We start from the raw sequence: 57,671 nt of genomic DNA, 5'->3' as shown, positions 1-57,671 counted from the left end.
CTGTAATCTCTATGAGTATTTTAGGAGAAACGATTGGAACTTGTATGCTGGCGTACTTTATATTAAATGAGACTATTTCTTTACAACAAGGACTAGGCATTACAGTTATTTTTATTGGTTTAGCATTATTTTTAATGCAACCCAAACTGCCTAACAACAACTAACAAATAAAAGGCATGACATTATACTGTCATGCTTTTCACTATCCATTATGTACGATTAAACCGTCAGGTCTAAAACGACTCATCATAATTTCATTAATAAACTTCCCGTGAGCCTTCAAATTCCCTATCTTTACTCCCTCTTCTACAAATCCGAATTTTTCATATAGAGATTTCGCTTTAGGATTCGTTTCTAAAACACCAAGTTCTACTCTCTCTAACATTAACCAATTATCAGCCAAATCAAGCATTTTTGTAAGAAGAGCTTGTCCAATGCCTTTATTATGATATTCACTATCTACCCCTATAAACAAATCACCCGAATGAGATCTACGTCCTGGACTTTGAGTTAACCCAACAAATCCAACAACTTCTCCCTCATACTCTGCAACAAATTCAAATTGATTCTGTGCTAAATTTCGAATTCTATTTTCCATTGCATCTACACGCATGCTAGGTAAGAAAACCATATAAGGTAAAACATCATCTTGTATGCATATACGATGAATTGCTCTAGCATCTTGTATTTCTACTGCTCGTATGTTGATTCCCATATTCGTCCTCCTCCATATAAATACTACTATATTATTATCTATATTCTATATCATTCTAGAACCCTACATTAAATCCTTTCTCACTCGTATTTCTTTATGTTATTTTTACATAACTATTTCGATATAACACTTATTTTCCAAACATCTTATCCTAACAACATACTTTTATTTTTCACCTTATTATATAACTCAAGCAAATTTTCTATTGGAATACCATTTATTTTCATACCCGTCATATCACAATTTACTATTTCAATATTTTTCAGGTTACTATTATGTATTGTACTATCTTCCAAATCACAGTTTTCAAATGAAATAGGTTCCTTCTCATCTCCAAGACTTGTATTTTTGAATTGCACTCCGCCTAATGTCACCAAATTAAATTTACTACCTGAAAGATTTAAATCTGCAAATAAAGACCTTTTTAAATTTATATTTCTAAACTTTGATTGACTTACATTACAATTACTCATATTCATATGCATTATATTACTACCAACAAATGCACTATGTTTTAAATTTACTTGATAATATTCTGTATTAACCAGACTACAGTTTTCGTATTGGCTCTGTTTCAAATCTTTATTTTTAATTCGGCTCTCTTCAGCTGACTCTACCGTTATTCTTTTTACATAACAATACTCATCTTCAGATTTGAAGATTATTTCATAGCCCATTTTTTTATAAAAATGATGATTGTTAATTTGTCTACTAGATGTTTCAAGATCCCAAATCCTTATGTTCGGATATTCCTCTTCTATTAATTTGATAACATATGATCCAATTCCTTTTCCTTGATAAACAGGATCCACAAAAATACGATCAATTCGACCATATGACTTACCAGAGATCGTAACTATAATTCCCCCAATTATTTTTTCATTCATTATTATTTTAAAAGAATCCAGTTCTTCAATCGAATATTTCATCATTTCTACTGAAGAATACCCTGGTGGTTGGATGTTATAGTCAATTACATCATCTTGGCCATATAACCAGCGTTTTGCTTCTTCATCAAATGTTTTTGTCATTATTTCTGTTAACTTTTCAGCATCTAAAATTGTAGCTTTTTCTATAGATATTAATGTCATTTTTACTTTCCCCTTTATTATTAAAAAATAAGAAACTTTGCAAACGATATAATTATAAAATAAAGAAAATTAAAATTAATACTCCTCTTTACTATTAAACTATAAATAAACCTATATTTTCCACTGTTACTTCGTATTAATGAATAAAAAAGAGACCATGCAATATAAACATGTTCTCTTCTATTATTCATTTTCAATTGTTTATAATTAAAAACTAGTTGTTACTTAAGCCACTCATTGCAAGTATGACTTAACTCCTGCAACTCTTCAATAAATTGACTCGCATGATATCCATCACACACCGAATGATGAACTTGCAATGAAACTGGTAGCATAACCTTATTTTCTTCATTAAAATATTTCCCACAAGTTATAATTGGTAATAGAAAATCAGCATCATTATTAACATTAAGATTAAATCCAGTAAAACTAGTCCAAGGTATGCTAGAAATCGGAAATACATTAGGCGGAATATTTTCTTTCGTGAAAAGACCATGAACACTAGCATAGCATCTCATATCTTCTTCATAATTTTTATAGAAAATGCGGAAATCACTTGAATAATCCGTCCATATACTTGAAAAAGACTTATCATCTATATGAAAGATTGTATAGCTAGGTATCATTTTCTCCCAATAGCCCAAAACTCCTTCTTTATTAAAACATGTTCGAAATTCTTTATGTTTATTTATTATTCTCGAAATTATATAAATAAAAGTCGGATAAAATTTAATTCCCTTTTGATGTACTTTCTCTATCAGAAGCGTAATATCAACATTTACTGTCATACTAAACGTACATTTTAATTCTAAATAATGTTCAAAATACTGCTCTCTATTCCAATTTTCTCTATCAATTACATGAAACTTCATTTTAATAGCCTCCTAAAATTTTCTTTTTATTTTAGAAGGCTAATTTCCTTGCTTTCACCATAATTGTTCACTCCTAACAGTTTACATTTCACCCTAATTGTTTATTTAATTATATAACATCTATAAGAATCAATTCACATATTTCTGGAAATCCATCCACATACTATAGATAAATCAAATGAAATTTGGAGGATTCATACATGAATAACAAAAATATAAATAAAAAAGAAACTGTTACCGAAAACGCTACACCAATTCAAAATAATAATACTGCAAATCTTAATATCGAAGAACAAGCAATGAACGGCTTATATGGAATGCCAGAAACCAATATTGAAGATGCTGATCATGCTGTATCTGATGATTTGACTTCAAAAAATGAATTACATTGAAAAAAGCCAAGGAAAATATCCTTGGCTTTTTCAACTATGCATCCACTTTTTGTATTTCTTCACTCTTTCTTGAAAGTTTCCCTGGCCAAAAAGCAAAACGGCCTAAAACGACTGTGATTGCCGGTACAAGTAGTGGTCTTACAATAAACGTATCTAGTAATACACCAATTGCTGTTACAATACCAAATTGAACGAGCACTTGAATTGGAAGTGTTCCTAACACAGCAAAAGTTCCGGCTAAAATTAAACCTGCGGATGTAATGACACTACCTGTTTGTATAACGCCATTTTTTACTGCATCCAAATGATTTTGTGTCTTCCTGTTTTTCCATATTTCTGAAACCATAAAGATATTATAATCTTCACCTAAAGCAACTAAAAATACGAATGCGTATAACGGTATTGCGCCTTGAATGGCCGGTGCTCCCATACCGAAGTGAAGTAATATCCATCCTGCTCCTAATGCAGAGAAAAATGATAAAACAACAGTTACAATTAAATAAATCATCGCAACAATTGATCGTAAGTAAACAAGTAATAATACAGCTATAATACTAATCATTACTGGAATAATAACCGCTTCATCACGTTCTGTAATTTGCTTTGTATCATATAATGATGCCGTTTCTCCGCCAATCCATAGTTGATCTTCAGCATTGCTAACCCCAGCATCCTTTAATACTTTTTCTACACTACTTTTCAATTTAGGAATTTGATCTAATGCTTCAATTGAGTATGGATTTTCTGCTAAAGAAACCTCATACATTTTAATTTGCTTGTTTTCTTTACCCTCTTTTGGCTCTTTCACTGTTTTTACGAAAGAAAATTTCTCTAGTTCTTCTTTAATAGGAAGCTCTTTTCCTTTCGTATCAACAACAATTTTTACTGGAGCTAGTTCACCAGCTGAAAAATGATCACTAATTAATGTAAACCCTTCACGTGAAGGCATATCCTTTGGAAACGATTCTAATAGGTCATATGTGTATTGAATACGTGGTACAAATGAAGCCAATCCACCTAATACAAATACAGTAAGCATAATTATTGTCCACGGTCTTCGTACTACTACATCTCCAAGTTTTTTACTAAAGGCGCCTTTTGATTTTTTAACCTTTACGACTTTCTTTTTCTTTCTTGCAAACTCCTCATTCATTGAAGTTGTTCTCGGTATAAACGGGAAGAACGCAACTCTGCCAAAGATTAATAAAAATGCAGGAAGAATTGTTAAAGCAGCGATTCCCATTATGAATACTGCAACACTAAATGGTACTGCAAATCGATGAAAGGCACCATAATGAGCAAGTAGTAATGTTCCTAAGCCAAGTACTACCGTTAATGCACTCATTATAATTGCCCCACCAGATGCTTTAATCGCAAGTTGCAGCGCCTTATATTTACTTTCTTCTTCTAACAAGTACTCCCGATATCTCGAAATTAAAAATAGACAATAATCCGTTCCAGCACCAAACAATAATACTGTCATGATTGATATTGCTTGGGCATCTACTTTAATCCATCCATGATCAGCTAAAAAACCAAGTGTAGGACTAATAATACCGTATGCAAAGCCAACAACAAGTAAAGGTAAAATTGCTAAGATTGGTGAACGGTACAGTAAAATTAATAGGACTAATACGAGTAATACAGTAGCAACTAATAACTTCACATCTGCTTGACTAAATAAGCTAACTGCATCTGTTTGAATACCTACTGGTCCAGATAATCGAACGTGTAAACCAGAGTCACTTATTTTTTGTTTGAACGGATCTTCATCGACCTTACTATTCACTATGTTTCTTAAATCTTCAAGATTTCCTTTTAATATATCCGTTCCAGCTGACTTATTAAAGAATACGGGTGTAACAAATGATGTACCATCTTTTGATGCACTTTTTGATAATGCTTGTTCCGGGATTGTATCAAATGGTGGTAACGTTGATTGTTCTTTTAAAGGACTGGCCTTTAATTCTTTATAAACGTCTTGTATGAGTTTATAGTCCTTTGACTGTAATCCACCATCTCTATACCATACTACTAACAAAGGATTTCCTGCATTATTTGGAAATTCTTTTTTCATAAGTGCTTCCGCTTGCTGCGACATAGCAGTTTCAGGTAAATTTTTCGGATTCGGTTCTTTCGTACTATTTACTTGTGGTAACGTAAATGAAAGTAATAATGTAATAAGAACCCAAACCGATAAAGTTATCCATTGCGTATGCTTCCCTGCTACAAGCCTCCCTAACATATGTAACGGGTGCTTTTTCATAAAAACCCACCTTCCTTTTTCCCTCCACTATTAATTATATATACTGGTCGGTTAATTAATCAAGAATGAATAAAAATTATGTTATAATTATCTAAACAATACATGTCAGGAGCGAATGGATTTGGAACAAAAACAACGTCCTCTTGGAAGGCCTCGTCAAAATAAAAATACAAAATCTACAAAAGAACTAATTTTAGAAGTTGCAACTCGATTATTTCTTACTCAAAATTATCAAGTTGTTTCTATGGATGAAGTCGCAAAAGTTTGTGGTGTGACGAAAGCAACCGTCTACTATTACTATTCAACAAAAGCAGATTTATTTACCGCTACTATGATTCAAATGATGGTACGTATACGAGAGAATATGTCTCAAATCCTTTCTACAAATAAAACATTACAAGAAAGGTTATTGGACTTCGCTAAAGTCTACTTACACGCAACGACAGATATTGATATGAAGAATTTTATGAAAGATGCAAAACTATCATTATCTGAAGAACAATTGAAGCAATTAAAAAATGCTGAAGATAACATGTATGAAGTATTAGAAAAAGCACTCGATAATGCAATGCAACTTGGAGAAATTTCTAAAGGAAACGCTAAATTTGCTGCTCATGCTTTCGTATCTTTATTATCAATTGGGAATTTTAAAGATGAAAATCACAATCCTATTCTTGCAAATATAGATGAATTAGCACAAGAAATTGTTTTGTTTTATTGGAACGGATTAGGCCATTCATATTAAACTGATTTACTTTAATAAAAGAGCATGTTTGAATTTTTTTCAAACATGCTCTTTTATTATTTATTTACTATTAATTAGATTATACTTCAGCACAGTTTAACAAAAAATTCCTCTTCAACTTTTACAAATTTTGAATTTGAATCTTTATATTCTCCTTACTTAATCCACCATGGTAACAAACTATGGATTCAATATCTAGATTTGAATACTTCTTCAAAGACTGCTGTGCTTCCTTAACATTTAAAGTTGTTGGGGCGTGAATTCCTCCTAACTTTCCATTCACACTATACATAGAGTCTCCTGCAATAAGAGTTTTACTTTGTTTCAAATATAAACTAATATGACCCGGAGTGTGTCCAGGAGTATGTAGAATTAGTATCCCACCGCAATACGGAAGTTCTTGCCCGTCAATCACGGTGTCACTCACTTTTCCTTTTGGTAGGTTCTCTACATGTACATCTTTCAATAAAGGTAAATTCCCCTCAATATATGGCTTATCTAACTCGTGCGCATAAACTTTAATATCGCTTACACCACTCTCCAATAAATCAGGAAGGCTACCTATATGATCTATATCCTGGTGTGTCAAAATCACAACTTTTAGCTTATCAAAAGATACCCCAACTCTCTCCATCTCTACTTGTATATCTTCAAATTGTCCAGGGAAACCAGTATCTATTAAAACTGCCATTTCATCACTCCATAAAAGAATTGGGTGAATTATAAATTCTTGAAACTCAAGTTGTAACATTTCTACCCCTTTAGCAATCTCCATACAGCAACTCTCCTTTATACTGAAGTTTGAAAATATGTACGGGTAAACTAAAAATATAAAGCACCGCTATCTCATAATATGTTTTGTCATCCCAATAGAGAATGCTTCAAACCCTACAGATTCATAGTAAGATTGCAATTTTTCCACACACATAAGTTGTGGGATAACCTTATTTTTTTCACAGCGCTGGACTAATCGTTCTATTATTTCTTTCCCAATACCAATAGACTGATATTCTGGCAATACACCTACTCCACAAATAATTCCTGTTATTACACCATCTGATATAATACGCCCCATCCCTATTAATTGTTGCTCTTTAAAAGCATATATTGCATACCAACTTTGTTTACACATTTGTTCTAATTCATTAACCGTTAATTTAAGAGAATTCCATCCTAAAGATTCGTATAGGGTTAATAATCCATTAAAATCTGTAGGATGTTCACTTGTGTAGCGTATACTATTTTTCATGTAAATACTCCCTATTCTCCGGTTTGTTTATGTTTCATAAACTTTCCCTTTACAAAAACCTGATCAATGTAAACATAAACTTCAATAACAAAGATAGAATTCCTTCTCAGTATAAAATAAAAAGAAGTTAACGTCACCTCAGTTAACTTCTTTTATATAAACCTGTCATTATATTATCAACCAAAAATCATACAGCTACAGACGATAAGAACAAATAAGACTAATAAACCATTTGAAAAATAACCCATAGAATACTACCCCTTTATTTCATTATGTTAAAGATTTTACCATAAAATTATTTACAACATAATAACTGAAAAAGACATTGTATGCATTAGTTACGTATATTTAGTAATATTTTATTTTCATCCCCATTCTCCTTTCCAACAACCACTTCTCATACTCTTCTACTTCGGTTAATATCATCTCAAAACAATTAATAAAGAAGACCTCAACAGATTGATGTCTTCTTTACTATTTTCAACTACACTAATTACTAACTCACGTTTTTTATCGAATAGATATAAATCCTTCACTAACAGGGACATATAATAATGGTATTTCCTTCTATATATAATCTGATTATTAATACCTTTTCCTTTATATTCTTTAAACCTCACCCTCAGTTATTTTAATAGCTTTCTTACTCGAAAATAGATTTTTAAAAATTCCTACCCCTACAATTAATAGACCTATCCCAACTAATTTATTTATTTGTAATGGAATGCTCTCCATTCCAAATAATCCGAATGTATCAATACATAACGCAACAACTAATTGAGTAATAAGGCTAATTAACACCGTATACGCTGGACCTAAACTTTTTATTGCACCCATTATACAAATAATTAACCCGATGCCAAACAATCCACTTACATAAAATAAATAATTTGTGGTATAAAAATTAATGCTAATACTGTTTTCTGTAATGATATAAAATAGAATAGAACTTATGAGACCTATTCCAAGAACACATGCAGTTGTTAACCACTGCCCTGCATTTTCATTCACTTTTGTATTGAAAACAGATTGTAAGCTAATTAATATTCCTGCTACTATCGCTAAACTAAATCCAATCATACTCCCTCTCCCCTTTTCAGTTCTCATATATATTATCTTTCGCGACTTCCTTCATTCTAGATAAATCTTTAATTACAATAACTCCATTACTCTTTTCAATTAATTTTTCATTATAAAATTTTTGTAACACCCGAATTACGTGCCTATAACTCACCCCTATAAAATCCGCAATACTTGATACCGAAGTTGCATCCAAATCTTCTTTATACATATTCCCATTACTATCAGTGAAAATAGAAAGTAAATAACTAGCTACACGTACTTCCACTGGATAAAGTAAATTTAGAGCTGTAAAACGGGTCGATATTTTTAACGTGTTCGCAATGTTTTCAAGCAAGAACTTCATAAATATGGGATCCTGTATTAACTTGTTTCTAATTACCGTATGAGAAATGGAGATCGCTACAACATGTGAACAAGCTTCAACAGCATTATGTGCTTTACTATTTTGTATTAATTCAATATCACCAACAATTGCCAATGGATTGATAAAACGAAGGATCAGTTTCTTTCCCTCTGGTGTAATCGTATAAACTTTTACTTTACCTTTAACAACAAAATATAAACGATTCATTTCGTCTTCAATATTGCAAATAAGCTCCCCTTTTTCAAAATGACTTACTTGAAAATAAGCTGTATCTATTCCTGAAAAAAACTCGAGTGTTTTATTAGTCTTCAAATAATGCGTAATTAAACCTGATCTATCCTCCATACTCATTTCCTCCTTTCATTTACATATTAAATACAACAATACCTATAATCATTACTATTGTTCCCACAATATGATATCTCTCCATCTGTATCTTTTTTATATGAAACAGTCCTTTCATTTCAATAACTGTTGCCGTTAACAATTGAGCAACCATAAGTGTGCCAGCTGTCAATGTAACTCCTAGTGAATATATCGCCATCGTTTCTGCACAAATAATGAATCCACCAAATGCACCTGCTACTAAATATACTTTTTTCACACTCTTTAAATCCATTACTTTCTCTTCTTTCTTTAACAAAAATACAGTTGTTGCAATAAGGAACCCAATTAAATGAGTTATAATACTCGTCGACCATATACCGATATGTGAACTAAGTTCTGCATTAAAAGTTCCTTGAAGTGTTATAAATAAACCAGCAAAAATAGCAAATATAATTCCTTTCAAAAAATCATCTCCTCATCTTTTATTTCTGACTTAATTAAAAGCTATAATCCTATAAAGGCAAAAGGACAAATGTCACATCAGTTTGAAATAACTAGGGATGAACAAGAAAAACACACCTCAAAAATGTGAGATGCGTCTTTCTTTTTATTAAAATATAATGTTTTACAAATAAAAATTACGCTACATTAACAGATTTCTTCAAAACAACCTTTGCAAATAAGAAACGTACTAGCGGTCCCATAACGATTAATTGTAGTGGATATGCCATCATAAAGTTTTTAATAAAAATTGAAAAGTAAATAGAAATGAATGAGCCACCATGTAGCCCATTATGTAAATACATCATAGCCATACCGAAAAATGACATAAAGAAAACCATTCCGATTACCATAGTTGTCGCCATCGCAACTATAATATTTATTTTCTTCGATTTATCAAACGGTAACGCGAATACTATTTTTTTGCACAAGGTCCAACGATACATATTTCAATTAATAGTGCAATAATGAATCCAATTAATAGTTCTAATGCGATCTCCTTAATATGAATTGACCCTCCCGCACCGTTCAGTAATAAGTTATAAAACGTCATTACAATAACCATCCCAAGGCACATCATCATACCAAATTGGAGGTTTTCTTTTCTTGTTGTTGGCAAATTTCATCATCCTTTCTCTTTGAGTCTTTGTCATTATATCGATATTGGAAACCCCTTCGTAAGTGACCATTTTGTGAACAAATTTAAAACATTTTCATACATTTTCTTTACTTTCAACTCAAACTCTCATTTTTACTTATAAAGGTTTTATATATATCAATGTTGAATTATTAAATTTAACATTGATATATATAACTACTAGGAGGATAACCATGCATGAAGCAACATTTTACGCTTATCACATCGTTACAAGGAAAAAAATGAACATTGGACAGATCATTCAGTTTGATAATAATCAAACTAATACTCTATATCGCTTCTTTTTTGAAAGAGAGCAATTAAATACTGACAGTGAAGATTGCATGCAAATCTTAAATAAGTATTATACAAATGACGGATTACATATAAATACTGAAAATGCTCCAGTAGTTATGAATTATATGGGCCAAACAATTAGAGCCATTAGAGAAACGATTGTGGAAATGGTTAGGCTACAAGAATTCCCTGAATACCCTTCCAGATTATCTTGTTTATACGCTGCAAAAAGCTATGAAGTTGCTTTAAAATGGAAAGCATTATTTGATTCTTACAATCGAGAAGTTTTACAGATTGTTAAACTACGAGTGATTGGAAGTTATTTTGAAGGTGACGGGAATCTTTTACCGAAAGAAGATGGTATTCCTTTTTCTCAAAAAATCGAACAAGCTAGAGAGTATTGGAAAGGAAATATTCGAAATGGACTTCCTGAGCTACTGATTAATGGCGATATTGAAGTGGTGGAAATTATTGATGACTTTTCCTCAATTCATGTTTAATTTCTAACTAAATCAAATAGGATGGAGATTACAATGATGAAAAAAGTGTACTTCAATCATGATGGCGGCGTAGATGATTTAATTTCATTATTTTTATTACTTCAAATGGAAAATGTTGTACTTACCGGTGTATCTGTTATCCCAGCAGACTGCTATTTAGAACCCGCAATGTCTGCCAGTCGTAAAATTATCGATCGCTTCGGCAAAGGTAATATTGCAGTAGCCGCTTCAAACTCTCGCGGACAAAACCCGTTTCCAAAAGACTGGCGGATGCATGCATTTTATGTAGATGCTTTACCAATTTTAAATGAGTCTGGAAAAGTTGTAACACCCGTGGCGGCAAAACCCGCACATCACCATTTAATAGAAACGCTTCTACAAACGGAAGGAAAAACAACTTTATTATTTACCGGGCCCCTAACTGACCTTGCTCGTGCATTATATGAAGCTCCCATCATCGAAGATAAAATTGAACGTCTCGTTTGGATGGGTGGTACATTTCTTACAGCAGGCAATGTACATGAACCAGAGCATGATGGAACAGCTGAGTGGAATTCGTTTTGGGACCCTGAAGCAGTAGCTCGTGTATGGGATGCAAAAATTAAAATCGACTTAGTGACACTAGAAAGTACAAACCAAGTTCCGTTAACTATAAACATACGTGAACAGTGGGCAAAAGAACGAAAGTATATTGGTATGGATTTCCTTGGTCAATGCTATGCAATGGTTCCCCCTCTCGTTCACTTCTCAACGAACTCTACTTATTATTTATGGGATGTACTAACTACCGCGCTTGTCGGAAACACTAGCCTTGCAAAAATTCAAACGATTAATAGTATTGTTCATACATATGGACCAAGCCAAGGACGTACAGAGGAAACTGCTGATGGACGACCTGTAAATGTCGTATATGATGTAAACCACAATGAGTTTTTCGACTATATAACTGGGTTAGCAAAGAAAGTCTCAAATTAAAAACCTATCTATATGAAAAACCCAAAAATGATGTAGCTTCAGATGGTGCAGTAAAAATAATTAGAAATTGGTTGGAACTTAATATTAAAAAGAGTATTGAAAGTTAATTCAATACTCTTTTTGTGTAGTTTAATGTTATCTGATTAAAGTTTCGTTTTATAGATTCACCATTTCATAACCATTTACAAAAAACGTTATTGTTTCTAATTCATCTTCATTTAATTCTCTATCTATGTCTCGTTTATACGCTTGCTTTATGTTCTCTTCATCTCCTTTATGAGCTTCTGTATATGTTCCTACTGTTTTCAGCAAATGCATTTCTTGTAAAAACTCATCCCGATTTATCGCTGTCCCATGAGAAAGTATATAGGTTTCAGCATCAAACTTCTCCAACTCTTCTACTAATTTAAAAGTTCGTTTCGTCGTATAGTTCCACTTCGAAGAAAAAATATCTGCATATATACAGTCTCCTAAAAACAATATCTTCTCTTCTTTTATATACATAACAACTGAATCATGTGCATGATCTCCGCCGACATGTTTTAACACGCATGTCACTTCACCAAGGTCTAATTCAATTCGATCCTGGAACGTTAAGGTTGGAGGAATGATTTTAATATTTCTCGCTTTTTCTTCAAACTCTTTTTTGATGCAATCCGCACAAAATTCAATTTCAGTACCCTCTTTTACACGTGTGTCCAAAGCTTCATCTGTCCATTCATAAGAAACCAGTGTGCTCATCTCTTTTTTCGTTTCAGAATGTGCAATAGACAATGCATCTTGTAGTACAGGCAATCCAAAAATATGATCCCAATGCCAATGCGTTAGTGCTACAAAATCAGGATTCGATACATTTTGTTCTTTTAACATTTCTAAAAATAATTGTGCATGTTCTTCTGAATTCCCTGCATCGATCATTAAAGTTTTTTCTTTTCCAACAACCATTCCTAATATAGGTCTATCTGTTTCAGAAACTGGTGTCATATACCAAAATGAGTTTCCTATTTTTTTAATTTGCTGCATAATTAGTTCCTCCATTTACTACTATTCTCTTCAATTTATACTACTTATGAATTTCTTCCATCTAATATACTAACTATTTCACTTTTTTCATATACTGTTCTTGGACATGCTGCATTAAATCTCTCATCTTCTTTTCAGCAGGATGTTCTTGGTTCTCTGGTACCTCTCTACCATTTGCTGAAAATTCTTTAGAACATGCTGTACGAGTTACTTCTAAGTTTGCAAGTGGGAATTCCCACGAATTTTCGGTTCTACTTCCAGTTGAGACAAGGCGTATACAGCTAGAATCAAGCTTCGTACGCTTCCCTTCTTTATTTACTGTGTAATATATATCATTCACTGTACCATATTTCATATTTTGTGTAGATGTCACAGCAATACCGTCAGCTGAGAAAGTAACAACACTAAATCCATCTTCTTCCTGTAACGGCTCCGCACCAGGTACGTTATATAGTACAATTAAATCCCCTTCGTATTCTTCAGGAATTACGTAAATTGTATCTGTCGTTTCTTTACTAAAACTGATACATCCACTTAAAAATAACGTTAATATGATTCCGAAACAAAATGTACTTTTCTTTACAACGTAGTAAATTCTTCTATCCATTTAAATACGCATCCCAATCATAGTCTTCAATCTTATAGAATCTACCTTTATCATTTCTTTCATATGCACATAAAGGTGGCTCCTCAAGAAATTTTAAAATAGAATCATCTATATTCAATATGACTCCTACTGAAATAATTTGAAAGTTTTCAGGATTATTTACATATTCATCACTTTCATAGCCACTCAAAATTGACCAACCAGGAATGCCTTCTACTGTTGGATTATCTTTAATCAAAAAGTTAAATTCTTCTTTTTCAATAACATCATTGCTAACAATTACTTTCGTATCAAAATAAAAATCCCAATCTTGTGAAGATGGATCATCATATTCCGTATCACATATATTTTCGACTCCAAATGAAATTTCATCACCTATTTTTAAAGATAAACGATATGGTTCATTGTCGAGCTTCCCTATAAATCCCCCCTCATTCATTTCAGTGATTGCAACCCACATTCTTTCACCATGAAATCCATCATCTTCTTCGCTTTTAGTTACAAAAATTAACTTTACTAAATCTCCAACCTTTAATTCCCCTAAAATGTTTGAGCTAGGAAGGTAGAATGTATATGGCGCTTCTTTATTTAATTCATAAACATTATCTAAGTACCAAGACATTTTTTCTCTCCTTAAAAGTTTTTACACTCCTATTTTTATAATATCACTATTATTTCTTCCGACAAACAACCACCATTGAGTAGCAATCTTCCCCTAATTCGTTCCCTTCCCAATCATTATATATATGTAATAATTCAAAACCATTCCCTGCTAGTAATCTTTCTAACTCCTGCGGATACGTATATCGAAGATCTATCGTTGTTTTCAGTTCCTCCACTAGCACATCATTTTTATAAAACCTTCTTGTTGTTATGTAGTGTTGTATTTGTTGAATTGAATCATATGTCATTTCAGTATATAGATCACATTTTCTGCCCTTTTCATCATTAACAGTGGTCCAATATTCTTCTGTAGATGGTTGTATTAATTCTTCTTTAGAAGGAAAACGTGTATCAAATATGAATATACCATTATCGGCTAACACATGATGTATAGATGTTAATAACTTATTTTGATCTGTATTCGTAAGAAAATGCTGAAATCCATGGCCAGCCATAAATGCTAACGGAATCGTTTCTTCAATCTTTAATTGTAAGCAGTCTTGTTGTAGCCATTTTACTTTTTTATACTCCGTAGATTTTCTCTTCGCTTCAGCAAGCATGCCTTCATGTATATCTACACCAATCATTTGATATCCGTTTTCTATGAATGGAAGTGTAACTCTTCCTGTTCCGCAGGCAATGTCTAAAACCCATTCATTTTGTATATTTAGTTTTTGTGCCCATGATAGTAAGAATGGAAAATCTGATAAACTTTTATTTTCTATATCATATCGTTTTGGATTTTCATATTCAGATAGACTCCAATTTGTTTGCAAAATTATTCCTCATTTCATATTTCCACTTAAATTTAATATATAAATTATAACGAATTATTAGTTTTTTCTCTATAATCAAACACAATTACTTGGACTAATCTAACTTTCCTTTTCGTAAGCTAAAAATAAGTGGAAGAATCGGAGTGTGATACGATGGAACGGTTATGGATTCCTATGATAGTTACATTTTTTTCATTCGGTGGATTACTATTAGGCGGTGCTGTCGGCATTGCTACGCGCCAGCTAATTGAAGAAAAAATGCATCGTTTATATGCATTATGTGGCGGAATTTTGCTTGGTCTTTTATCCCTTGAAATTATTCCTGAAACATTTGCAAGCTATGAAATAATCGGGCCTATACTTGGTATAGCTATCGGTATTTTAGTTATGAGCTTATTAGATAACTATTGTCATCATCCAACGATACATAAAAAAGATCAACAAGCGTGGCAAACTTTCCTTTTTCTTTCTTTTGCTATATTTATTCATAATTTGCCGAGTGGCTTTGCACTAGGTACAGCATTTATAAATCATAATGACTCTGCCCTTCCTTTTTTACTTGCAATTGTAATTCACCATATTCCTGAAGGCTTAGCATTAATCATCCCCTTCCTCTTTACAAAACATAAATACATTTCCTTTTTATTAACGACTTTATTACTTTCACTTATTCTCGGAACCGGTACTGTTTTTGGAATTTTGATGGAAGGAAAAGCTCTTCATTTACAAGGACTCATTATGGGAAGTGCTATTGGTTCACTTGGATATGTCACAATTCATGAAATGCTTTGGAAAGCTAAGAAACAGCTCTCTTTCCTGACATTTCTAACGTGGGCAACTAGTGGTTTTTTACTAATAACAGTGTTCACTCTATTCGCTGGTCATCATTAAAGTTACTAAAGTAACACTTTTGTTCATCCCACATTGCTTCTTGGCTCGAAAATAGTGGGATGAATTTTCTTTTTTGTATATTTTCCCTTTTTATCCAAAACATAATATTATCTACCTATTATAAGGAGGAACAATTATGTTTGGGAAAACAGCTGGTGAAGCATTAGTTGATTTATTAATTGACTGGGGAGTAGAACACATATACGGTATGCCTGGAGATTCTATCAATTCTATCATTGAAGCTTTAAGAAAAAAACAAGATAAAATTAAATTCATTCAAGTTCGCCATGAAGAAGCTGGTGCATTAGCAGCTGCTGCTTATGCAAAATTAACAGGAAAACTTGGTGTTTGCATGGCAATTGCAGGGCCAGGTGCTATTCATTTATTAAACGGTTTATATGATGCCAAACTCGACAAGGCTCCTGTACTAGCAATTTCAGGTCAAGTAGAAACCGATTTACTCGGGACGGATTTTTTCCAAGAAGTAAACTTAGAAAGATTGTTCGATGATGTTGCGGTTTATAACCAGCGCATTATGTCAGCAGAACAGCTACCAGCTGTCGTGAATCAAGCAATTAGAATGGCTTATACGAAAAAAGGTGTATCTGTTCTTACGATTCCAGATGATGTCCCGAAATTCGAAGTGAAAAATGGTGCCCGTGTTACAAATACTTCTTTTACTTCGCCTGAGTTATTTCCACAAAAAGAAGATTTAGATGAAGCGAAAATCGCAATAAATGAAGCGAAAAAGCCTGTTATTTTAGCTGGAAAAGGTGCGAAACATGCAAGAGAATCCTTACTTACATTCGCAGAACACATTGGTGCTCCAATCGTACTTACATTACCAGCTAAAGGCATTATTCCTGATGAACACCCTCTTTGCATTGGTGGATTAGGATTAATCGGAACGAAACCTTCTTATGAAGCAATGAAACATGCGGATACTTTAATTATGGTTGGTACTTCTTATCCGTTCACTGGTTTCTTACCTGAAAAAGCAAAAACAATCCATATCGATACAGATCCTGCCCAAATCGGAAAACGTTATGCCACAGATATAGGCTTAGCCGGTGATGCTGATAAAACATTAAAATGGTTAATTGAAAATGTAGAAAAGCACGAGGACCATTCCTTCTTAGTGCATCATCAAGAAATGATGAAAAAGTGGGAAGAAAAATTACACAATCAAGAAGACGATTCTTCTACTCCAATTAAGCCACAACGCGTTATGCATGCACTGCAACAAGTCGCTCATGATGATGCAATATTATCAGTCGATGTCGGAAATGTAACAGTATGGACTGCAAGACACTTCCGTATGACAAACCAACAATTTATCATTTCTAGCTGGCTCGCAACACTTGGCTGTGGTTTACCTGGTGCACTTGCTGGAAAAATTGCTTTCCCGGATAAACAAGTATTTGCTGTTTGTGGTGATGGGGGTTTCGGAATGACAATGAACGATTTCGTAACAGCTGTTAAATATAAGCTGCCAATCGTTGTCATCGTTTTAAATAATAATAAGATCGCCATGATTAAATTCGAACAAGAAGTTATGGGGAATATTGAATTTGGTACAGACTTAACAAACCCTGATTTTGCAAAATACGCAGAGGCGTGCGGAGGTATTGGATATCGTGTTGAGAATGTAGATGAGCTACTTCCTGCTTTCGAAAGTGCGGTAAAACAAAATAGACCATGTATTATTGATGTAGTTGTAGATGCAAACGAAGCACCAATGCCAGCAAAAATCACCTTTGGTCAAGCCGCTGGTTATACGAAGCATATGATAAAAGAATTGTTTGAAGAAGGTAAGATTGATTTACCTCCACTATAAACAAAAAGATAGCTGAAAACGATTTGTCTTCAGCTATCTTTTTTATTTTTGTATTTCTCTATAAAAAGAAAAATCATTCACATTAGTTTGTGTTTGTACTCGTTTCTCTTCCTTTACTTCTTTATCCTTGCTCTTAGGCATTTTTACATTTCCTAGTTTAATCGCATCTTGCATACTATTACTAACTAGATTTCCAGCTAAAATTGTCATACTATAAAAAGCAATTGGTATAAGTACAATCCACGTATGTGTAGTTAAATGGCGGAAGTTTTGACCAATTAGACCCGTCCATTCCTTTGTTACACTATCTGGATCCATTCCACTGAAGGTTATTGTTCCACCAAAAAATAATTGCAATAAACCAAGGTGTAAAAGTAGTAATAAAGTACTTACAAATTGTTGCGCTACTAATAAAAGAAATGATGGTAACATATGCGGCCATATATGGCGCTTCAACCTATGCCACTTACTTCCGCCGAGCACAGTAGCTGCCAACATAAATTCTTCTTTCTTAATACGCTTTACTTCTTGCGCTACATACAACATAACCGTTGGTACAGCAAGGCATACAAGTACTATAATTTGAAATGTCACACGCAAATATAACGGCACAACTTCCGCTCCACTGTCAAACGTTAAAACTTCATTTAACGTCAACTACCCCACTGAATTGAAACGTTTCAGTGGGGCTTGGGTTAGAAATCTAGGTCTTTTCAGACAGTTTGACGCTCTAGAATTCATGCCACCTTACGGTAACACCCCAAGTAAGTTTTTGGTTGGTACTGGCAACGAACTATCGTTTTCCCACTTGCACCACCCTTTCGAAAAAGAGCAATTCTTCCTTTTGGAAGAAGCCACCACTCAGATGACTCCGGCGTGTGCTACAAGTCCCGACAAGTCGAGTACACATGGATGGTTGACGCACCCACTAAGCTATGCACGAAGCAACAGCCTTACGTTTTTGCACTCTTAATAGAATCGGCGTTTTCACTTTAAGATTCTCATCTAATTCTACAACTCTTGATTTTTTCAATGTATTCAACGCACCATTAATATCCGCATGAATACATCTTCCTGATTTACTTTGATACAGACCACGAGTCATTCGTTTACCACTAAAAAGGTAGTGAGTTCTATCATCCTTAGACCAAACAGGAATCCTATCTTTGTCTAAGAAACTGGCTTTTGAGGTATAGCTTTCCTCTTGTTTCAAAAATCGGATTCCTTCTTTTACACATTTATTCTCAATTGCTGAAATCAATTTATGAAATGGGATTTGAACAAATTTTTGATTATTCTTTTTCCCCATATCAGATTCTTGTTTCCAGCCAGTGTTATACCCTACGACAACCGTATCTATGTTGAATGCTTTCACATTTTTGAACAACAGACCTACAGTTTGTGAAATATAACCATTTATTTGTCTTTCTCGTTTATTCCAAAGTGCAGCCATTTGATTCGTTACAACTCTTTTTGAAAGTCCGTTTTCCATATTTTCCCGTTGGAGATTACGTATCATTTTGTTGAAGTACTGGTTAATAGATTTTAATTTTTTCCCATCAATTAAAAATGCATCACCTGTATTTGTTACGCAACTTACTAATCTATCTACACCTAAATCGCAACTCAAAGCGTTACTAGTAGTCGTGGATTGTTTCTTCATTTGAGAAACGTGCATCTCATATGTATAATGCACCTCAAAGAACCGACCTTTTTGCTTCGGTACAATCTCAATGTAGGAGATTTTTTTATTTCTTAAATTTTTAGGCATACGTATTTTAATGGAACCGAATTTTTTTCTAAATGCAACATTCATGGGAATGATCCAATACCCGTTATCATCAACTTTTGGAACTTGATAGATTTCAATGATACGTTTGTCAGTGGAACCAGAGTAATTCGGAAACTTAGGACGCCCTGTGAACTTATCAGGATTTTTCTTCCACTGTTCCATTGCTTTAAAAAAACTCTTCGCTTCTGTATATAGGGTTCTACGAATAGCCTGCACAGAGTTTGATTGAACGCCCCAATAATTCATATCGGCTTGCATGGCAGTGTCCACTTCTTTTACAGCAGCCATCTTGTTATGATTCAAATAACTTTGTTTAATCGTGTACAATCCAACATTTCGCAATGCTTTTGAACTATGTGACATGCGTTGCAGTAAGCGGAATTCTTTTGCAGTCAGGCAAGCTCGGCCGATATTCTGCTTCTGAGTGAATCGTTGTATGGTTTCTCTTTTCTTTTGTTTACGTAATACTTTCACTGCTTTCTTTCTAATCATTGTTTTCACCACCTTTCTCTCGACAAAATAGTATTTTTCCAGTCATTTTTCGGAAGTTATATTATATTTTTCGACCATTATCCAATCTTTTCCTTCTATATAGAGAACATTGTAAAAAGACTCTTGTCATTTATACAAGAGTCTTTTTATTTAACTTCGCTTCACGTAATGATATGTAGCTAAGATCTTTTTACGTCTTGCTAACTTTTTTAATTCTCTAAAATTCGGATATACTTTGTTTATTTTATGAATGTATCGCACATCCACTTATAAAATTTTTCTTTCTCTTCAAATTGTGGATAATGAGCTGATTTCTCAAAAATAATAAATTCTTTTTGATCTGCTTCAATCGTATCAAAATATGTTTTTGCTGCATGAAATGAAGTGTTATAGTCATATTTCCCCATAAGAAAATAAAATGGTAGCTTCATTTTAGTCACCTTAGTAGGCAATGGATTCTTTAAATCCTTTTCTAATAAGACAGATTGAGAATGTGATAATCCAACGTTATAACGAATTACGTCTAACAAGCTATATTCATTACTAAGTAACATCCCGATATTATCACCATCTGGATTTTCAATGAGTCTTGATGTTCCACCGTATTTCACAACATAATTTCGTGGAGTGTATGTATCACCATTTTTAATTTTTTCAGTCAACCCATTTAAATAGGACACCTCATCTGTATTCCCAGCATTTTGTGCCTGTTCAATCACATAGTTTAAACTATCCATTTCACTTTCTACTGTATCACTCATCTGCCCTATGCCAACATATGTTTCATATTTTTCAGGAGCTTTATTGGCAGCTTGCATTCCGATATATGTACCGTAAGAATGACCAACCAATATTACTTTTTCTTTACCAAGACGTTTTGAAATATAATCTGTCATAGCTAATAAGTCTTCTACAAGAAGATCTGATGTAAGATTAGAGTAGTCTTCAAAGAAATGATAAGACTTCCCACTCGCTCTTTGATCGTAATTAACAACTGTGAATTTCTCTTCCAATAAGTTTTGGTATTTTTGAGCATATGGTATTTCCGAAGTACCTGGTCCACCATGTACAAAAATAATAACCGGATTGTTCTTATCTTTTCCGCGTATCATAATTTCATGACCACTTCCATTTACCTCTACTTGCTCTAATATACTTATACTGTTCTTCCCTTTTATTTGCGAAGTCCATGTAGGAAATATTAGTGCAACGATTAATAATAGTGTAGTGATGACACCAATAAGTTTTATTAATTTTTTTATCTTCTTCATAAGTAGTCTCCTTTCTTTTAAATTTATATAAACATCAATTTAATTCTGTAAAACTCCCTCAAAATAATATGAATATATAACAATTCCTCTCTGCAATTTCATCTTGCTCTTTTGCACGTACTTAATATCCCATACACTTCTTAACTTTCCGCTATATAAACTCTTAATATTTTCTTAATTTTCAATACTTCCCTATAGAAAGACTCGATCACAAGTATTAGAAATAAAGAAAAAAGCCCTTGTTTTCAAAACAAAGACTTTTTTCTTTAACTATTTCGCTACCTCTTCTTTCGGCATTACCATACCTTTATAAAGTTGAACAGTAATCCAGTAATAGATGAAATAAATGACTAAGAAAATCCCTATTGGCACCCACACTTTTACAAACGGGTCAACTAATATAAAACTGAATAAGTTAAGCCCTACTAACACGTGGGAAATTCCGATAATTGCTGGGAAGATAAATAAATATGAAATCTCTTTATAAATACTTTTCGTTAACATACTACGTCTTACACCGATTTTTCGTAACATTTCATAACGGCGTACATCACGAGAAGCACCTGTTAATATTTTGAACATAAGCGAACTTGCCATCATTGCTAAAAAGGCAATTCCGAGGAAGAATCCCATAAACATTGTTCCACTCATGAAACTGTTCATAAACTGATAAATTGTCATTTTTGTATACAGTTCTACTTTTGCGCCTGTTGTTTTTTCAATTAATTCTTTTTGTCTCTTATCTATATCGAGCAACAACGGTTTATATTTTTTCATATCGTCTACTTTTGCTAATGTTACACTATGTTCCGTTCCTTGAACGGCTTTGTAGTGTTCTTCATCAGCAATTCTTACAGGTTTTCCGTTAAATTGATTATGTGTAATTTGTATTTCTCTTACAACCGCATCTTCCCAATCCCTTGGCATACGAGGAAATTTATTGGCTGCTTCGGGAGCTTCCAAAGCAGAATAAACAGGTTCAGTTAAAGGCTCAGCCACACGTTTACGAGCAGGCTCTTTTAAAGTTTTTGTATCAAAGTGATCGGAAACGAGTGGTGGTTTCGCAGTTAAGTCGTTACGTAAATAATACACCGCTTCTCCATCTACTTTATACTTATACTTGCTTTCTTCCACAATCTCCATTTCTTTTAAGGCCGCTGTATCTTGATCATTTGGATCATGAATTACGACATCATATACACGAGAAAAGTCTGTCATAATACCGACATTTTTTTGAAATGCCATCCCTGCCGTCATCGCACCTGCGCCTAATGCAATTAACATCGCTACCGTACCTAATACTCTCGATAAACTATTTACACGAAAGCGTAGCTGTGCATATGTAAAACTATTTAAGCCCATTTCATTTCGTTTTTTATTCCCTTTAATTTTCATCACAAAAAATGGGAGCAATGAACTAAAGATAAAATATGTTCCAAGTGTTGTAACGATTGTCGCTATTATAAAACCGATTTCAGCAAACATTTTTATATTTATCATAAAGTAGTATCCTGTACTTACTAGTAATACACCAAGTACAGTCATTACAATAATGCGAGTTTTACTTTTCTTCACTTCATCTAGTGTTTCATCTTCACGAATCAACTCTAGTTCTGTTTTACGTAATAACCGGATGCTATTCATCAAACCAGTAATAAAAAATAGTATTAAGAAGAAAATAGCTGTAACTAAAATTGCTGGTGTATATACAGATGAATAACTACCTTTTGCTGAAATTTCCATACCATTCATTAAAAAGTTTCCTGCTACACTTGCAAGTAACATCCCTACTAAGATCCCGATAATAATACTGACAATACCCATACCGAATGTTTCAATAAATAATAACTGTGCTACTTTTTTCTTTTTCGCACCGAGCATCATGTACATACCGAGTTCTTTTCTTCTTAATGTGAGTAAGAAAGAATTGGCATATATAATATAAAATACAGTAATGAAAGATAATAGTATTGCCCCTACCCAGAATACGAGTCTAATACTACTAATAAGACTATTATCCTTAGTAAATTCACTATTCATCGCCATCGTTTGGAACATGTAGAAGATACTAATACTAATAACGAGACCAATAAGTAAAACCATATAATCTTTTAACATCTTTTTCATACTATGACGTGATAATTTGAATAACATAGTCTCGCCCCCCTACTTAGACTCAGCAGCTGAGCCCATATGAGCGAGCACACCTAAAATATCTTGATAGAAACTTTCCCGCGTTCCTTGGCGCTTTAACTCTTTATAAAGAAGACCATCTTGAATAAATAAAATACGTTCACAATAACTCGCACTAAATGCATCATGCGTTACCATTAAAATACTTACATTGTGATTTTCATGTAAATCTTGCATCGCTTCTAATAGGCTTTTTGCATTTTTACTATCAAGCGCTCCTGTCGGTTCATCTGCTAATACGATTGCTGGATTATGTACTAAAGCTCGTGCTGCCGCTGTTCTTTGCTTTTGTCCACCAGAAACAGCAGTTGGATATTTCGTTAAAATTTCAGTAATCCCTAATTTCTTCGCAACCTCATTCACCTTTCCAGTAATCTCACTTGAAGGTACGCCTTGCAGAGAAAGCGGTAAAGCGATATTTTCATAAATTGATAAGTTTTCTAGTAAGTTAAAATCTTGAAAGATGAACCCTAATTTTTGAGATCGAAAATCTGATAATGCATTCCCCTTCATAGAAGTAATATTTGTACCAGCTATTGTCACACTGCCACCCGTTGCTTGATCTAATGTACTAATCACATTAAGTAAAGTCGTTTTTCCAGATCCAGAAGGACCCATGATCCCGACAAACTCCCCTTCTTTAATACTTAATGACACACCCCTTAATGCCTTTGACTGATTCTCATTTCTTTTCCCATACGTTTTTTCTACACTTTCTACAGTAACTACATTTGTTGACATCTCTTTCACTCCATCCCTTTTGTATACAAGTAATTTCTCACATATTTCTTATCTTTTTCTCATGTAAATCCTTAAGAATTTTTTAATTTTTCAATCAGAAAAGATTACATGAGTTATGTAAACCTTTTTCCTATTTCATATTCTCACTTTTCTACAACTCGTTCCTTCGATTTCGCTTACATTTACCTTACATTTTTGTAAGGTAAAAAAACACACACCATTTTGAATTGGTGTGTGTTTTTTAAAACTTTATTTCCGATTATTTATTTCCTCTTTCATACTTTCCACAAACATATCTAGTTCAATTACATCTGATTTTTCTTCCCCATATTTACGTACATTTACAGATCCGTTCTCCATTTCCTTATCCCCAATAACAAGAACATAAGGAACTTTTTGCATTTGTGCTTCTCTTATTTTATATCCTAACTTTTCATCTCGAACATCTCGTTCCACACGAGCACCAGCTTGTGCTAATTTATCTGCAACTTCATCTGCATATTGTACATGGACTGCATTCGAAACTGGAATGACTTTCACTTGAACTGGTGCTACCCATGCCGGGAACGCACCTCCAAAGTGCTCAATTAATATTGCTAAGAAACGATCTAAAGATCCTAATACTGCTCGGTGAATGACAACTGGTCTTTTCTTTTCATTCTTCTCATCTATATAATTTAAATCAAACTTCTCTGGCATTTGGAAATCTAGCTGAATTGTTCCGCACTGATGACTTCTATTTAAAGCGTCTTTAATATGAAAATCTATTTTCGGTCCGTAAAATGCACCGTCACCTTCATTTAGTCTATATTTATAATTCAATGAATGTAATACATTTTCTAATGCTGCTTCTGCTTGCTCCCATAACTTATCATCACCCATTGAATCTTCTGGACGAGTAGAAAGTTCTACTTCATATTCGAATCCAAAAGTTTTATAAACGTAATCAATTTGCGCCATTACTGATTTGATTTCATCTTCAATTTGTTCTGGAGTTACAAATAAATGAGCATCATCTTGGCAGAAAGTACGTACTCTTAATAATCCGTTTAATGCCCCGCTAAATTCGTGTCGGTGTACTTGACCGAACTCACACATACGAATTGGTAATTCACGATAAGAATGCAATTTATTTTTGAACATTAGCATATGACCAGGACAATTCATCGGTTTTAATGCGAAGCTTTTATTATCTACTTCAGAGAAATACATGTTGTCTTTGTAATGTCCCCAGTGTCCTGATTTCTCCCATAATTCTTGGTTCATCATAGATGGAGTACGTACTTCTTGATACTTATACTCTTTTTGAATTCCTCTTAAAAATGCTTCTAATTCATTTCGGATAATCTGTCCTTTCGGTAAATAAAATGGCATTCCCGGAGCCTCTTCTGAAAACATAAATAACTCTAGCTCACTACCTAACTTACGATGATTTCTCTTTGCGGCTTCTTCAACGAAATGTAAATACTCTTCTAATTCTTTTTGAGAAGAGAACGCAACACCATATATACGCTGAAGCACTTGATTGTTACTATCACCTCGCCAATATGCACCAGAAACGTGAGTTAATTGGAAGGCTTTCAAATAGCCTGTTGACGGTAAATGAGGTCCTCTACATAAGTCTACAAATTCACCTTGTTTATATAGTGTTACACTTTCCTCACTAGGAATTGCTTCTAACAATTCTAATTTCAGGTGATCATTCATTTCTTGAAACAGTTTTTTCGCCTCTTCTCTTGAGACTTCAACTCGTTCTATTTTTACATTTTCATTTATAATTTTTTTCATTTCTTTTTCGATTTTCGGTAAATCTTCTACGTTCACACTACTCGGAAGATCCATATCATAATAAAATCCATTTTCAATAACAGGCCCTACACCAAGGTTTACATTACCATACATTCTCTTTACAGCTTGCGCTAAAATATGTGCCGCGGAATGTCTTGCAATCTCTGCCCCTTCGTCTGAATCTAGAGTAATGATTTCTACTTTCGCATTATTTTCAATGTTTCGGCGTAAATCAAATAACTGATCATTTACTTTCCCCGCGACTGCTTTCTTTTTTAAACTACTGCTAATGGATCCAGCAATTTCTTCTAAAGTAATTCCTTTGACAAATTCTTTAAGACTACCATCTGGAAATTTAATTTCAATCATCTGTTCTTTCATTTTTCATCTCTCCATTTCATAATAAAAAGCACACTCATCCCTAAAATAGGGACGAGTGTGCTTTTACCCGTGGTTCCACCCAGATTCCCATCACAAAAAACATAATGGCTTCTTTTACGGTAACGTCGTTTACACGGCACTAGATACTTAATTTCCCTAGTGCAGCTCTAAGGTGGTAAGTTATTTTTCTGCGTTAGGAAGTTCTCAGCTTTCCTTCCTTCTCTGTATAACCAGGGAAAATAACTCGTGTCCTTTTCTTCGCTTATTATGAAATTGAATGCAAAAAAGCATATTCATCCCTAAAAATTAGGGACGAATATGCTTATATTCGTGGTTCCACCCAGATTCCCATCACAAAAAACATAATGGCTTCTTTTGCGATAACGTCGCTTACACGGCACTAGATACTTAGTTTCCCCAGTGCAGCTCTAAGGTGGTAAGTTATTTTTCTGCGTTAGGAAGTTCTCAGCTTTCCTTCCTTCTCTGTATAACCGGATAAAATAACTCGTGTCCTTTTCTTTGCTTTTAAAAGTACATCCATTAATTGTTATTTACTATATCTTATTCATTTTATTTTTGCAAGTGTTTAAAAATGATTTTTTATTAAATAAAAAAGAAACCAAAAATAGATTTTTGGTTTCCCCTTCTCAATTTTACCAATCTTGTGGTTCGTAATTTAAGTCTGAAAATAGACGTCGTTTCTCTTTCTTCGATAAATCTCTCCACTGTCCAACAGGTAAATTATTTAATTCTATATTCATAATTCTCGTACGCTTTAACGTGTATACTTGATAACCTAAAGCTTCACACATACGACGAATTTGACGATTCAACCCTTGAGTTAAAATAATTTGGAATTCATATTTTGATAACTGCGTGATCTCACAAGGAAGCGTCTTCGTTCCTAAAATTTTCACACCAGCTGCCATTTTCTCTAGAAAATCAGGTGTAATTGGCTTATCTACTGAAACGATATATTCTTTCTCATGTTTGTTTTCAGCACGTAAAATTTCATTAACGATATCACCATCATTCGTTAACAAAATTAAACCGTCTGAGTCTTTATCAAGACGTCCAATATGACTAATTCGTAAAGGATGATTCACTAAATCGATAATGTTACCTTTTACAGCTTTTTCACTTGTACATGTAATACCTACTGGTTTATTTAAAGCAATATATACGTGATCTCGAGCAATACGAAGTTGCTCTCCATTTACGCGCACATCATCACCTGGATTTACTTGGTCACCAATTTTTGCAACCTTACCGTTAATAATTACTCTTCTCTCATTAATTAATTTATCTGCTCCACGTCGAGACGCTTTTCCAGCTTCACTAATAAATTTATTGATACGCAAATTAGGCACATCCTTTTCTAAACAAAATTTCAAGCTCACACTGCTTCTACCGTACAATACAAAAGGGTAAGCCTTCTATTATAACTTAAATATATTAACATGAAAGGGTATATAACGTCTTCTATTAATTACTCGTTTATAAGAAAATATCTTTATTATACATTCATTTATGCACGTTTTGTACACTTAATATACAAACCACTCTTCCTTACATACAGCTTGTTTACCTCTTATATTTTCTAAATCCTCATGAATATTAGCTAGTTTATACAGCTCAGGGAGAATCTCTTCTACATAATTTTGATGTGCCATTTCATCTTTCCAATAAGTTAACACTATGTAACGATTTCCAGTTTTTAAAGATTTCCCAATAACTCCAGCTAGCATCCCTTTTGCTTTTTCCATCCCTTTATTCCAAATTGTTTCTTGTTTATGTAAAAACTGCTTTTCCATTCCCCCCATTACATCACATATAGCAACTCTTACGAATGATCCTTCTTTAACAACGTCTTTCAAAGGCAAATCATTTATATCATACAACGTTTGAAATAATTCAATTTCACATGAAAGAAACGTATCCTTTTGATTACTATTTACATAAATGGTATCGTGAGCACCATTCATAAATGATTGATATGCATTTTGATCTTCCCATAAAGTAAATACACATGCCTCATCTTCATTCCATCCACCCAATTGTCCATGAAATCCATCTAAATGCTGTATATCACGCCATTTTTCTTGTGCCATTGAAAATAACTCTTTTTTCTCTTCTTCTACCTTACAGTATATTGTTTTTAGTAACATTTTTAGTTCCTCCTTAGGATATAATTTATCTTCCACTTACAACCTTTAGTTTACATAATATTTTTATAGTCTCTTCAGTGCTCCTTATCTACATATAGAACGAATCATATTTATTACTACATATATCAAACCATCTATCTGATTATATTTCAAATAATTCAGAATCAAAAGAAAAGATGTAATCCGTAACGAATTACATCTTTATCTTATCTCCCTTATTCACCTTTGGCTCAAATAAATAATACGCTAGTTCTCTCGGATAATGTATTACAGTTACATTCCTCTCCCCTTTTTTGAAACTAACAGTATGCCCATTTCCCCCTAAATTCTCCCATCCACTTGCCTTTGTAATAGGTATTACACTTATGTATTTATAATCTGCTTCCTTATCATCGTTAATATGGATTGCTGACATTGGTACTGGAAAATCTTCAATTTTAGATTCTTTGTCCAAATATATGAGTGCAAATAAGCCAACTAATAACATAGCCATTGAAATATTTGAAACTAGTTATTATTTTAAAATAAAAAAAGATTGCAATTCACATTTTGACTGACTATAATGTTTTTATTGATTTACAATCAATATTTTTATAAATTTTATAATTCGGATGAACCATTCAGGAGAAGATCAATTGATCTACCGACGGGGCAAAAAGTTGTAAAACCAACTTTGAAACTCTCAGGTCTTGATTACAAGTAGAACTGCATGGGGACGAATCTCTGGAGAGACTCCCTCTCGCTTTATGTAGCGCGGAGGAAAACGAGCACCGAAGGAGCAAATCCGCTACTATAGCGGATAATCTCTCAGGTAAAAGGACAGAGACAAGCGAAAGAAAAAGCCGATTTGTATCGGTTTATTTTTCTATCCCTTGTTTCTCCAGAGACCATTTCATTTACTTGAAGTGGTTTTTATTTTTTCTAAAAAAGGAGAATACAGATGGAGACAGTAAGTAAAGTATTAGAACAAATGAATCACTATGTGTGGGGATTACCAACGTTGTTGTTACTCGTTGGTACTGGTATCATCCTCACAGTTCGTTTAAAGGGTTTACAGTTTAGTAAACTATTATACGCTCACAAACTAGCATTTAAAAAATCAGAAGATACATCTTCCTCTGGAGATATTAGCCACTTCCAAGCACTTATGACAGCTATGGCAGCAACGATTGGTATGGGAAATATAGCCGGTGTTGCAACTGCTGTGACAATCGGTGGACCCGGTGCAATCTTTTGGATGTGGATTACTGCGTTGTTCGGTATGGCAACAAAGTATGCTGAAGCAATTCTTGCGGTGAAATACCGTGTTAGTAATGAAAATGGTGAATATTCAGGTGGACCAATGTACTATTTAGAACGTGGTTTAGGTAAGAAATGGCTTGCGGTTTTATTTGCTATATTCGGTACAACCGCTTCTTTCGGTATCGGTAATATGGTGCAATCTAACTCAGTTGCAGAGGCAATGCGAATTAATTTCTCTTTCCCTCCTGCTCTAACTGGTATATTCATGTCGTTTTTAATCGCTATTGTTATTTTAGGCGGTGTGAAAAAAATTGGGAAAGTGACAGGATATATCGTTCCTATTAAAGCTTTCTTTTATATCATTGCTGGTCTTATTATTATTTTCTATCACTATGATCAAATTCCAGAAGCATTCTCGCTTATTTTTTCTGGCGCATTTACTGGTACTGCAGCTGCTGGAGGTTTTATCGGTGCAACAGTTGCATCAGCTATTCAAATCGGAATGGCGCGCGGTGTATTTGCGAACGAAGCGGGTTTAGGTAGTGCGCCTATTGCCGCGGCTGCTGCAAAAACAGATTCACCTGCAAAACAAGCTTTAGTTTCAATGACTGGTACTTTTCTAGATACGTTTATTGTATGTACCATTACAGGACTTGTATTAATTACTACAGGTGCATGGAAGTCAGGAAAAACCGGTGTTGAAGCTACCACATTAGCCTTCCAATCTGTATTTGGTACTGCAGGTAGTATGATTCTTGGTATCGCAATTATATTATTTGCCTACTCTACTATTTTAGGATGGTCGTATTACGGCGAGAAATGCGTGGCTTATTTATTTGGAGAAGGTGCTGTTAAATATTATAAAGCAATCTTTATCGTCATGATTGCTGTTGGGGCTAATTTAAAACTAGGCATTGTATGGACATTTGCTGATATTGCAAATGGACTTATGGCGATTCCAAACTTAATAGGGCTAATTGGTTTAAGTGGCATAGTTGTTGCTGAAACGAATCGCTTTTTACAAGCAGAAAAATTGAAAGAAAATAATAAAAAACAGGCAAGTTAATCTATGAAAAAAGGAATGACTCATACATGATGAGCATTCCTTTTTTTATCCCCTCTTTTACTTAATTACTATCATTAAAAATATATTTATATCAATGTTTACTCCTTTTTATTCCTCCAAAAGTTTTTCACATAAATGTCATAAATCGTATGGTCTAACTATATAGTTGAAAAGGAATGCGACATTAAAGTGTCGCTGAAAAACTCATCCAAGAAAAGGGAGGAAAAATCTTTTGAAAAACAAAATCATTGTTTTCCTATCAGTTTTATCATTTATCATTGGTGGTTTCTTCTTTAACACGAATACTTCAAGCGCTGAAACATCATCTACTGATTACGTTCCTAACCAATTAATCGTTAAGTTCAAGCAAAATGCATCTTTAAGTAATGTGCAATCTTTTCATAAATCTGTCGGAGCTAATGTCTTATCTAAAGATGATAAGTTAGGTTTTGAAGTCGTTCAATTTTCAAAAGGTACTGTAAAAGAAAAAATAAAGAGTTATAAAAATAATCCAGATGTAGAATATGCAGAACCGAATTATTACGTTCACGCCTTTTGGACTCCAAACGACCCATATTTTAATAATCAATACGGATTACAAAAAATTCAAGCTCCACAAGCTTGGGATAGCCAACGAAGTGATCCTGGTGTAAAAGTAGCTATTATTGATACAGGAGTTCAAGGCTCACATCCTGATTTGGCTTCAAAAGTAATTTACGGGCATGATTATGTTGATAATGACAATACATCTGATGATGGTAATGGTCATGGTACGCATTGTGCTGGAATTACTGGAGCACTTACGAATAATAGTGTCGGCATTGCTGGTGTTGCCCCACAAACTTCAATTTATGCTGTCCGCGTATTAGACAATCAAGGAAGTGGTACTCTTGATGCTGTAGCGCAAGGTATTCGAGAAGCTGCTGATTCGGGTGCAAAAGTAATTAGTTTAAGTTTAGGAGCTCCAAATGGTGGTACTGCATTACAACAAGCCGTTCAATATGCATGGAATAAAGGCTCTGTTATAGTTGCAGCTGCTGGAAATGCTGGAAATACAAAAGCTAATTACCCTGCTTATTACAGCGAAGTGATTGCAGTTGCTTCTACAGATCAAGCAGATAAGAAATCTTCATTTTCTACTTATGGTAGCTGGGTAGATGTTGCAGCACCAGGTTCAAATATATATTCCACATATAAAGGAAGCACGTATCAATCATTAAGTGGTACATCTATGGCAACACCTCATGTTGCAGGAGTCGCTGCCCTTTTAGCAAATCAAGGATATAGCAATACACAAATCCGCCAAATTATTGAGTCAACTTCTGATAAAATTAGTGGTACAGGTACGTACTGGAAAAATGGTAGAGTCAATGCATTTAAGGCTGTACAATACGCTAAGCAATTACAAGAAAATAAAGCTTCTTAAGAAAACTTTAATCAGTCGATCTACCATGAATGCGGAATAAAATAGAAGGAGAGACTTCTATAATTAAAGCCTCTCCTTCTTACAAACTATATTACTCTCCCTGCTTTTTAACCATATGTAAATACAGTACAAAATCCATCATTGTCGACGAATGACCAAGTTGACGGATCATCGCTGTTATATTTCCTCTATGATATGTACCATGATTTACGACATGTTGTACTAACTCTAAAATTGAAGTTTCTAATGCCCCTGCATATGGGTTCTCAATAACAAATACAGCATTCACATCTTGTATTGTAATTAAAAAGTCTTTATATTGATTTGCCATGTTTTCAAACATTTTTTCTAATTCATGTAACGATTTAGTTTCAATTTGTTTTCGTAAATTTTCTCGGTCTTGTATTGTTTCATTCATACTTTTACCATGCAATATGTGTAACCACACTTGATCTGTAATATAAATATGCACAAAAGTATCCTTAATGGATGGGAATACACTCTGTATCTGCTCATTAAAAATTGTCTCATAGTTTGGTAACTCTTTTAATCGATTGAATAATCTAGTATTAGCCCAAGCGTGGTAATCAAACTGTTTTAATATATAATCTTTCAATTTATATTACCTCCCTATTGTATGAAACGAATAATTTGTTTCTTCGTTTCCGATTCTCTATCAACCTTTGCAATCCCTTTTTCTTTCATTTCATGTTTATTTATCGTTTTATATTTTACATACGTATGAAATTCCGTTTGAAATGGAAATGGTGTAATCCGAATTGTTTCCTCGTCCACCCATTCAGCTTGAATAAGTTTCTCATCCTTACTATTAAACACTTCTGTTCCTTCAAAACCATCTTTAAATAAATCAATTTCATCTTTCTTTTTTACACCAGGCTTATTCATACATACGTATAAAGAAAGTTCATCACAAAACTTTAATAATCTATAATGTTTATCAAACATCGCAAACTGTTCCTTTGTTAACGTTTTCAAAATTCTTTTTTGCCGTTCTAATTCATGTTTATAAAATGACATCATCTCTTCATCTTCCTCGTTTAGTGGAAATGATAAAAAATGTTTACTGCAAAGCAATGCCCCGTATGGATTAGAATTTTCAATTTCATTCAAACCAATCGTATAAAAAACAAAACGTAATGGGCTTGGACAATCCATAAATGTATATGGAATATTTTTAGCATCATTTAAAATTGGTACTTTATCTAGCTCTATCCATCCTCTGTCATGCTCATATATTGCATCCACTGTTTCTTTTACATATGTTTTACCTTCAAAAAAGTCTTCTTTTATATGCTTTGCAATCTCTCCAGCTAAAAAACCATGATTATGTTGACGAATTAATATACTTTCCTTCTCATTTTTTTCACGAAAAATCATTCGTATACTCCCCCTCATCCTCATACTAAAGCTTTTTATACACATCGATTCTTAATTAATCCCTAAATAATAGAAGGGATTCAGTCTCTTGCAACGAAATTAACATAATTATATAGTATTCTTTCTAATCATAGTGATAGCTTTATCTTTACTATCTATTATACTAAAACATTCATTCCAAAAATTTTTTTATGAGGTGAAAACATGAACAAAACAGAATTAATTAAAAACGTAGCACAATCAGCTGATATTTCTCAAAAAGACGCTTCTGCAGCTGTACAATCCGTATTTGACACAATTGCTACTGCATTACAATCTGGTGATAAAGTTCAATTAATCGGCTTTGGAACTTTTGAAGTGCGCGAAAGATCAGCTCGTACAGGGCGTAATCCCCAAACTGGCGAAGAAATCCAAATCGCTGCTGGTAAAGTTCCAGCATTTAAAGCAGGTAAAGAGTTAAAAGAAGCTGTTAAATAAACAAGAAACCAGCCTATAAAATGGCTGGTTTTTTGTTTATTTCTTATTTAAGCAGATTTTTTATATTCTCTGCATGATACACTTCACAAATATAAAATATACATTTGCAATTACTTACAATTTGATATTTTCTAGTTGGATACACATTCGCCGTAACAGAGCATCCATCAAACAATTCAATAATATTCCCAGATGGCTGATATCCTTCGTATAATACATTTCTTCTTACTTCCATCTTTTCTATAAGTTTTTCAACTGGAATGTTTCCACTCTCTAATTCACTCTTAATTGTATCTGGTAAAAACGAAGTGTCCGCAAAAATGAGATTTTCAGATAGCACTTTTCCTTTATAACTAACATTCGATACACGATAAAGAAATGTTCCGTTTTTATCAAAGAAATTCTTTGCTTCTTTCGGGATATACTGTCTATCAAGTAACTCTTGTTCGAGGACATCAAACTGAACTGTATCATTCAAAAGCCTTTCTAAAGCATGAATAGATGATGTATCTCCAGAAAATAAAATATTTTTAATTGCCTGTACATTATAAGTGAATTCATTTGTTCTATTTTCCGCTACTAACATGGGGAACACCTCTTCTATAAAATATTTTATTAAACTTATTTATAATTTAAAAGCGCTACTGCGTCTAACTGTGTAATTTCAGTTACTTCTTTACTAAATATTGCAATTGAAGCCATATAATCTACACTTGGCCTTATATCTTCCATCATTGTATTTTCTACTAACTCCTGTCTATCCTTAAAGACCAACAAATTCGGAGGATCATTTGGAGCTGATACAGTAATATGTTCTGGTGGAATCATTAGTCCTTCACCTGTCGCTTTTAACACTGCCTCTTTTCGAGTCCAATATGTTAAAAAACCTTCTATTTTCTGTTCATTAGGTAATTTCATAACTTGCGCGATTTCAAAGTCTGTTAATACGCCCTCTGCCATTTTCATAACTTCTACATTTGGATTCATTTGTTCAACATCAACGCCTACAGGTGCAGACTTTGTAAATGCAACAACAACCCACTCACCTGAATGTGAAACAGATAACTGCGGCATTCCTTCTGGTAATTGTGGTCTGCCATGTTGTAACTTACATATTGGGCACATTCGATCAATCGGCACTTGAACAGGTGAAATAGAAAGAATTTTCCCTAGAACTAATCTACTAATTACACAACCTATTATAAAACGGGCACGATCCGCCGAATGATGATATGAATTTGCTTTCTCCCGTTCAATATCATTTAGTAAATTGTAATGCCATGATTGCAAATCTGAAATTCTTGCCCACCATATTTGACAATCATTCTCATTCAAAGTTGGTATAGAATCTACAACTTTACTTTCTATCATGTAAACTCTCCTTTATACAACGAATATCAATTGTTATTCATTGACAAGTGCTTTCTGTTGTTTTGATTCGGATAACATTTTTTCTTTCTTCTTTGACATTACCTCTTTGTCAGAAATACGTAAAGAAAATAGTAATGCTACGAGTAAAAACATTGCTGATCCAATTAATGCGGCTTGATATGGTAAGAAATCTGACTGTGCATGATTCCGTATTTCATTACTTCCAAACCCAGATAATATGCTAGCTAAAACAGCAACTCCTATCGCTGAACCTAATCGATTTTGCACATTAAATATAGTCGTTGCTCTCCCCATAGAAGGTGGCGTGATATTGTTAAATGCAGAAAATTGAACTGCTCCAACAGATTGACCTAAGAAAATACCTATACCAAACAATAATGCTCGTATTTGCCAAGGATTCGTATCGTGATTTACAAAACTTAATAAAACAAAGATAATCGCCGTACAAATTAATCCAATAGAAATTACCTTTCGAGCTCCTAAGTTCTTATATGACCATGGCACAATCTGTGACGATATCATTAACCCAATCGCCTCTGGAAATGTCGTAAGACCTGATTCCAGTGCGGACACTCCTATTACATTTTGATACATAAGTGGAAAAACAAATAACATCCCTAATAAACCAGCTGATGAAAACAATGAAATAAAACTCATCTTTCTAAAGACAGGTTCTTTTAATAAGCGTAAATCTAACATCGGTTGCTTTACTCTAAGTTCCACAATGATGAACAACGTAATGCATACAATCCCAACTATCCCAGTACTCATAATTTCTGGAGAAACCCAGCCTTTTGATGGTCCTTGACTAAGTGCATAGATTAGCATCGCAAATCCTGGTGCTGAAAGAACAAAACCGAGAGAGTCAAAGCGACCAGCTGATTTTTCAATATGTTCTTTTAAAAATAGTAGACCGAATAGTAACGCTACGATTCCAAACGGTACATTAATATAAAATGCCCAGCGCCAAGACATTTGATCAACAAAAAAACCTCCAATAATCGGCCCTACTGCCGGTGCGACAGCAATTGGCAACACAATAAACCGTGAAATTTTCGGCCTTTCCTCTGGTGAAAATGTTCGGAATAACATCGCCATCCCAACTGGTGTTAAAAGTCCGCCACCAGCACCTTGCATGATACGAAAAATATTCAATGAAGTAATATCGTTCGCTATTCCACATAATGCAGACGCAGTTGTAAATACGAAAAGAGCAGTTAGAAATACTCTTTTCGTACCGAAGCGATCTCCTAACCAACCAGAAACCGGAAGGAAAATAGCTAAGCTAACTAAATACCCAACATTAACCGTCCCCATTGCAGATGGAGGCACTTGTAATTCTTTACTTATCGTTTGTAGTGCTACATTCACAATTGTTGCATCCATCGCAGCCATAAACATCGCTGTTATATATACGATACTTACAACTACTTTTGGATTTATTTTTACCTTCATTATCGTTTTCCTACTAATATTTTTTCGCCAACTTGATTACTTTTTGGATTCAAATCTTCCCAGTTATTTTCAACATATTGTAAACAATCATTCCTACTAGCTTCTTCATATACAACATTCCAGCCAATAGGTACATCCAGAAAGACAGGCCAGAGAGAATACTGACCCTCCTCATTTTTTAATACTTTATATGTGTAATTATCATTTTCAAACGGATTCGTCATACTGTACTTACCCCTTTCTTATTTTGCAAAAATTTCGCCAGTACTTGTCCGATTTCTGTAAGCGGACCCGGCTGACATAAATCTTTATGCCTACAATCAATATCATGTTGCACAATTTGCCCGTCTAAATAATTTAGCCACGTATTTGGAGAGATAGGATCAAACCAGTCTGGTATAACAGTGGATCTAAAGAATAAAATATCTCCGTTATAAACTTTCGGTACGTATTTCCCTAACAATCCTACCGAATTTACATATGTTTCTTTCAAATTCAAAATAGTCTCTTCTTCAAGACTTGCTAATGCACTTCCATCTTTACGAAGTATTTCAACCGCACTTTCCATCGTAAGCGGTTTGCCATCCATGTTATCTGGATCATATCCACCTAGAGCAAGTAATGCGATTAACGCTTCTTCTTCAGTAGGCGCTTCTGTATTCGGTAGGAAGTGACCTGGGTAAGAATCTAGCATAACGAGTAATTCTACTTCTTCCCCTTCATTTTGTAGTTGCGCTGCCATTGCATGGACAACATTTCCTCCGAGCGACCAACCGAGTAAACGATATGGTCCGTGAGGCTGTACTTCACGAACGTGTTTTAAATAATCCGCCGCCATCTCCTCTAAACTTTTTGGAAGTTCTTCATTTTTAGCAATACCACGTGCTTGGACACCATAGATTGGATAATCTGTTCCTAAAGATTTCATAAGTCCTGCATAGCACCAACTTAATCCACCTGCTGGGTGTACACAAAATAGTGGTATTTGCTCTCCGCTTGCTCGTAATGGCAGCAACACATCAAGTGCACTTTGACCATTCCCCATCTCAAGTCTTTCAGCTAACCCTGCAACAGTCGGTGCTGCAAATAAAGTACCAATGTTTAGTTCCACTCCAAGCGCCTCTTTAATGCGGCTCATAAGCTGTACTGCAAGGAGTGAATGACCACCAAGATCAAAGAATCCGTCATCAATTCCAATTTGAGGTACACTTAGCACTTCTGTAAACAAGTCACATAACATTTCTTCTTGCGGTGTTCTTGGACCACGACTAGAAGATGATGCGATAAATTCTGGAGCTGGCAATGCCTTTCTATCTAATTTACCGTTTGGAGTTAAAGGTAACTCATTTACTACTACAAAAGCGTATGGAACCATATAATCTGGTAAACTACCACTAGTAAACTGACGCACTTCATTCGTATCAATCGCTTCATTATTTGATGCAACGATATAAGAAACTAACCGTTTATCCCCTGGTTGATCTTCCCGTACAATAACGGCTACTTGCTCAACTTTAGAGTGCTTCATTATGACTGCTTCTATTTCTCCTAATTCAATTCGGAATCCACGAATTTTTATTTGATGATCTGCACGTCCTATATAATCTAGCGTCCCATCTTTACGCCAGCGAGCTAAGTCTCCTGTACGATACATTCTTGTACCTGGCTTTCCAAATGGATCTGCGATAAAGCGTTCAGCCGTTAATCCTGCTCTTCCTAAATATCCACGCGCAAGCCCTGCACCTGCAACATACATTTCTCCAACTACTCCAGGTGGCACTGGTTGTAAATAGTTGTCTAACACATACACTTTAAGGTCAGGTATACTGCACCCAATTAAACTATTTGCTCGTAAAGAGACGATAGTTTCATCTAATTCAATATAACTAACATGTACTGTCGTCTCCGTAATACCGTACATATTAATAAGCTTTGGTGCGTTATGAGGATGTCGACTATACCAATCTTCTAAGCGACTTAGCTCAAGTGCTTCTCCTCCAAAAACAACATATCGTAAAGATAATTTTTGGCCAATCTCTTCATTTTCACGATCTGCTTGCATCAATTGATAGAACGCTGATGGAGTTTGGTTTAAAACCGTAACCTTTTCTTTAACAAGAAGCTGTAAAAATTCTTTCGGTGAGCGACTTATAGTATGTGGCACTACAACTAAACGCCCTCCGTATAATAAAGGTCCCCAAATTTCCCAAACCGAGAAATCAAAAGCGTATGAATGGAACATCGTCCAAACATCGTTTCCGTCAAACTGGAACCAATGATCAGTTGCTCCTAAAAGTCTTACTACATTTTGATGAGGTATCATAACGCCTTTCGGTCTACCCGTTGAGCCTGACGTATAAATAACGTAAGCAATATGTGATGGAGATAATGGCTTAATTCGTTCCACTTCATCAATATTTTCTTCACTATATTTCTCAACTTCTGCTATTACTTTCACATCATCAACTAAAACTTTTAGTGCCACATCACATTCAATTTCCACTTCTGAATTCGTTAAAACACATGATGGTTTCGCATCGTGTAGCATAAATGAAATGCGGTCTGCTGGGTAATCTGGATCTAACGGAAGGTATCCAGCACCAGCTTTAAGAACAGCTAATAAGCTTACAACCATGTTTAATGATCTTGGCATTGCTAATGCAACGAGTTGATCAGGACCGACTCCTTTTGCTATTAGCAATCGAGCTATTTTATTCGCTTTTTTATTCAATTCCTCATAAGTTAATTTTTCATCTTCAAAGACTACAGCAATAGAATTTGGATTTATATAAGCCTGTTTTTCAAATAATTGTGATAATGTCATTTCTGGTACAATTTGAAAACCACCATTCCACTTTTCTAACACTGTATTTTTCTCTGCTACAGTTAATATTTCTAATCTTCCAATTGATTGATTCGGATTTTCTGCTGCATCGTCTAATAACAGCATGTATCTTTCTATTAATTTTTGAATCGTTTCACGTTTATATAAATCAGTACTAAACTCTAGTAACCCGTGTAATCCATTTGGCGTACCATCAACTCCGTTACTCTCGCTAATTTCAAATGTTAGATCAAATTTCGCAGATCCGACGCTTTGGATTTCAAGGATCGATTCTATATTTGGAGCATCAAAGGTTGCTTCTGGTGTATTTTGGAAAGCTAACATAACTTGAAACAGCGGATGACTATTTCGAGTACGTACTGGGTTTAACACTTCAACAAGTCGTTCGAATGGAACATCTTGATTTTCATAAGCTGCAAGATTTACTTGCTTCACTCTATTCAATAATTCTTTAAAACTTGGATCTCCTGATGTATTTGTACGTAACACTAATGTATTTACAAATAAACCGACTATGTCAGAGAGGGCATCATCGTTTCTTCCAGCAATTGGACTTCCGATTGGTATATCAGTACCTGCACCTAATCTTGTAAATAGCGCACTAAGCCCTGCTTGCAACACCATAAACAAACTAACTCCGTTTTTCCGTGCAAGCTCTACTAACCTACTATGCATACTTGCATCTATTTGAAAATGAACTGTTTCTCCGCGGTAACTCGTTTCAATTGGACGCTGATAATCTGTAGGTAACTCCAATTGATCTGGTAAACCCTTTAGCTCTTGTTTCCAAAAATCTAATTGTGTTGAAATAAGACTCTCTCGTGTAGTTTCATCACCTAACAATTGTTGTTGCCAAAGTGCATAATCTGCGTATTGAACTGGAAGTGTCTCTAGCTGAACTCTGTTACCTTGACATCGTGCTTTATATGCCGCTGTAAAATCTCTCGTTAACGGTTGTAATGACCAGCCATCCCCTACAATATGGTGCAATAGAATTAGTAATACATGTTCGTTTTCATTCACTGTAAATAGTTGCAGACGAACTGCTGGTTCAACATCCAGGTTAAAACTATATCTTACCGCCTCTACAAGCACACTTTCTAATTCGTCTTTGCATGTTTTTGTTATTATCATTTCTAGATTTAAATTTTCCATATCTAAAATTTTCTGATAGGAACTACCTAATACGTTAGGGAAAATCGTTCTAAGCGTTTCATGTTTCTCAACTACATCATAAAAGGCACCTTGCAATGCTTCCTCGTTCAACTTTCCAGAAATACGAATAACTAATGGAATATTATAAGTAGGACTTGGACCTTCTAAACAATTTAAGAACCATAACCTACGCTGTGCAAATGAAAGTGGAACTTCATTTGGTCTACTTACTTTCTTAATAGCTGGTCTTGCAGTTTTTGCTTGATCCAATTGTTTCACAAGTTCAGCAACAGTTGGCGATTCAAATAGTTTTCCTATTCCTAATTCAACACTTAACGTTTCACGAATTCTTGACATTAGACGAGATGCAAGAAGCGAATGGCCACCCATTTCAAAGAAATTATCATCAATGCTAATGCGAGAAACACCAAGTACTTCTGCAAATAAATCACATAATATTTCTTCTTTCGGATTTCTAGCAACTCTCTCCTTGTTCATTTCATTAAAATCAGGAGCAGGTAATTTCTTTCTATCAACCTTACCATTTGGCGTTAATGGTAATTCTTCTAGCACAACAAATGCTGATGGCACCATATAATTCGCTAAACTTTCTGAAACATAAGTACGAATTTCTGAAAGGTTAATCCCTTCATACCCTTCGGCAACGATATACGCAATGATTCGTTTATCATTTGGGCGATCTTCTCGTACCATTACTACCGCTTGTTGAATATACTCATGTCGTTGTAATACCATTTCAATTTCAGCTAATTCAATTCGGAAACCACGAATTTTAATTTGATGATCTGCGCGGCTCATGTACTCTAACACACCATCGTTACGCCATTTCACCAGATCACCTGTGCGGTACATACGCTTCCCTGGTTTTCCATAAGGATCTGCAACAAACCGTTCAGCCGTTAACTCTGGTTTTCCTAAATATCCGTTCGCAAGCCCTTCCCCCGCAATATATAATTCCCCAATTACTCCAGGTGGAACTGGTTGTAAACCTGCATCTAATACATACACGTCTGTACTCCAAATTGGCTTTCCAATAGGAGGTATACCAATTTCATTTTCATCAATGTTCATGACAGTAGACCAAATAGTCGTTTCAGTTGGTCCATATAAGTTTGTAATAGAGCAACCTAATTCTTTTAATGTATTTGCTAAATGGGCCGGAAGCGCTTCACCACCTACGAGCACATTTAGCCCTTGTAGCCTCTCTGGATATTCAGTTACTAACGCCTGCCATAACGTAGGTGTAGCTTGCATAATTGTTACTCTTTCTTCTTGTAACATTGCCGTTAACGCAGAAGGTTCTTGAATTACCTCCTTTTGTACAATTGTTATACTTGCACCACTAATAAGAGGTAAATAAATCTCTAGAGCAGAAATATCAAACGCAAATGTTGTAACTGCTAATAAATGATCATTTTCATGTAATGAAAACATATCATCCATGGACAATAAAAAGTTACTTAAAGCTTTCATAGGAACAATTACACCTTTTGGATTTCCAGTTGAGCCTGAAGTGTAAATTGTATACGCAGGCTTTAAAAGTGATTCTTCATTTCTAAATGGTAGATTCATATGAGAATATGCTTTTAATGCTAGTTCTGTTTCTTCTCGATCTAATTCGATTTTTTTTATATCATTTTCTATAACTAAAGTTGATGTGACCGATGAATGCGTTATAATACAAACTGGCCTTGCATCATTTACTATATAATTTATTCGCTCGGCTGGATATTCTGGATCTATTGGTAAATACGCTGCACCAGCCTTTAAGACTGCTAGCATACTAACTACCATTTCTATTGATCTTGGAAATACTAAAGCTACAAACTGATTTGGCCCTATACCTTCTTCTGCTAAATAGTTCGCTAGTTCATTTGCCCTTTCATTTAGCTCTTTATACGTAAGGTCTACTCCGTTACATGTAATCGCTATTTTATTTAGATTTTTTTGTACTTGTTTTTCAAATAATATAGGTAGAGAGATTAACTCTTCAGCTTCCTTAGTTTCATTCCATTCCAATAAAACTTTATGATTTTCTTCAGGAAGAGTAATGTTTATATTTCCAATCGACGTATCTCTTTCATAATCATTTATCACTAATTCTAATACATTCATAAATCTCTCTTTATGCAATGCTAGTTCCGAATCACTATATACCTCCGGGTTCGCATCAAAATGAATCATTAACTCATTTTCATCGAAACGTTTATAAACATTTATCGATAAATCATCAACAGGTCCTGCTGATAAATTATGTGTAATACCACGATTACCAGCAAAGTTAAGCCCATAATCAAAAGGCATAACATTCACTAATGGCCCGAATAACCTTTGATTTTCACCTAGTAACTTTAAGTCTCTTCTTAATTCCTCATGACGATATTTATGATGACGACGTACGTCTCGGATTTCTTTAGAAACTTGCTGTAATAATTCCGCAAGAGTTATATTTGGAGTTACAGTGAGACGAAGTGGTACTAAATTCATTACCATACTCGGTGTATAAATAGATGCAGAACCGATACGCCCCATCATCGGTAAACCTAAAACAATATCATTTGCACCTGTTAATTTATGCATATAAATACTTGTTACAGCGACAATAAATTCTGGCCAACTTGTTAACGAAACATTAATATCTTCTAGTAATGTTTTCGTGCTAGATCTGGATAAATACGCGGTTTCTCGTAAAAATCCATTTGATGTTCTCGGCGCTCGTTCTGCCAAACTTACAACTTCTGGTTCATCAGCGAATTTCTCTAACCAAAAAGTACGATCTTCCTGAATTTGTTTAGACTCCTGATACTCAATATCTTCTTGTACAATTTTTGAAATAGAACCAAAAGACTTTTCATTCTTGTTTGTTTCCTCTATAAGTGATGTATACTCTTTCGCTACCTTTTGGCTAAGAAGTGAAAATCCATAGCCATCCATCACAATGTGATGGATGCGCTGATACCAAAAGAAACGATTATTTTCAACTTGAATAAGTGCTTCAGTAAATAATGTATCTGTTTTCAAATCGACTGGCATAGATAAATCATTTTTCATCCATACTTTAGCAGCTTCTTCAGGGTTTTCTTCTTTACGAACGTCAATAAAATGCATATAAAACTGTGATTCTTCAATAACTTGCCATGGGCCCATTTCATCCTCTTCGAAGCGAACATGAAGTGCTTCTGCTTCCATTACAACTTTACGTACAGCTAATTCAAAAATGTCTTGATGAATATTTCCGCTTATTTCAACATACTCCCCAGTATTATAAATCGGATTAAGCGGGTCTAATTGCTGTGCAAACCACATACCAGTCTGCGCAGATGATAACGAATAACGAACCTTTTGACTATTAGGCATTCTTTACTACCCCTTTATTATGTAGTCTATATTAAAGTACATGTTCTGTTTGCGGAGATAATAAGCGGTACCAATCGACAACGGTTGGGTTCTCTGCTAAATCCGCAAAAGTGATTTCTTTTCCTTCGCGACGCCACTTCTCTACTAAACTCATAATTCTGACCGAATCAAGCCCTCTATTTAATAAATCTTCATCAGTCTCAATACTTTCTACTGGTTCACGAAGTAATTGTGCAACTAGTTCATGTACTTCCTGTAAAGTAATCCCTTCACTCTTATCACCTTTTTCACTTTGTAAATCTTTTAACAGCGAACGGGCGGATGTCGTTACTGCACATCTACTAGACGCATACTCCAATGCTTGCTTATGATGCTCTAATGAAAAATCAGCAACTGCATCTGCTACAAAGAATGGCTCTATACCGTCCATAAACGCTTCACAAGCTGTTAAAAGGCAGCCAATATGCGCATAAATACCGCAAATAATAAGTTGATCTCTTCCCTGTTCATTTAAAATTTCTAGTAGATTTGTCTTTTTAAATGCACTATATCTCCATTTTGTTAAGAAGATATCATTCTCATCAGGAGTAAGTTCATTGACAATTTTCTTTTTATCTGGTCCAGCAGGAATACCATCGCCCCAGAAGTCTTGTAATAATCCTCGCTGTTCTAACGTTTGTCCACCTGGTTGTGCTGTATAAACAACTGGTATACCAAGCTCCTTACATTTTTCTCTTATCATCTTAATATTTGAAATGAGTTCTACTTTTGGTGACTCTGTATCGCTATATGCATCAAGAAAATATTCTTGCATGTCATGGATTAGAAGAACCGCACGTTTCGGATCTGGCGTCCAGTTCACTTTATTTTTTGGTAGTTCTGATTCCACTGGCATTTTATATACTGAAATAGATGGGATAGCCATCTAATCACTTCCTTCCAATTTTTATATTTTTTATCGTTTTACCGTAATAAGTTTTTCAGCAATGACTTTACGTAACTCTTTTTTGCTTACCTTTCCAACACCTGTTTGCGGGAATGATTCAATAAATTCAATTCGATCCGGAATCTTATAAGCTGCTATACCGCGTTCTCTTAAAAACTTTTTTAATTCACTTATTGTCGGAGCTTGTCCGCGAGCTATAACAAATGCACAAGTACGTTCCCCTAAATAATCGTCAGGCATTGATACAATTGCAACATCATGTACTGCATCATGTGCTAATATATGATTTTCAACCTCTTCCGCAGCAATTTTCTCACCACCACGATTAATTTGATCTTTATCCCTCCCCTCTACAATGATGTAACCTTGTTCATTTACTTTTACAAGATCTCCAGTACGATAAAATCCATCTTCAGTAAATGACCTTTCATTATGCTCTGCCGCTTTATAATAGCCACGAATTGTATATGGCCCTCGTGTTAATAAACTACCTACTTCACCAGGTTTTACATCGTTGTCATTTTCATCAACAACTCGTACTTCATCAAATGTAGACATCGGTCTACCTTGTGTATGAATAATAATTTCTTCCGGATCATCTAATCTTGTGTAATTTACTAACCCTTCTGCCATACCGAACACTTGCTGTAATGTACAACCAAATGTAGGACGTATACGTTTTGCAACCTCAGCACTAAATTTAGCACCACCTACTTGAATAACTTCTAGGCTCGATAAGTCGTTATTACGAGAAGATGCAGCATCAAGCCATATCATTGCTAATGGCGGAACAAGAGCAGTAATCGTCACTTTTTCTTTTTCGATAAGAGCAAATGCCTCATCTGGACTACCTCCAGTTGCCAACACTACTTTTCCACCTGCATAGAAAGTTCCAAATGTACCAGGCGAACTCATCGGGTAATTGTGCGCTACTGGAAGAACAGCCATATATACGCTATCCCTATTCAAATTACAAATTTCAGCGCTAACACGTAAACTATAGATATAGTCATCATGAGTTCTGGGAATTAATTTAGAAAGTCCTGTTGTCCCCCCTGATAATTGGAGAAATGCAACATCACTTGGCTGAACTTCTGGTAATGGAACGGAATCTATATACAGATCACTTATGTTCACAAACTCTTCTTCTTCTCCCACTACAATTACATGTTGTAAAGTTGATACTTTCTCTTTCACTTCTCTTGCTAGTTTTCGATAATCAAAGCCGAGAGCCTTATCTGAAATAACGTAAGCACTCGCCTCACCAAACTCACAAAAATAACTAATTTCACTACTTCGATGTGAAGGTAGTGCAAAGACAGGAAGTGCTCCAATTCGAAATAGCGCAAAACATACTTCAAAAAACTCTATAATATTAGGTAACTGAAGAACAACTCGGTCCTCTTTCTTTACTCCTAAATTCAGTAAACCTGCAGCTAAGCGATCTACTTTTTTATCAAGCTCACTATACGTTATATGCGTATTACCACTTACAACTGCAATTTCATCTCCATGCTTTTCAGCACGTTCTCTTAACAACGAACCAAATGTTTCTCCAAGCCAACATCCTTCTTCTCGATAACGATTTGCAAATTCTTCTGGCCATTCCGTGAAACCTGATAACATTCTTTCTTCCCCCTATTTTTCATTCAGCGAATTATCACTTAACCCTAGAGCCTTCAGCATTGTTTGGAACTTAGCTGATGTTTCTGCTAACTCATCTTCTGGTTTTGACTCAGCAACAACTCCCGCTCCTGCAAATAATCGAAGTGTGTTTTCTTGCACTTCAGCACAGCGAATTGTAACAATCCATTCACCATCTCCATTTAAATCGCTCCATCCTAACATTCCTGTAAAGAATTCACGGTCAAATGGCTCAATTTTTTGAATAGCTTCTCTCGCTTCTTCCATCGGCGTTCCGCAAACTGCTGGCGTAGGATGAAGAGCAATTGCTAATTCCAAAGAAGTAGTATTTGGATCCTTAAGTTCACCTTTCACTTCAGTAGACAAATGCCACATCGCTTCACTATGAATAACGGATGGTTTTTCTGGAACGTGTAATGTATGACAATACGGACGCAGTGCAGCGGCAACCGCTTCCACTACTACTGCATGTTCATGTAAATCTTTTGGAGAAGAAAGTAATTCCTCTGCTCTTCTTTTATCTTCTACCGGATTATCACTACGTGGTCTTGAACCAGCTAACGGATTAGACATAACTTGCATACCATTACGTGAAACGAGTAATTCAGGGCTTGCTCCAATTAAAGTCTTATTATTCTCGTTTTCATCTTTCGGTAAATTAACAGCAAATGTATAACCATTCTTATTATGCTCTGCTAATTCTCGAAGAAGTTTTTGCTTATTAATCTTTTCGGAAGATTTAACATCTAACGATCTGGATAGAACGATTTTCTTTAAATCTCCGTCCTGTATTTTTTCAATTCCTTGCTTCACACCATTCATATACACTTCAGGCTCTGGGACTGGTGTCATTTCAAATGCCAGTTGCTCCTTTCGTTCTATCTCATTTGTAATCTCTAACTGTAAACGTTCAGCAAATCTGCTCTGTTCTGGTACGATAAGTTGAACTTCTTTTCTACGATCAAATGGCAAAGCACCGACAACGATAGGATTCGGATGTCCAGCTTGTTTTGCATTACGTAATACTGCCTGTACAAGTTCTGGAAAACTTTCAATTTCACGATGTTTTACTGTAGTAATCTCTCCTTCTGTCAATATTGTTCGATTAGGCGAAGAAAAAAAGAATGAAGATTCAGTCTTATAATCTTCTAAAAGTTTTTCTGACAGTTCCTTTACAGCCGTAAATTCATTCATAGTATAGTAACCCCCTGATTTTTTTATTAAACGCCTAATGTAGCTCCGCCATCGACACATAAGTTGTGCATTGTAATGTGGCTTGCTTTATCTGAAGCTAAAAACAATACTGCTTCAGCAATTTCTGAAGGCTGTGCAATTTTTTGTAACGGTATACCGAGTCTATATGTACTTTGAGAACCAGCAATTATATTTTTTGCTCCATTCTCATCAGCCCATAGTAACCTTTGCATTTCAGTTTCAGTAGAACCTGGAGAAACTAAGTTACAGCGAATGTTGTATGCTGCAAGTTCCAATCCTAAACACTTCATAAACATCGTCGTTGCAGCTTTTGATGCAGCATACGCGGCCATCTCCATTCTCGGGGTATTTGCTGCATTTGAACCAACTGTAACAATTGCCCCTGACTTTCTTTGCATCATATACTTACTTACGGCTCGGGACATATAGAAAACTCCAGTAGAATTTACAGCGAATGTTTTATTCCAATCTTCATCACTTAAAGAGTGAATCGCTCCCATACGTAAAACCCCTGCAACATTTACTAATATATCTATCGGTGCTATATCATTTTCAATACCGTTTACCATATCTTCAACAGCGGCACTATCACTTACATCTAAACGAAACGTTTTTACACGTGTTTCATTTTGATTTAAGAGTACGTTTAACCCCTCTTCATTTTGATCAACCGCAATAACTGTAGCCCCTCTTTCTACAAACATGTTTGCCACAACACTGCCTATACCTTGGGCGGCCCCTGTTACTAAAACCGTTTTTCCATCAAATTCCCCTAAGTTCATTTCCTCTATCCTTTCATATGAAAATTAATCTAATCAAGCAAACAATGATAATGATTATCATTATCGATGTAAAAAATAATACACTTACTAAACTAATTGGTCAAGTGTACTTTTCATCAAATTAATATTTATTGATAATGTTTTTCATTTAACATTCTTACATCGCAATGATAATGTTTCTCAATAAACTTGTCAACCTATTTTTATTTTTCAGATAAAATATTTTAATACTTCTCAATACAATTACATTTAAAAGCATTAATACGTACTTACATTAAAAATATAATTCATACTCCTCTTTTTAAAATTGAAGAAAATAAACTGTAGATACCTTCATTTTCAAAGCCTTACAAAAAAAACGATTGTATATTTTCTCAACATTTTTCTGAAAATATCGAGAAAGCATATCTTGCAATTATCGATGCATGTTGTGTTTATAATTTAAGATTTAATACGTATTTCGAATATAATGTATCACCTTTTAATATTCCAATATAATCCAAATTAGTATTTCACTCGCTTTTTTCCCTCAAAAATCCCAAAGATTATATAACCTCGTTACTATAATTCATAAAAAAAGCACCCTATTTAATAGGATGCTTTTTTATGAATTATAGTGTGATAGAAGATTTATATACTTATGCTACACTGCGATACTCTTCTTCTTGTTCTTTTTTCTGTTTAGGTGCTTGAATTACAATTGCGATAATAAATGATACGACACATAATGCGCCAATCACCATGAATGTTGGTTTGAATCCACCTAGAAGTGCACCGATAAAGGAACCTGCAAGCGCTCCAAATCCAAATCCTTGATACACAATTCCATAGTTCTTACTATGGTTTTTCATACCGTAGAAATCACCAACAATAGCTGGGAAAATAGTGATATTTCCACCAAAGCAAAACGCTACACTTGCTACACATACGAAGTAGATACCATAATTTAAATCAACGAAACTTAAAACCAAGACTGAAGTCGCCATAACAACAAAAGTACCAGTAACGATTTTTAATCGGCCGATTTTATCTGATAACGGCCCTAGAATAATACGACCTAATGTATTGAAGATTGCAACCATAGCCACCGCATTAGCTGCTGTCGCTGCGCTAAGCCCTACAAGTTGAACACCAATGTCTTTTACCATACCAATTAAGTATAAACCACTCATACATGATGTAAATAACATAATAAATAATAAGTAAACTTGCTTTGTGCCTAACATTTCTTTCGTTGTATATTCCTTAGTTTTTGTTTCTTGAACCGCTCCTTGATCTGCAGCTTGATGAATTAAACAAGCACCAATTACAATCATAGCTGTAACAATTAAACCCCAGTATATAAACGCTTGTGATACACCAACTGATTCAATCAACTGTGCGTTAATATATTTAAAGATTAAGCTACCCGAACCATATGCAGAGACAGAAATACCAGCAATTAAACCTTTACGCTTTGGAAACCACTTTATTAAATTGGATAATGAAGTGATATATGCTGTACCATCTGCATAACCTACAACAACTCCTGCTAGTACATAAAGCAATAGTAATGAGGAAGCTTGTGAACTAAGTATTAATCCTAGTCCTAATGCTAGTCCAGCTATCATAATAAGTTTACGAAGTCCCCACTTTTCTTGCAATTTACTCGCAAATAAAGTTGAAAACGCTAAGGAAAGACTAGTAATTGAGAAAGTTATTGCAACAGCGTTAAGACTCCAACCGTATTTACTGACTAAAGGCTGATTGAATAAACTCCATGTATATATCGTCCCAAGTCCCATTTGTACGATGACTGTGCCAAGGACAACAAGCCATGGATTAACAGTTGATTTTTTCATACTTTTCCGCCTCCTCTTTCTATTTCAATGCTTTTCGCTAAGTTTTGTTTTTTCATGTTCATTTTGGTCACCTCTTTTGATTTAACACCTTCATTGTATAAGATGTTTCCGCTTATGTAAGCACTTACAAGATAGAGCGTCAAAAATATGGAATCAGTTACAGAAAACGAAGGTCGAAATACAAAAAACGAATTATTAAATACGTAAGTAGCTATTATAATGTTTAGTTTCAATGCAACTTACAACTGTTTTATCATCTTCTTTTATAAAAATCATGTCTCATTTTATACTATTTTTAGATTGTGATATTTTAATTTTTAGATGCAAATAGAAAAATTTTTTCACAATACGATGTACTTTATTTTTTATAAAACCACAAATTTTTTTTGATAAATAAAACTAAATATTCACTAATATACCTATACGTGGTTTAATATATATAATAAAAAAACATTTCTATCTTTAATGAGGAGGTACTATGAAAGCAAACGTAGGGGATACTATACTTTTTCAACGAAATAATTTAAAGATTACGGGATCTGTACTAAAACTTTATACTGAATCGGTCTTAGTTGAAATTGCAAATGTAAGCGGTGGTACTTTTGAATTTGATCGAACAATTGTAAATCATAAAAACTATAAAATTTTAAAAACGAATACATAATACAACACAAAATAGCCCCTGCTCACCAGCAGCGGCTATTTTATATGAAAATACTTCATTAGTTTATATATCCTAAAACACTTACAATCTTACTCGCTTTTAAATTATTAATATGATAATAAATTTCTAAACCTCTTCTCTCAGCTCGTAACACTTTACCTTTCATTTTTGATAAATGTTGCGAAACAGTCGATTGTGGGATATTTAGCAATTCTGTTAGTTGTGTTACATTACAAGTTTTTCTCGTACTTAATTCATTTACAATTTGTAAGCGGATTGGGTGCGCCATAATTTTTAAAATATCTACATCTTCTTCTGAAACTAAACTTTTTCTCATTTCACTCGTATATGTTGTCATAAGACATTCCCCTTTTATATGAATTCCTCTTATTTAGATCTATTTCCAAAATATTTAAAACTCCGGTGTGAAACCTTTATATAAAAATAATAGAATTTTAAATTTTTAAAAACAGAACGAAATACAATTCACTTTATTTATTTGGTACATATACATAATACAATGTTAATATGTGCTCTATGTGAAGTTCGCATAAATTTGTGATGAAGATTTATTTAGCCACTCGCATCCTACTCATCTAATTACTCACTGCATAAAATCATCAGTTATTTTAACACATTTTAGGCGTTTGTATATACTATTTATAAAACAACTTTTATAAAGGGGAATTCATATGCCTACAGCGTTACAAGAAGAAGTCGAAGAAGCACGGGAAACATATGTCAGTCGTATCATCTTAGTTGGAGGATCCGCTTTATTTTTAGTAGGCGGGGTTATCTCGGCAATTTCAGCATTTAAAACTTATAATCGATTGGAGAATACGCCGCCGTCTACAGATAACTCATAAGTAAATTATGTAATTCTGAATAACAAATAAATGCCGCCTCTATAAGGAGGCGGCATTTATTTTATCATGAGTTTTATACTAGAAAATCGCAAACAATACTTTGAGTATAAATTACAATTGAACTTACTTCACCACAAACCGCGTCTGACTACACCCATCCTTCTGCTTCGTTACTTCTAATACAGCTGGCATTGCGTTTTTCAGCTCTTGAACGTGTGAGATTACACCAATAAATCGGCCTGATTTTTGCAGGTCAATTAAGGCGTCTACCGCTTTTGTTAATGATTCTTCATCTAATGAACCGAATCCTTCATCGATGAACATTGTTTCGATGGAAATACCGCCTTCATACGCTTGAATGACGTCTGCCATTCCGAGCGCTAAGCAAAGTGATGCATTAAATTTCTCGCCGCCAGATAATGTTTTCACATCGCGTGTTTGGCCAGTGTATGCGTCATAAACATCTAATCCTAATCCACTTTGACGATTTCTCTTTTCAACTCGCTCACTTCGTTTTAAATAAAATTGTCCGTTTGATAATTTACGTAATCGTTCGTTTGCAATTTGAACAATTTGTTCTAAATATTCAATTAAGATGTAACGTTCAAATGATATACGGCTTTCGTTATCACCTTTCATTACTTCATATAAATCAACAAGTTCTTGGAACGCTTTTTCTTCCTCATGAATTTGCTCATCGATACTTCTAATATTTTCATGTAAATCAGAAATATATGTTACAGCGTTTTGCGCACGTTGACGTTTTTCTTTAATGATATCGAGATTAATTTGTAATTCTGTTATGTGTTCACCTAACGCTGTAATATCCATATACTCTTTATCTTTTAATTCAGCATGTAACTCTTCAATTTGTTTTGCAAGTACTTCAAGAGATGAATAATAACTTTGAATTTCTTTTTGTAACATCTCCATCTCAGCATCATTTAATTTTGCTTCTTTATACGTGATTTGATCTGTAAATCCGCTTTGTTCAAGTTCTTTCATAAAGCGCGCAAAAGTATCTTCTTTCTTCAATTTTGCACTTTCAAATTGATTAGAAGCACCTTCCTGTTCTGCTTGAATACGTATATTTTCATTCTGCCAATGTTGATACGCTTCCTGCACTTTCTTCCATTCATCTTCCATTAACCTAAGTTGTTGCGTCGCTTGATCAAACTGGACTTTCCAAGCTTGTATTGTTTGTAAGCTGTCAGGAATGTTTTTCTTATCATGTTCATATGACGTTCGAAGCTGTAAACACTCCATTTCTGTACGGTGCTGCGCTGTTTCTACCTCACGCTTTTGTTTCTGAAGCACATCTACTTTTTCTTCTATGCTTTTTATATTCACAGCAGTTTGCTTACGCGTTTCTTCACTTGCTTTTAACGTATTTACTTCCGTTACTAATTGTTTTCCTTTTTGAACAAGTGCATTGTATGTTTCAGCTAATTCTTCCGAGCGATAGCCTCGCTGCTTAACCTCTTCTATTACCTGTTCATATTGAAGATGATAGAAATTCCATTTCTCCTCTAATTGAACATGTAATTTTTCGGCAATATTCTTCTTGTCTCTTAAATCATTTAACTCTTTTTCATCGATCGCATCACTTTGCTCTGTAGCTTTTTCCGGATGGTTCGTACTACCACATACTGGACAAGATTCGCCATCATGTAGATGAAGAGCTAATATACCAGCTTGTTCACTTAACCAGCGGCGTTCCATATTTTCATATGCGTTCACTGCCAATTGCATCTTATTATATGCTGCTACTTTTTCTTGCTCAAATTTTTGTTTTTCTTGCCAAACATCATATGCTTGTTTTAAAGTTTTTGCATCTTCTCGCATATTCGTTAGTTCTTCTACTTTATCTACATATTGCTCAAGTGCTCGTTCTAATTGCTGTAATTCACTAGACATTAGCTGTTTTTGATTTGTATGCTCCTCTAATTGTCGGTCTAAGTTTTGCATACTTTCCTTTAATTTTCCTAGTTGAATTTCTGCATGTTGTAAATTCAACTGTTTCTCAGCTAATGATGCAATAATCGGTTGTAACTCTTCTAATCTTTGAACAAGTTTTTTTGCATCTTCTCGCTCAGGTTCTTTATTCTTTACTGCTTCATATTTCACCTGAGCAAGTTCAAAACTATTCATTACATTTTCTTTTTTGGCGATAATTTGTTTTAACAAACTCTCAGCTTTCTGCTCATTTTGCATCGCTTCTTCGTGCCATTGTTCAAATGGTAATAAGCGCTTCGCCTGTTCCGCACGTTTAAAAGATGCTTCTTTCATTTCAATAACTGTACGATTTTCTTGTAAAGTATTATATTTCTCATTCTTTTGTTGTAAATCTGTAAACTTCTCATTTACAGATTTCGCTGCGTGAAAACGTGTTTCAGCATCCTTTAATTGCTTCGTTTGAACATCTTGTTCTACTTGTAGTTGCTCAACCTCTGCCTTATACGCAGCTGTTTCTTGTTCTAATGCTTCTACTACTTGATGCGTATTTACATGTTCTTGTTCTACTAATGTCTCTAATAATGCTCCATCGCGAATTGGCAATTTAAAAACATTACGGAAGTATAGCTCTCGCTCTTTCTGCTTTTCTTGCAGAACGTCTTTCCATTGTTTTCGTTTTTGATCAAGTAACTCACGCATTAACTTATAACGATCCGTTTTAAAAATACGACGCAAAATTTCTTCTTTATTTTCTGTCTCAGATGTTAATAGTTTTCGGAATTCCCCTTGCGGTAACATAACAATTTGGCTAAATTGATGTTTACTTAAACCAATTAAATCCTCCACTTTTTTATTTACATCCGTTACATGGAAACGATCAACAGCTGGGACCTTCTCTTCATCAATCACTTCATATAGTTCTACTGCATGTCCCGTAATCGTCTTGTTCCCTTGTTTTTTATGCCCAAGTTGTCGTTTTATTTCATAACGCTTCCCTTTTAGCTGAAAGGTTAGTTCTACACTTGTATACATATTATCATCAGCAAATTGACTGCGAAGCATGCTCGTATCACTACGTTCTTCTCCGCTTGCCTCACCATATAACACATAACAAATCGCATCAAAAATCGTTGTCTTTCCTGCTCCTGTATTCCCAGAAATGGCAAAGATACGATGCTCTCCCAGATCGTCAAAATCAATTACTTCTTTCTGTTTATATGGGCCAAATGCCGTCATAATAAGCTGAATCGGTCTCATCCTCGTTCACCTTCCCGTTCTTGCACTGTTTGTAGTACTTCTACAAATAGACGTTCTTTCTCTTCTGATAAATCTAAGCCTTTCATTTCTTTATAAAAAGCCTTTAATAAAGATAAATCATCCGTTTTATGTCTTGAAACAGTTACTTCATTTGACTCTGTGAACTCTCGTCTCTGAATAGATCTTTCAACATGCATTGCATTTGGATATACAGATCGTATTTTTTCCATTGGCTGCAAGACAGGATTTTCATCTAATAATTTTACAAACACGTAATCTTCACTTATTGGATGTTGTAATAATTCATCTATTTTCGCTTCTACTGTTCTCATTTTACGACGTGGTGAAAGTAACCTTTTTTCAATTGTTGCTTCACCTTTCTCGTCCAGTTCCACAATATAATATCCTTTTTTATGTTTTTCTTCAGAAATAGAATATGCAAGTGGCGAACCCGAATATCGAACTGTCTCATTACGTACGAAATGCGCTTGATGTAAATGTCCAAGCGCTGTGTAATGAAACTTATCAAAATAATGACTATTTACGTATTCAGCACCACCAATTGAAAGTGGTCGTTCTGCATCACTTGTATTTTCTTCTGCTTCTCCCGCAGAAGTTACAAATGCATGACCAACAAATACATGTCTCGCTTCTTTCTCCATTGTTTCAGAAAGCTCATTCATAAAAATACGCATCGCATCATCATGAGAACGTACATCTTCGTTTTTCAATACATGTCTAACTATGCTTGGATCCGCATATGGGACGAGATGGAAGTGAACCTCGCCATATTCATCATTTAATATAATTGGCTCATACGGAAATTGAAATTGCCCCACAATAAATAATCCTTGTTTCTTCATTAAACTACTTCCAAAATGAATACGATCTGGACTATCATGGTTTCCTGCAACTGCAATAACTGGTGTTTGTAAATCAATCACTATTTTTTGCAGCACATCATTTAATAAGTCTACTGCTTCCGTAGGTGGAATTGCTCGGTCATATAAATCCCCTGCAATAATTACGGCATCTGGTTTTTCTTCTTCAACAGCTTGTACAAACTGATCTAATACAATCTTTTGATCTTCAGTCATATACACGCCATGAACAAGCTTTCCTAAATGCCAATCCGCTGTATGAAATAACTTCATAATTTCCTGCTCCTTTTAATTTACTGATTTTAGTGATACGAGTTGATAGTTTATTGTTGTTTTTCCGTTTTCCCACTCTAACTTTTGTATCATTGCACTACCAATTCTTTCTTCATTTGATTTATATAAAGGCAATATTTCTTGCAGTGTAAATAAGTGATAACCATCCAATTTTAATTGAAATATATTTTCTTCTATATGTAATCTTACTTCTTTTTCATTTGAAATAATTTTTGTGTGCATCTCAAATTTCATGCCAGATACAACCCCTTTTTCTAATCTCTATATTATTAATAGTATATTGGCTATGCAAGATTGACAAGTAAATACACGGCAAAGTACATACTTTTCTATTGCTATATGTTTTTTATTTTTTATACATAATTCGGTATGTGAAATTTTATTTATTTCAAAAATAAAAATGTCTCATGTGACATCTTTATTTTTGTATAAAGTCTTTCATTACATAATATAAAACAGTAATTAAAACGATCGCTACAAAAAATGAAAATACAGCGACAATGTACCCATCCTTATTTAATAAAATACAAAAAGAAATAGATATGATAAAAATCGGAAATACGAGACGTACTTTATCCTTCACTTCCTCTGTCGTATCTGTATGATGAAAAAACTGCGTTATCCCTATTATTAAAGAAGACAAAATAATCACCGACAACAGTAAAGGTCCTGGCATTCCGATTTCTCCTTTCTCTATTTCTAATGAAAAGCAATTTTTCTTTCAGCATAATCATTTCAAATACCCTTTTTGAAGTGATTATATACAATTTATACCTATAGTTGCGATAGGTAAGACTTTGAAGTTATCTCCATCTTTTCCCCCGCTTAGCACTGTACGTGCGACTTTCATCGCA

50 protein-coding genes, 2 pseudogenes, 1 riboswitch and 2 other annotated features (1 of these 55 running past the window's edge) are annotated in these 57,671 nt (G+C 34.4%); of the genes and pseudogenes, 12 read left to right on the top strand and 40 right to left on the bottom strand.

The genetic code is table 11. The features are described from left to right. Nucleotides 1–164, top strand: partial view of a DMT family transporter gene (locus tag KVT31_RS20525; protein ID WP_098342522.1) — the final stretch only. It extends 724 nt beyond the left edge of the window; the window shows 164 of its 888 coding nt (coding positions 725–888); the start codon falls outside the window, past its left edge; the stop codon is at nucleotides 162–164. A gap of 38 nt (nucleotides 165–202) precedes the next feature. On the opposite strand, the gene KVT31_RS20520 is transcribed toward KVT31_RS20525, so the two are convergent. From KVT31_RS20520 to catA, 3 genes are all read right to left on the bottom strand, one after another. Continuing rightward, on the bottom strand, nucleotides 203–715 hold the full coding sequence (locus tag KVT31_RS20520; protein ID WP_098342523.1) for a GNAT family N-acetyltransferase: 513 nt from the start codon (nucleotides 713–715) through the stop codon (nucleotides 203–205). Nucleotides 716–861: 146 nt separating this feature from the next. Beyond that, nucleotides 862–1,824 (bottom strand): GNAT family N-acetyltransferase, encoded by a 963-nt coding sequence (locus tag KVT31_RS20515; protein WP_217613643.1) that lies wholly within the window; start codon nucleotides 1,822–1,824, stop codon nucleotides 862–864. Nucleotides 1,825–2,027: 203 nt separating this feature from the next. Continuing rightward, the gene (gene catA / locus KVT31_RS20510) at nucleotides 2,028–2,678 is read right to left on the bottom strand and encodes a type A chloramphenicol O-acetyltransferase (RefSeq protein WP_217613550.1); all 651 of its coding nucleotides are present in this window, start codon (nucleotides 2,676–2,678) and stop codon (nucleotides 2,028–2,030) included. A gap of 200 nt (nucleotides 2,679–2,878) precedes the next feature. On the opposite strand from catA, the gene KVT31_RS20505 reads away from it, so the two are divergent. Then, nucleotides 2,879–3,070, top strand: coding sequence for a DUF4021 domain-containing protein (locus KVT31_RS20505; RefSeq protein WP_098342526.1), 192 nt, complete (start codon nucleotides 2,879–2,881; stop codon nucleotides 3,068–3,070). A 34-nt stretch (nucleotides 3,071–3,104) separates the two neighbouring features. Here the strand turns inward: KVT31_RS20505 and KVT31_RS20500 are convergent, their stop codons facing one another. Further along, nucleotides 3,105–5,336 (bottom strand): MMPL family transporter, encoded by a 2,232-nt coding sequence (locus KVT31_RS20500; protein ID WP_098342527.1) that lies wholly within the window; start codon nucleotides 5,334–5,336, stop codon nucleotides 3,105–3,107. Between the two features lie 121 nt (nucleotides 5,337–5,457). Here KVT31_RS20500 and KVT31_RS20495 point away from each other — a divergent pair, with 121 nt between their 5' ends. Then, nucleotides 5,458–6,081 carry a TetR/AcrR family transcriptional regulator gene (locus KVT31_RS20495; RefSeq protein WP_141532585.1) on the top strand — a complete coding sequence of 208 codons (624 nt, stop codon included), beginning with the start codon at nucleotides 5,458–5,460 and terminating at the stop codon, nucleotides 6,079–6,081. Between the two features lie 121 nt (nucleotides 6,082–6,202). On the opposite strand, the gene KVT31_RS20490 is transcribed toward KVT31_RS20495, so the two are convergent. From KVT31_RS20490 to KVT31_RS20465, 6 genes and pseudogenes are all read right to left on the bottom strand, one after another. Beyond that, nucleotides 6,203–6,856: an MBL fold metallo-hydrolase gene (locus tag KVT31_RS20490; protein WP_217613549.1), complete on the bottom strand. Its 654-nt coding sequence runs from the start codon at nucleotides 6,854–6,856 to the stop codon at nucleotides 6,203–6,205. A 66-nt stretch (nucleotides 6,857–6,922) separates the two neighbouring features. After that, entirely contained in the window at nucleotides 6,923–7,330 is a 408-nt protein-coding gene (locus tag KVT31_RS20485) for a GNAT family N-acetyltransferase (protein WP_217613548.1), read from the bottom strand. Between the two features lie 609 nt (nucleotides 7,331–7,939). Next, nucleotides 7,940–8,410, bottom strand: a complete 471-nt coding sequence (locus tag KVT31_RS20480) for a DMT family transporter (protein ID WP_217613547.1) — start codon at nucleotides 8,408–8,410, stop codon at nucleotides 7,940–7,942. 16 nt (nucleotides 8,411–8,426) lie between these two features. After that, on the bottom strand, nucleotides 8,427–9,122 hold the full coding sequence (locus tag KVT31_RS20475) for a Crp/Fnr family transcriptional regulator (RefSeq protein WP_217613546.1): 696 nt from the start codon (nucleotides 9,120–9,122) through the stop codon (nucleotides 8,427–8,429). A gap of 19 nt (nucleotides 9,123–9,141) precedes the next feature. After that, nucleotides 9,142–9,567, bottom strand: a complete 426-nt coding sequence (locus KVT31_RS20470; protein ID WP_098342533.1) for a DMT family transporter — start codon at nucleotides 9,565–9,567, stop codon at nucleotides 9,142–9,144. Nucleotides 9,568–9,742: 175 nt separating this feature from the next. Further along, nucleotides 9,743–10,224: pseudogene (locus KVT31_RS20465) on the bottom strand (DUF2798 domain-containing protein). Nucleotides 10,225–10,436: 212 nt separating this feature from the next. Between KVT31_RS20465 and KVT31_RS20460 the strand changes: the two are divergent. Together KVT31_RS20460 and KVT31_RS20455 are read left to right on the top strand one after the other, a co-directional pair. Next, a complete protein-coding gene (locus tag KVT31_RS20460; protein ID WP_217613545.1) occupies nucleotides 10,437–11,039 on the top strand; it encodes a DUF2441 domain-containing protein in 603 nt (200 codons plus the stop codon). Nucleotides 11,040–11,060: 21 nt separating this feature from the next. After that, a complete protein-coding gene (locus KVT31_RS20455) occupies nucleotides 11,061–12,014 on the top strand; it encodes a nucleoside hydrolase (RefSeq protein WP_217613544.1) in 954 nt (317 codons plus the stop codon). Nucleotides 12,015–12,170: 156 nt separating this feature from the next. Here KVT31_RS20455 and KVT31_RS20450 read toward each other — a convergent pair whose 3' ends face one another. The 4 genes from KVT31_RS20450 to KVT31_RS20435 all read right to left on the bottom strand — a co-directional run bounded on the left by KVT31_RS20450 (nucleotide 12,171) and on the right by KVT31_RS20435 (nucleotide 15,083). Then, nucleotides 12,171–13,037, bottom strand: a complete 867-nt coding sequence (locus KVT31_RS20450; RefSeq protein WP_217613543.1) for an MBL fold metallo-hydrolase — start codon at nucleotides 13,035–13,037, stop codon at nucleotides 12,171–12,173. A 73-nt stretch (nucleotides 13,038–13,110) separates the two neighbouring features. Then, nucleotides 13,111–13,644 carry a DUF6843 domain-containing protein gene (locus KVT31_RS20445; RefSeq protein WP_098342538.1) on the bottom strand — a complete coding sequence of 178 codons (534 nt, stop codon included), beginning with the start codon at nucleotides 13,642–13,644 and terminating at the stop codon, nucleotides 13,111–13,113. Continuing rightward, nucleotides 13,637–14,266, bottom strand: a complete 630-nt coding sequence (locus KVT31_RS20440) for an immunity protein Imm33 domain-containing protein (protein ID WP_217613542.1) — start codon at nucleotides 14,264–14,266, stop codon at nucleotides 13,637–13,639. The genes KVT31_RS20445 and KVT31_RS20440 overlap by 8 nt, the downstream gene beginning before the upstream one ends. A gap of 49 nt (nucleotides 14,267–14,315) precedes the next feature. Beyond that, nucleotides 14,316–15,083, bottom strand: a complete 768-nt coding sequence (locus tag KVT31_RS20435) for a class I SAM-dependent methyltransferase (RefSeq protein WP_098342540.1) — start codon at nucleotides 15,081–15,083, stop codon at nucleotides 14,316–14,318. Nucleotides 15,084–15,236: 153 nt separating this feature from the next. Here KVT31_RS20435 and KVT31_RS20430 point away from each other — a divergent pair, with 153 nt between their 5' ends. Together KVT31_RS20430 and KVT31_RS20425 are read left to right on the top strand one after the other, a co-directional pair. After that, a complete protein-coding gene (locus KVT31_RS20430; RefSeq protein ID WP_098342541.1) occupies nucleotides 15,237–15,974 on the top strand; it encodes a ZIP family metal transporter in 738 nt (245 codons plus the stop codon). A 136-nt stretch (nucleotides 15,975–16,110) separates the two neighbouring features. Beyond that, nucleotides 16,111–17,811 carry a pyruvate oxidase gene (locus KVT31_RS20425; protein ID WP_098342542.1) on the top strand — a complete coding sequence of 567 codons (1,701 nt, stop codon included), beginning with the start codon at nucleotides 16,111–16,113 and terminating at the stop codon, nucleotides 17,809–17,811. Between the two features lie 42 nt (nucleotides 17,812–17,853). Here KVT31_RS20425 and KVT31_RS20420 read toward each other — a convergent pair. The 9 genes and pseudogenes from KVT31_RS20420 to KVT31_RS20380 form a co-directional block, all read right to left on the bottom strand. After that, nucleotides 17,854–18,462 (bottom strand): annotated as a pseudogene (locus tag KVT31_RS20420) (ABC transporter permease subunit); the annotation flags it as partial. 277 nt (nucleotides 18,463–18,739) lie between these two features. After that, entirely contained in the window at nucleotides 18,740–20,095 is a 1,356-nt protein-coding gene (locus KVT31_RS20415; protein ID WP_088096389.1) for an RNA-guided endonuclease TnpB family protein, read from the bottom strand. A gap of 239 nt (nucleotides 20,096–20,334) precedes the next feature. After that, nucleotides 20,335–21,366: an alpha/beta hydrolase gene (locus tag KVT31_RS20410; protein WP_088096388.1), complete on the bottom strand. Its 1,032-nt coding sequence runs from the start codon at nucleotides 21,364–21,366 to the stop codon at nucleotides 20,335–20,337. Between the two features lie 270 nt (nucleotides 21,367–21,636). Continuing rightward, nucleotides 21,637–23,520, bottom strand: a complete 1,884-nt coding sequence (locus KVT31_RS20405) for an FtsX-like permease family protein (protein WP_088096387.1) — start codon at nucleotides 23,518–23,520, stop codon at nucleotides 21,637–21,639. 12 nt (nucleotides 23,521–23,532) lie between these two features. Beyond that, nucleotides 23,533–24,300 (bottom strand): ABC transporter ATP-binding protein, encoded by a 768-nt coding sequence (locus KVT31_RS20400; protein WP_000106430.1) that lies wholly within the window; start codon nucleotides 24,298–24,300, stop codon nucleotides 23,533–23,535. A gap of 249 nt (nucleotides 24,301–24,549) precedes the next feature. Then, entirely contained in the window at nucleotides 24,550–26,469 is a 1,920-nt protein-coding gene (thrS, locus tag KVT31_RS20395) for a threonine--tRNA ligase (RefSeq protein ID WP_088096386.1), read from the bottom strand. Between the two features lie 44 nt (nucleotides 26,470–26,513). After that, nucleotides 26,514–26,737 (bottom strand) — a binding site (T-box leader). A 37-nt stretch (nucleotides 26,738–26,774) separates the two neighbouring features. Beyond that, nucleotides 26,775–26,998, bottom strand: a binding site (T-box leader). A gap of 124 nt (nucleotides 26,999–27,122) precedes the next feature. After that, nucleotides 27,123–27,830 carry a pseudouridine synthase gene (locus KVT31_RS20390; protein WP_140392455.1) on the bottom strand — a complete coding sequence of 236 codons (708 nt, stop codon included), beginning with the start codon at nucleotides 27,828–27,830 and terminating at the stop codon, nucleotides 27,123–27,125. 186 nt (nucleotides 27,831–28,016) lie between these two features. Further along, nucleotides 28,017–28,637, bottom strand: a complete 621-nt coding sequence (locus KVT31_RS20385) for a YdbC family protein (RefSeq protein ID WP_088096385.1) — start codon at nucleotides 28,635–28,637, stop codon at nucleotides 28,017–28,019. Between the two features lie 193 nt (nucleotides 28,638–28,830). Further along, nucleotides 28,831–29,130, bottom strand: coding sequence for a hypothetical protein (locus KVT31_RS20380; protein WP_088096384.1), 300 nt, complete (start codon nucleotides 29,128–29,130; stop codon nucleotides 28,831–28,833). A gap of 220 nt (nucleotides 29,131–29,350) precedes the next feature. Then, nucleotides 29,351–29,470, top strand: a riboswitch (glycine riboswitch). A gap of 107 nt (nucleotides 29,471–29,577) precedes the next feature. On the opposite strand from KVT31_RS20380, the gene KVT31_RS20375 reads away from it, so the two are divergent. Both KVT31_RS20375 and KVT31_RS20370 read left to right on the top strand, forming a co-directional pair. After that, on the top strand, nucleotides 29,578–30,945 hold the full coding sequence (locus KVT31_RS20375) for an alanine/glycine:cation symporter family protein (RefSeq protein WP_088096383.1): 1,368 nt from the start codon (nucleotides 29,578–29,580) through the stop codon (nucleotides 30,943–30,945). A gap of 232 nt (nucleotides 30,946–31,177) precedes the next feature. Further along, a complete protein-coding gene (locus tag KVT31_RS20370) occupies nucleotides 31,178–32,371 on the top strand; it encodes a S8 family peptidase (RefSeq protein WP_088096382.1) in 1,194 nt (397 codons plus the stop codon). Nucleotides 32,372–32,462: 91 nt separating this feature from the next. Here KVT31_RS20370 and KVT31_RS20365 read toward each other — a convergent pair whose 3' ends face one another. After that, nucleotides 32,463–32,987, bottom strand: a complete 525-nt coding sequence (locus tag KVT31_RS20365) for a DinB family protein (RefSeq protein WP_088096381.1) — start codon at nucleotides 32,985–32,987, stop codon at nucleotides 32,463–32,465. 14 nt (nucleotides 32,988–33,001) lie between these two features. Next, nucleotides 33,002–33,769 carry a DUF3891 family protein gene (locus KVT31_RS20360; protein WP_088096380.1) on the bottom strand — a complete coding sequence of 256 codons (768 nt, stop codon included), beginning with the start codon at nucleotides 33,767–33,769 and terminating at the stop codon, nucleotides 33,002–33,004. A gap of 204 nt (nucleotides 33,770–33,973) precedes the next feature. On the opposite strand from KVT31_RS20360, the gene KVT31_RS20355 reads away from it, so the two are divergent. After that, nucleotides 33,974–34,246, top strand: a complete 273-nt coding sequence (locus KVT31_RS20355) for an HU family DNA-binding protein (RefSeq protein ID WP_001043907.1) — start codon at nucleotides 33,974–33,976, stop codon at nucleotides 34,244–34,246. A 43-nt stretch (nucleotides 34,247–34,289) separates the two neighbouring features. On the opposite strand, the gene KVT31_RS20350 is transcribed toward KVT31_RS20355, so the two are convergent. The 10 genes from KVT31_RS20350 to KVT31_RS20305 all read right to left on the bottom strand — a co-directional run bounded on the left by KVT31_RS20350 (nucleotide 34,290) and on the right by KVT31_RS20305 (nucleotide 50,899). Then, nucleotides 34,290–34,832 (bottom strand): cold-shock protein, encoded by a 543-nt coding sequence (locus KVT31_RS20350; RefSeq protein ID WP_088096379.1) that lies wholly within the window; start codon nucleotides 34,830–34,832, stop codon nucleotides 34,290–34,292. A 35-nt stretch (nucleotides 34,833–34,867) separates the two neighbouring features. After that, nucleotides 34,868–35,617 carry a 4'-phosphopantetheinyl transferase Sfp gene (gene sfp, locus KVT31_RS20345; protein WP_088096378.1) on the bottom strand — a complete coding sequence of 250 codons (750 nt, stop codon included), beginning with the start codon at nucleotides 35,615–35,617 and terminating at the stop codon, nucleotides 34,868–34,870. A 33-nt stretch (nucleotides 35,618–35,650) separates the two neighbouring features. Further along, on the bottom strand, nucleotides 35,651–37,093 hold the full coding sequence (locus tag KVT31_RS20340) for an MDR family MFS transporter (protein ID WP_088096377.1): 1,443 nt from the start codon (nucleotides 37,091–37,093) through the stop codon (nucleotides 35,651–35,653). After that, nucleotides 37,093–37,317 carry an MbtH family protein gene (locus KVT31_RS20335; RefSeq protein ID WP_088096376.1) on the bottom strand — a complete coding sequence of 75 codons (225 nt, stop codon included), beginning with the start codon at nucleotides 37,315–37,317 and terminating at the stop codon, nucleotides 37,093–37,095. Before KVT31_RS20335 ends, KVT31_RS20340 begins: the two co-directional genes overlap by 1 nt. Further along, nucleotides 37,314–44,471 (bottom strand): amino acid adenylation domain-containing protein, encoded by a 7,158-nt coding sequence (locus KVT31_RS20330; protein WP_088096375.1) that lies wholly within the window; start codon nucleotides 44,469–44,471, stop codon nucleotides 37,314–37,316. The genes KVT31_RS20335 and KVT31_RS20330 overlap by 4 nt, the downstream gene beginning before the upstream one ends. A gap of 31 nt (nucleotides 44,472–44,502) precedes the next feature. After that, the gene (locus tag KVT31_RS20325; protein WP_088096374.1) at nucleotides 44,503–45,396 is read right to left on the bottom strand and encodes an isochorismatase family protein; all 894 of its coding nucleotides are present in this window, start codon (nucleotides 45,394–45,396) and stop codon (nucleotides 44,503–44,505) included. A gap of 30 nt (nucleotides 45,397–45,426) precedes the next feature. Further along, a complete protein-coding gene (locus tag KVT31_RS20320; RefSeq protein ID WP_088096373.1) occupies nucleotides 45,427–47,043 on the bottom strand; it encodes a (2,3-dihydroxybenzoyl)adenylate synthase in 1,617 nt (538 codons plus the stop codon). A gap of 12 nt (nucleotides 47,044–47,055) precedes the next feature. Continuing rightward, a complete protein-coding gene (gene dhbC, locus KVT31_RS20315) occupies nucleotides 47,056–48,255 on the bottom strand; it encodes an isochorismate synthase DhbC (protein ID WP_088096372.1) in 1,200 nt (399 codons plus the stop codon). 26 nt (nucleotides 48,256–48,281) lie between these two features. Then, nucleotides 48,282–49,058, bottom strand: coding sequence for a 2,3-dihydro-2,3-dihydroxybenzoate dehydrogenase (gene dhbA / locus KVT31_RS20310; protein ID WP_088096371.1), 777 nt, complete (start codon nucleotides 49,056–49,058; stop codon nucleotides 48,282–48,284). A 638-nt stretch (nucleotides 49,059–49,696) separates the two neighbouring features. Next, entirely contained in the window at nucleotides 49,697–50,899 is a 1,203-nt protein-coding gene (locus tag KVT31_RS20305; protein WP_088096370.1) for an L-lactate MFS transporter, read from the bottom strand. 478 nt (nucleotides 50,900–51,377) lie between these two features. Between KVT31_RS20305 and KVT31_RS20300 the strand changes: the two genes are divergently transcribed. Continuing rightward, entirely contained in the window at nucleotides 51,378–51,563 is a 186-nt protein-coding gene (locus KVT31_RS20300) for a YkvS family protein (protein ID WP_088096369.1), read from the top strand. A 58-nt stretch (nucleotides 51,564–51,621) separates the two neighbouring features. Here KVT31_RS20300 and KVT31_RS20295 read toward each other — a convergent pair whose 3' ends face one another. Further along, entirely contained in the window at nucleotides 51,622–51,921 is a 300-nt protein-coding gene (locus KVT31_RS20295) for an ArsR/SmtB family transcription factor (RefSeq protein ID WP_000214798.1), read from the bottom strand. A 334-nt stretch (nucleotides 51,922–52,255) separates the two neighbouring features. Between KVT31_RS20295 and KVT31_RS20290 the strand changes: the two genes are divergently transcribed. Further along, a complete protein-coding gene (locus KVT31_RS20290; RefSeq protein ID WP_001141667.1) occupies nucleotides 52,256–52,429 on the top strand; it encodes a hypothetical protein in 174 nt (57 codons plus the stop codon). Nucleotides 52,430–52,552: 123 nt separating this feature from the next. Here the strand turns inward: KVT31_RS20290 and KVT31_RS20285 are convergent, their stop codons facing one another. The 4 genes from KVT31_RS20285 to KVT31_RS20270 form a co-directional block, all read right to left on the bottom strand. Further along, complete coding sequence (locus KVT31_RS20285; RefSeq protein WP_088096368.1) at nucleotides 52,553–55,642, bottom strand: AAA family ATPase; 3,090 nt, start codon at nucleotides 55,640–55,642, stop codon at nucleotides 52,553–52,555. Continuing rightward, the gene (locus tag KVT31_RS20280) at nucleotides 55,639–56,796 is read right to left on the bottom strand and encodes an exonuclease SbcCD subunit D (protein ID WP_088096367.1); all 1,158 of its coding nucleotides are present in this window, start codon (nucleotides 56,794–56,796) and stop codon (nucleotides 55,639–55,641) included. The genes KVT31_RS20285 and KVT31_RS20280 overlap by 4 nt, the downstream gene beginning before the upstream one ends. Before the next feature lie 15 nt (nucleotides 56,797–56,811). Beyond that, a complete protein-coding gene (locus KVT31_RS20275) occupies nucleotides 56,812–57,051 on the bottom strand; it encodes a DUF2584 family protein (protein WP_088096366.1) in 240 nt (79 codons plus the stop codon). Nucleotides 57,052–57,235: 184 nt separating this feature from the next. Continuing rightward, nucleotides 57,236–57,493, bottom strand: coding sequence for a hypothetical protein (locus tag KVT31_RS20270; protein WP_088096365.1), 258 nt, complete (start codon nucleotides 57,491–57,493; stop codon nucleotides 57,236–57,238). Nucleotides 57,494–57,671: the final 178 nt, after the last annotated feature.

Origin of the sequence: Bacillus sp. GbtcB14, from assembly GCF_019091205.1 — a bacterium.
In the GTDB taxonomy this organism is placed as follows: domain Bacteria; phylum Bacillota; class Bacilli; order Bacillales; family Bacillaceae_G; genus Bacillus_A; species Bacillus_A cereus_AG.
Note: the sequence above shows the minus strand (reverse complement) of the source record. Positions and strands in the feature narration are given on the sequence as shown.

Bases quoted from the DNA above. Each gene is read 5' to 3' on its own strand.
- KVT31_RS20520 (WP_098342523.1), bottom strand. From the start codon at position 715: ATGGGAATCAACATACGAGCAGTAGAAATACAAGATGCTAGAGCAATT.
- catA (WP_217613550.1), bottom strand. From the start codon at position 2,678: ATGAAGTTTCATGTAATTGATAGAGAAAATTGGAATAGAGAGCAGTAT.
- KVT31_RS20505 (WP_098342526.1), top strand. From the start codon at position 2,879: ATGAATAACAAAAATATAAATAAAAAAGAAACTGTTACCGAAAACGCT.
- KVT31_RS20500 (WP_098342527.1), bottom strand. From the start codon at position 5,336: ATGAAAAAGCACCCGTTACATATGTTAGGGAGGCTTGTAGCAGGGAAG.
- KVT31_RS20490 (WP_217613549.1), bottom strand. From the start codon at position 6,856: ATGGAGATTGCTAAAGGGGTAGAAATGTTACAACTTGAGTTTCAAGAA.
- KVT31_RS20485 (WP_217613548.1), bottom strand. From the start codon at position 7,330: ATGAAAAATAGTATACGCTACACAAGTGAACATCCTACAGATTTTAAT.
- KVT31_RS20480 (WP_217613547.1), bottom strand. From the start codon at position 8,410: ATGATTGGATTTAGTTTAGCGATAGTAGCAGGAATATTAATTAGCTTA.
- KVT31_RS20475 (WP_217613546.1), bottom strand. From the start codon at position 9,122: ATGGAGGATAGATCAGGTTTAATTACGCATTATTTGAAGACTAATAAA.
- KVT31_RS20460 (WP_217613545.1), top strand. From the start codon at position 10,437: ATGCATGAAGCAACATTTTACGCTTATCACATCGTTACAAGGAAAAAA.
- KVT31_RS20455 (WP_217613544.1), top strand. From the start codon at position 11,061: ATGGAGATTACAATGATGAAAAAAGTGTACTTCAATCATGATGGCGGC.
- KVT31_RS20450 (WP_217613543.1), bottom strand. From the start codon at position 13,037: ATGCAGCAAATTAAAAAAATAGGAAACTCATTTTGGTATATGACACCA.
- KVT31_RS20445 (WP_098342538.1), bottom strand. From the start codon at position 13,644: ATGGATAGAAGAATTTACTACGTTGTAAAGAAAAGTACATTTTGTTTC.
- KVT31_RS20440 (WP_217613542.1), bottom strand. From the start codon at position 14,266: ATGTCTTGGTACTTAGATAATGTTTATGAATTAAATAAAGAAGCGCCA.
- KVT31_RS20430 (WP_098342541.1), top strand. From the start codon at position 15,237: ATGGAACGGTTATGGATTCCTATGATAGTTACATTTTTTTCATTCGGT.
- KVT31_RS20425 (WP_098342542.1), top strand. From the start codon at position 16,111: ATGTTTGGGAAAACAGCTGGTGAAGCATTAGTTGATTTATTAATTGAC.
- KVT31_RS20415 (WP_088096389.1), bottom strand. From the start codon at position 20,095: ATGATTAGAAAGAAAGCAGTGAAAGTATTACGTAAACAAAAGAAAAGA.
- KVT31_RS20410 (WP_088096388.1), bottom strand. From the start codon at position 21,366: ATGAAGAAGATAAAAAAATTAATAAAACTTATTGGTGTCATCACTACA.
- KVT31_RS20405 (WP_088096387.1), bottom strand. From the start codon at position 23,520: ATGTTATTCAAATTATCACGTCATAGTATGAAAAAGATGTTAAAAGAT.
- KVT31_RS20400 (WP_000106430.1), bottom strand. From the start codon at position 24,300: ATGTCAACAAATGTAGTTACTGTAGAAAGTGTAGAAAAAACGTATGGG.
- thrS (WP_088096386.1), bottom strand. From the start codon at position 26,469: ATGAAAGAACAGATGATTGAAATTAAATTTCCAGATGGTAGTCTTAAA.
- KVT31_RS20385 (WP_088096385.1), bottom strand. From the start codon at position 28,637: ATGTTACTAAAAACAATATACTGTAAGGTAGAAGAAGAGAAAAAAGAG.
- KVT31_RS20380 (WP_088096384.1), bottom strand. From the start codon at position 29,130: ATGGCTATGTTATTAGTTGGCTTATTTGCACTCATATATTTGGACAAA.
- KVT31_RS20375 (WP_088096383.1), top strand. From the start codon at position 29,578: ATGGAGACAGTAAGTAAAGTATTAGAACAAATGAATCACTATGTGTGG.
- KVT31_RS20360 (WP_088096380.1), bottom strand. From the start codon at position 33,769: ATGATTTTTCGTGAAAAAAATGAGAAGGAAAGTATATTAATTCGTCAA.
- KVT31_RS20355 (WP_001043907.1), top strand. From the start codon at position 33,974: ATGAACAAAACAGAATTAATTAAAAACGTAGCACAATCAGCTGATATT.
- KVT31_RS20350 (WP_088096379.1), bottom strand. From the start codon at position 34,832: ATGTTAGTAGCGGAAAATAGAACAAATGAATTCACTTATAATGTACAG.
- sfp (WP_088096378.1), bottom strand. From the start codon at position 35,617: ATGATAGAAAGTAAAGTTGTAGATTCTATACCAACTTTGAATGAGAAT.
- KVT31_RS20340 (WP_088096377.1), bottom strand. From the start codon at position 37,093: ATGAAGGTAAAAATAAATCCAAAAGTAGTTGTAAGTATCGTATATATA.
- KVT31_RS20335 (WP_088096376.1), bottom strand. From the start codon at position 37,317: ATGACGAATCCGTTTGAAAATGATAATTACACATATAAAGTATTAAAA.
- KVT31_RS20330 (WP_088096375.1), bottom strand. From the start codon at position 44,471: ATGCCTAATAGTCAAAAGGTTCGTTATTCGTTATCATCTGCGCAGACT.
- KVT31_RS20325 (WP_088096374.1), bottom strand. From the start codon at position 45,396: ATGGCTATCCCATCTATTTCAGTATATAAAATGCCAGTGGAATCAGAA.
- KVT31_RS20320 (WP_088096373.1), bottom strand. From the start codon at position 47,043: ATGTTATCAGGTTTCACGGAATGGCCAGAAGAATTTGCAAATCGTTAT.
- dhbC (WP_088096372.1), bottom strand. From the start codon at position 48,255: ATGAATGAATTTACGGCTGTAAAGGAACTGTCAGAAAAACTTTTAGAA.
- dhbA (WP_088096371.1), bottom strand. From the start codon at position 49,058: ATGAACTTAGGGGAATTTGATGGAAAAACGGTTTTAGTAACAGGGGCC.
- KVT31_RS20305 (WP_088096370.1), bottom strand. From the start codon at position 50,899: ATGAAAAAATCAACTGTTAATCCATGGCTTGTTGTCCTTGGCACAGTC.
- KVT31_RS20300 (WP_088096369.1), top strand. From the start codon at position 51,378: ATGAAAGCAAACGTAGGGGATACTATACTTTTTCAACGAAATAATTTA.
- KVT31_RS20295 (WP_000214798.1), bottom strand. From the start codon at position 51,921: ATGACAACATATACGAGTGAAATGAGAAAAAGTTTAGTTTCAGAAGAA.
- KVT31_RS20290 (WP_001141667.1), top strand. From the start codon at position 52,256: ATGCCTACAGCGTTACAAGAAGAAGTCGAAGAAGCACGGGAAACATAT.
- KVT31_RS20285 (WP_088096368.1), bottom strand. From the start codon at position 55,642: ATGAGACCGATTCAGCTTATTATGACGGCATTTGGCCCATATAAACAG.
- KVT31_RS20280 (WP_088096367.1), bottom strand. From the start codon at position 56,796: ATGAAGTTATTTCATACAGCGGATTGGCATTTAGGAAAGCTTGTTCAT.
- KVT31_RS20275 (WP_088096366.1), bottom strand. From the start codon at position 57,051: ATGAAATTTGAGATGCACACAAAAATTATTTCAAATGAAAAAGAAGTA.
- KVT31_RS20270 (WP_088096365.1), bottom strand. From the start codon at position 57,493: ATGCCAGGACCTTTACTGTTGTCGGTGATTATTTTGTCTTCTTTAATA.